The sequence below is a fragment of the Bacillus sp. ATD genome, from assembly GCF_050585765.1.
GTDB lineage: Bacteria > Bacillota > Bacilli > Bacillales > Bacillaceae > Bacillus > Bacillus stercoris.
This window is the reverse complement of record NZ_JBOBQH010000016.1, coordinates 1-54,537: the sequence shown is the minus strand read 5'-3', so window position 1 is coordinate 54,537 and position 54,537 is coordinate 1. Positions and strand designations below refer to the sequence as shown.

At 40.1% G+C, this 54,537-nt stretch carries 72 protein-coding genes and 4 tRNA genes; 67 read left to right on the top strand and 9 right to left on the bottom strand.

Annotated elements, in window-relative coordinates:
* Positions 1–101: 101 nt before the first annotated feature.
* A tRNA-Asn gene (locus ACQXR1_RS21905) sits at positions 102–176 on the top strand.
* 2 nt (positions 177–178) lie between these two features.
* Positions 179–251, top strand: a tRNA-Thr gene (locus ACQXR1_RS21900).
* A gap of 97 nt (positions 252–348) precedes the next feature.
* Here the strand turns inward: ACQXR1_RS21900 and ACQXR1_RS21895 are convergent.
* From ACQXR1_RS21895 to ACQXR1_RS21880, 4 genes are all read right to left on the bottom strand, one after another.
* Positions 349–1,563 (bottom strand): tyrosine-type recombinase/integrase, encoded by a 1,215-nt coding sequence (locus tag ACQXR1_RS21895; RefSeq protein WP_017696735.1) that lies wholly within the window; start codon positions 1,561–1,563, stop codon positions 349–351.
* Positions 1,556–2,083 carry an ImmA/IrrE family metallo-endopeptidase gene (locus tag ACQXR1_RS21890; RefSeq protein ID WP_430772860.1) on the bottom strand — a complete coding sequence of 176 codons (528 nt, stop codon included), beginning with the start codon at positions 2,081–2,083 and terminating at the stop codon, positions 1,556–1,558. Before ACQXR1_RS21890 ends, ACQXR1_RS21895 begins: the two co-directional genes overlap by 8 nt.
* Before the next feature lie 86 nt (positions 2,084–2,169).
* Positions 2,170–2,835: a hypothetical protein gene (locus tag ACQXR1_RS21885; protein WP_430772859.1), complete on the bottom strand. Its 666-nt coding sequence runs from the start codon at positions 2,833–2,835 to the stop codon at positions 2,170–2,172.
* Between the two features lie 245 nt (positions 2,836–3,080).
* On the bottom strand, positions 3,081–3,410 hold the full coding sequence (locus ACQXR1_RS21880) for a helix-turn-helix domain-containing protein (protein WP_430772858.1): 330 nt from the start codon (positions 3,408–3,410) through the stop codon (positions 3,081–3,083).
* Positions 3,411–3,570: 160 nt separating this feature from the next.
* Here ACQXR1_RS21880 and ACQXR1_RS21875 point away from each other — a divergent pair, with 160 nt between their 5' ends.
* From ACQXR1_RS21875 to ACQXR1_RS21745, 27 genes are all read left to right on the top strand, one after another.
* Positions 3,571–3,804 (top strand): helix-turn-helix domain-containing protein, encoded by a 234-nt coding sequence (locus ACQXR1_RS21875; RefSeq protein WP_014112366.1) that lies wholly within the window; start codon positions 3,571–3,573, stop codon positions 3,802–3,804.
* Positions 3,805–3,816: 12 nt separating this feature from the next.
* Positions 3,817–4,008 (top strand): helix-turn-helix domain-containing protein, encoded by a 192-nt coding sequence (locus ACQXR1_RS21870; RefSeq protein WP_017696740.1) that lies wholly within the window; start codon positions 3,817–3,819, stop codon positions 4,006–4,008.
* Between the two features lie 64 nt (positions 4,009–4,072).
* Complete coding sequence (locus tag ACQXR1_RS21865; protein ID WP_017696741.1) at positions 4,073–4,606, top strand: helix-turn-helix domain-containing protein; 534 nt, start codon at positions 4,073–4,075, stop codon at positions 4,604–4,606.
* Positions 4,596–4,856: a hypothetical protein gene (locus ACQXR1_RS21860; RefSeq protein WP_010330167.1), complete on the top strand. Its 261-nt coding sequence runs from the start codon at positions 4,596–4,598 to the stop codon at positions 4,854–4,856. The genes ACQXR1_RS21865 and ACQXR1_RS21860 overlap by 11 nt, the downstream gene beginning before the upstream one ends.
* Positions 4,857–5,021 carry a hypothetical protein gene (locus tag ACQXR1_RS21855; RefSeq protein WP_014112369.1) on the top strand — a complete coding sequence of 55 codons (165 nt, stop codon included), beginning with the start codon at positions 4,857–4,859 and terminating at the stop codon, positions 5,019–5,021.
* Between the two features lie 419 nt (positions 5,022–5,440).
* Entirely contained in the window at positions 5,441–5,626 is a 186-nt protein-coding gene (locus ACQXR1_RS21850) for a hypothetical protein (protein ID WP_044430516.1), read from the top strand.
* Positions 5,623–7,596, top strand: a complete 1,974-nt coding sequence (locus tag ACQXR1_RS21845; protein WP_430772857.1) for a hypothetical protein — start codon at positions 5,623–5,625, stop codon at positions 7,594–7,596. The genes ACQXR1_RS21850 and ACQXR1_RS21845 overlap by 4 nt, the downstream gene beginning before the upstream one ends.
* Positions 7,596–7,820, top strand: a complete 225-nt coding sequence (locus ACQXR1_RS21840; protein ID WP_430772856.1) for a hypothetical protein — start codon at positions 7,596–7,598, stop codon at positions 7,818–7,820. The genes ACQXR1_RS21845 and ACQXR1_RS21840 overlap by 1 nt, the downstream gene beginning before the upstream one ends.
* A complete protein-coding gene (gene bet, locus ACQXR1_RS21835; RefSeq protein ID WP_430772855.1) occupies positions 7,813–8,571 on the top strand; it encodes a phage recombination protein Bet in 759 nt (252 codons plus the stop codon). Before ACQXR1_RS21840 ends, bet begins: the two co-directional genes overlap by 8 nt.
* A complete protein-coding gene (locus ACQXR1_RS21830) occupies positions 8,568–9,269 on the top strand; it encodes an MBL fold metallo-hydrolase (protein ID WP_430772854.1) in 702 nt (233 codons plus the stop codon). Before bet ends, ACQXR1_RS21830 begins: the two co-directional genes overlap by 4 nt.
* A gap of 204 nt (positions 9,270–9,473) precedes the next feature.
* Complete coding sequence (locus ACQXR1_RS21825) at positions 9,474–10,229, top strand: hypothetical protein (RefSeq protein ID WP_430772853.1); 756 nt, start codon at positions 9,474–9,476, stop codon at positions 10,227–10,229.
* A 13-nt stretch (positions 10,230–10,242) separates the two neighbouring features.
* Positions 10,243–10,524 carry a replicative helicase loader/inhibitor gene (locus ACQXR1_RS21820; protein WP_010330160.1) on the top strand — a complete coding sequence of 94 codons (282 nt, stop codon included), beginning with the start codon at positions 10,243–10,245 and terminating at the stop codon, positions 10,522–10,524.
* Positions 10,499–11,797 (top strand): replicative DNA helicase, encoded by a 1,299-nt coding sequence (dnaB, locus tag ACQXR1_RS21815; RefSeq protein WP_430772852.1) that lies wholly within the window; start codon positions 10,499–10,501, stop codon positions 11,795–11,797. The genes ACQXR1_RS21820 and dnaB overlap by 26 nt, the downstream gene beginning before the upstream one ends.
* 18 nt (positions 11,798–11,815) lie before the next feature.
* A complete protein-coding gene (locus ACQXR1_RS21810; protein ID WP_430772851.1) occupies positions 11,816–12,010 on the top strand; it encodes a Fur-regulated basic protein FbpA in 195 nt (64 codons plus the stop codon).
* 100 nt (positions 12,011–12,110) lie between these two features.
* Complete coding sequence (locus ACQXR1_RS21805; RefSeq protein ID WP_010330157.1) at positions 12,111–12,557, top strand: RusA family crossover junction endodeoxyribonuclease; 447 nt, start codon at positions 12,111–12,113, stop codon at positions 12,555–12,557.
* Entirely contained in the window at positions 12,539–13,231 is a 693-nt protein-coding gene (locus ACQXR1_RS21800) for a helix-turn-helix domain-containing protein (RefSeq protein WP_430772850.1), read from the top strand. Before ACQXR1_RS21805 ends, ACQXR1_RS21800 begins: the two co-directional genes overlap by 19 nt.
* A gap of 108 nt (positions 13,232–13,339) precedes the next feature.
* On the top strand, positions 13,340–13,579 hold the full coding sequence (locus tag ACQXR1_RS21795; protein ID WP_430772849.1) for a hypothetical protein: 240 nt from the start codon (positions 13,340–13,342) through the stop codon (positions 13,577–13,579).
* A gap of 24 nt (positions 13,580–13,603) precedes the next feature.
* On the top strand, positions 13,604–13,807 hold the full coding sequence (locus tag ACQXR1_RS21790) for an XtrA/YqaO family protein (RefSeq protein WP_430772848.1): 204 nt from the start codon (positions 13,604–13,606) through the stop codon (positions 13,805–13,807).
* A gap of 104 nt (positions 13,808–13,911) precedes the next feature.
* Positions 13,912–14,430: a hypothetical protein gene (locus ACQXR1_RS21785; protein ID WP_010330153.1), complete on the top strand. Its 519-nt coding sequence runs from the start codon at positions 13,912–13,914 to the stop codon at positions 14,428–14,430.
* A 23-nt stretch (positions 14,431–14,453) separates the two neighbouring features.
* Positions 14,454–14,987 (top strand): ImmA/IrrE family metallo-endopeptidase, encoded by a 534-nt coding sequence (locus ACQXR1_RS21780; protein ID WP_188323447.1) that lies wholly within the window; start codon positions 14,454–14,456, stop codon positions 14,985–14,987.
* A 3-nt stretch (positions 14,988–14,990) separates the two neighbouring features.
* The gene (locus ACQXR1_RS21775) at positions 14,991–16,409 is read left to right on the top strand and encodes a hypothetical protein (protein ID WP_430772847.1); all 1,419 of its coding nucleotides are present in this window, start codon (positions 14,991–14,993) and stop codon (positions 16,407–16,409) included.
* 70 nt (positions 16,410–16,479) lie between these two features.
* The gene (locus ACQXR1_RS21770; RefSeq protein WP_430772846.1) at positions 16,480–16,866 is read left to right on the top strand and encodes an ArpU family phage packaging/lysis transcriptional regulator; all 387 of its coding nucleotides are present in this window, start codon (positions 16,480–16,482) and stop codon (positions 16,864–16,866) included.
* A gap of 65 nt (positions 16,867–16,931) precedes the next feature.
* The gene (locus ACQXR1_RS21765) at positions 16,932–17,657 is read left to right on the top strand and encodes a hypothetical protein (protein WP_430772845.1); all 726 of its coding nucleotides are present in this window, start codon (positions 16,932–16,934) and stop codon (positions 17,655–17,657) included.
* A gap of 507 nt (positions 17,658–18,164) precedes the next feature.
* Positions 18,165–18,332: a hypothetical protein gene (locus tag ACQXR1_RS21760; RefSeq protein WP_213396563.1), complete on the top strand. Its 168-nt coding sequence runs from the start codon at positions 18,165–18,167 to the stop codon at positions 18,330–18,332.
* A 200-nt stretch (positions 18,333–18,532) separates the two neighbouring features.
* Positions 18,533–19,006 (top strand): hypothetical protein, encoded by a 474-nt coding sequence (locus ACQXR1_RS21755; RefSeq protein ID WP_430772844.1) that lies wholly within the window; start codon positions 18,533–18,535, stop codon positions 19,004–19,006.
* A gap of 55 nt (positions 19,007–19,061) precedes the next feature.
* Positions 19,062–20,342, top strand: coding sequence for a site-specific DNA-methyltransferase (locus ACQXR1_RS21750; RefSeq protein WP_430772843.1), 1,281 nt, complete (start codon positions 19,062–19,064; stop codon positions 20,340–20,342).
* A gap of 137 nt (positions 20,343–20,479) precedes the next feature.
* Complete coding sequence (locus ACQXR1_RS21745; RefSeq protein WP_430772842.1) at positions 20,480–20,728, top strand: hypothetical protein; 249 nt, start codon at positions 20,480–20,482, stop codon at positions 20,726–20,728.
* Here ACQXR1_RS21745 and ACQXR1_RS21740 read toward each other — a convergent pair whose 3' ends face one another.
* Positions 20,729–21,037, bottom strand: a complete 309-nt coding sequence (locus ACQXR1_RS21740; protein WP_430772841.1) for a hypothetical protein — start codon at positions 21,035–21,037, stop codon at positions 20,729–20,731.
* Positions 21,038–21,173: 136 nt separating this feature from the next.
* Between ACQXR1_RS21740 and terS the strand changes: the two genes are divergently transcribed.
* The 15 genes from terS to ACQXR1_RS21665 are packed head-to-tail and all read left to right on the top strand — an operon-like array spanning position 21,174 to position 32,799.
* On the top strand, positions 21,174–22,064 hold the full coding sequence (terS, locus tag ACQXR1_RS21735) for a phage terminase small subunit (RefSeq protein ID WP_430772840.1): 891 nt from the start codon (positions 21,174–21,176) through the stop codon (positions 22,062–22,064).
* Entirely contained in the window at positions 22,061–23,383 is a 1,323-nt protein-coding gene (locus tag ACQXR1_RS21730; protein ID WP_430772839.1) for a PBSX family phage terminase large subunit, read from the top strand. The genes terS and ACQXR1_RS21730 overlap by 4 nt, the downstream gene beginning before the upstream one ends.
* The gene (locus ACQXR1_RS21725; RefSeq protein ID WP_430772838.1) at positions 23,380–24,912 is read left to right on the top strand and encodes a phage portal protein; all 1,533 of its coding nucleotides are present in this window, start codon (positions 23,380–23,382) and stop codon (positions 24,910–24,912) included. Before ACQXR1_RS21730 ends, ACQXR1_RS21725 begins: the two co-directional genes overlap by 4 nt.
* On the top strand, positions 24,909–25,826 hold the full coding sequence (locus ACQXR1_RS21720; RefSeq protein WP_430772837.1) for a phage head morphogenesis protein: 918 nt from the start codon (positions 24,909–24,911) through the stop codon (positions 25,824–25,826). The genes ACQXR1_RS21725 and ACQXR1_RS21720 overlap by 4 nt, the downstream gene beginning before the upstream one ends.
* A 39-nt stretch (positions 25,827–25,865) precedes the next feature.
* Positions 25,866–26,498, top strand: coding sequence for a hypothetical protein (locus ACQXR1_RS21715; protein ID WP_430772836.1), 633 nt, complete (start codon positions 25,866–25,868; stop codon positions 26,496–26,498).
* A gap of 46 nt (positions 26,499–26,544) precedes the next feature.
* Positions 26,545–27,729: an XkdF-like putative serine protease domain-containing protein gene (locus ACQXR1_RS21710; protein WP_430772835.1), complete on the top strand. Its 1,185-nt coding sequence runs from the start codon at positions 26,545–26,547 to the stop codon at positions 27,727–27,729.
* Between the two features lie 31 nt (positions 27,730–27,760).
* Positions 27,761–28,696: a phage major capsid protein gene (locus tag ACQXR1_RS21705; RefSeq protein WP_430772834.1), complete on the top strand. Its 936-nt coding sequence runs from the start codon at positions 27,761–27,763 to the stop codon at positions 28,694–28,696.
* Between the two features lie 11 nt (positions 28,697–28,707).
* Positions 28,708–29,061 carry a YqbF domain-containing protein gene (locus tag ACQXR1_RS21700; protein WP_128737431.1) on the top strand — a complete coding sequence of 118 codons (354 nt, stop codon included), beginning with the start codon at positions 28,708–28,710 and terminating at the stop codon, positions 29,059–29,061.
* Between the two features lie 5 nt (positions 29,062–29,066).
* Positions 29,067–29,459 (top strand): protein YqbG, encoded by a 393-nt coding sequence (gene yqbG, locus ACQXR1_RS21695; protein WP_430772833.1) that lies wholly within the window; start codon positions 29,067–29,069, stop codon positions 29,457–29,459.
* Positions 29,456–29,818, top strand: a complete 363-nt coding sequence (locus tag ACQXR1_RS21690; RefSeq protein ID WP_225494296.1) for a YqbH/XkdH family protein — start codon at positions 29,456–29,458, stop codon at positions 29,816–29,818. The genes yqbG and ACQXR1_RS21690 overlap by 4 nt, the downstream gene beginning before the upstream one ends.
* Positions 29,815–30,315: an HK97 gp10 family phage protein gene (locus ACQXR1_RS21685; RefSeq protein ID WP_430772832.1), complete on the top strand. Its 501-nt coding sequence runs from the start codon at positions 29,815–29,817 to the stop codon at positions 30,313–30,315. The genes ACQXR1_RS21690 and ACQXR1_RS21685 overlap by 4 nt, the downstream gene beginning before the upstream one ends.
* Before the next feature lie 12 nt (positions 30,316–30,327).
* Positions 30,328–30,765, top strand: coding sequence for a phage tail terminator family protein (locus ACQXR1_RS21680; protein ID WP_282627640.1), 438 nt, complete (start codon positions 30,328–30,330; stop codon positions 30,763–30,765).
* The gene (locus tag ACQXR1_RS21675) at positions 30,762–30,953 is read left to right on the top strand and encodes a hypothetical protein (protein WP_430772831.1); all 192 of its coding nucleotides are present in this window, start codon (positions 30,762–30,764) and stop codon (positions 30,951–30,953) included. The genes ACQXR1_RS21680 and ACQXR1_RS21675 overlap by 4 nt, the downstream gene beginning before the upstream one ends.
* Complete coding sequence (locus tag ACQXR1_RS21670) at positions 30,954–32,354, top strand: phage tail sheath family protein (protein WP_430772830.1); 1,401 nt, start codon at positions 30,954–30,956, stop codon at positions 32,352–32,354.
* A 1-nt stretch (position 32,355) separates the two neighbouring features.
* Entirely contained in the window at positions 32,356–32,799 is a 444-nt protein-coding gene (locus ACQXR1_RS21665) for a phage tail tube protein (RefSeq protein ID WP_010330125.1), read from the top strand.
* A gap of 997 nt (positions 32,800–33,796) precedes the next feature.
* On the opposite strand, the gene ACQXR1_RS21660 is transcribed toward ACQXR1_RS21665, so the two are convergent.
* Positions 33,797–33,874 (bottom strand): putative holin-like toxin, encoded by a 78-nt coding sequence (locus ACQXR1_RS21660; RefSeq protein WP_080015529.1) that lies wholly within the window; start codon positions 33,872–33,874, stop codon positions 33,797–33,799.
* Between the two features lie 157 nt (positions 33,875–34,031).
* Here ACQXR1_RS21660 and ACQXR1_RS21655 point away from each other — a divergent pair, with 157 nt between their 5' ends.
* The 17 genes from ACQXR1_RS21655 to ACQXR1_RS21575 all read left to right on the top strand — a co-directional run bounded on the left by ACQXR1_RS21655 (position 34,032) and on the right by ACQXR1_RS21575 (position 48,463).
* A complete protein-coding gene (locus tag ACQXR1_RS21655; protein WP_186453313.1) occupies positions 34,032–34,481 on the top strand; it encodes a phage tail assembly chaperone in 450 nt (149 codons plus the stop codon).
* A gap of 23 nt (positions 34,482–34,504) precedes the next feature.
* On the top strand, positions 34,505–34,660 hold the full coding sequence (locus ACQXR1_RS21650; protein ID WP_430772829.1) for a hypothetical protein: 156 nt from the start codon (positions 34,505–34,507) through the stop codon (positions 34,658–34,660).
* Positions 34,661–34,662: 2 nt separating this feature from the next.
* Entirely contained in the window at positions 34,663–40,005 is a 5,343-nt protein-coding gene (locus ACQXR1_RS21645) for a phage tail tape measure protein (RefSeq protein WP_430772828.1), read from the top strand.
* Positions 39,998–40,657, top strand: coding sequence for a LysM peptidoglycan-binding domain-containing protein (locus tag ACQXR1_RS21640; protein WP_430772827.1), 660 nt, complete (start codon positions 39,998–40,000; stop codon positions 40,655–40,657). Before ACQXR1_RS21645 ends, ACQXR1_RS21640 begins: the two co-directional genes overlap by 8 nt.
* 12 nt (positions 40,658–40,669) lie before the next feature.
* Complete coding sequence (locus tag ACQXR1_RS21635) at positions 40,670–41,650, top strand: XkdQ/YqbQ family protein (protein WP_430772826.1); 981 nt, start codon at positions 40,670–40,672, stop codon at positions 41,648–41,650.
* The gene (locus tag ACQXR1_RS21630) at positions 41,647–41,913 is read left to right on the top strand and encodes a DUF2577 family protein (protein ID WP_430772825.1); all 267 of its coding nucleotides are present in this window, start codon (positions 41,647–41,649) and stop codon (positions 41,911–41,913) included. Before ACQXR1_RS21635 ends, ACQXR1_RS21630 begins: the two co-directional genes overlap by 4 nt.
* Positions 41,914–41,925: 12 nt before the next feature.
* Positions 41,926–42,351 carry a DUF2634 domain-containing protein gene (locus ACQXR1_RS21625; RefSeq protein WP_430772824.1) on the top strand — a complete coding sequence of 142 codons (426 nt, stop codon included), beginning with the start codon at positions 41,926–41,928 and terminating at the stop codon, positions 42,349–42,351.
* Complete coding sequence (locus ACQXR1_RS21620; RefSeq protein ID WP_430772861.1) at positions 42,344–43,390, top strand: baseplate J/gp47 family protein; 1,047 nt, start codon at positions 42,344–42,346, stop codon at positions 43,388–43,390. Before ACQXR1_RS21625 ends, ACQXR1_RS21620 begins: the two co-directional genes overlap by 8 nt.
* On the top strand, positions 43,374–43,952 hold the full coding sequence (locus tag ACQXR1_RS21615) for a YmfQ family protein (RefSeq protein WP_430772823.1): 579 nt from the start codon (positions 43,374–43,376) through the stop codon (positions 43,950–43,952). The genes ACQXR1_RS21620 and ACQXR1_RS21615 overlap by 17 nt, the downstream gene beginning before the upstream one ends.
* Positions 43,949–44,221 (top strand): hypothetical protein, encoded by a 273-nt coding sequence (locus ACQXR1_RS21610; protein WP_430772822.1) that lies wholly within the window; start codon positions 43,949–43,951, stop codon positions 44,219–44,221. The genes ACQXR1_RS21615 and ACQXR1_RS21610 overlap by 4 nt, the downstream gene beginning before the upstream one ends.
* Positions 44,222–44,224: 3 nt before the next feature.
* Positions 44,225–45,328: a hypothetical protein gene (locus tag ACQXR1_RS21605; RefSeq protein WP_430772821.1), complete on the top strand. Its 1,104-nt coding sequence runs from the start codon at positions 44,225–44,227 to the stop codon at positions 45,326–45,328.
* An 11-nt stretch (positions 45,329–45,339) separates the two neighbouring features.
* Complete coding sequence (locus tag ACQXR1_RS21600) at positions 45,340–45,669, top strand: XkdW family protein (RefSeq protein ID WP_430772820.1); 330 nt, start codon at positions 45,340–45,342, stop codon at positions 45,667–45,669.
* On the top strand, positions 45,666–45,830 hold the full coding sequence (locus tag ACQXR1_RS21595) for an XkdX family protein (RefSeq protein ID WP_186453307.1): 165 nt from the start codon (positions 45,666–45,668) through the stop codon (positions 45,828–45,830). Before ACQXR1_RS21600 ends, ACQXR1_RS21595 begins: the two co-directional genes overlap by 4 nt.
* A 91-nt stretch (positions 45,831–45,921) precedes the next feature.
* Positions 45,922–46,815, top strand: coding sequence for a phage-like element PBSX protein XepA (gene xepA / locus ACQXR1_RS21590; RefSeq protein WP_430772819.1), 894 nt, complete (start codon positions 45,922–45,924; stop codon positions 46,813–46,815).
* Positions 46,816–46,881: 66 nt separating this feature from the next.
* Complete coding sequence (locus ACQXR1_RS21585; protein ID WP_017696800.1) at positions 46,882–47,160, top strand: hemolysin XhlA family protein; 279 nt, start codon at positions 46,882–46,884, stop codon at positions 47,158–47,160.
* Between the two features lie 15 nt (positions 47,161–47,175).
* Positions 47,176–47,439 (top strand): phage holin, encoded by a 264-nt coding sequence (locus tag ACQXR1_RS21580; protein WP_017696801.1) that lies wholly within the window; start codon positions 47,176–47,178, stop codon positions 47,437–47,439.
* Between the two features lie 49 nt (positions 47,440–47,488).
* Positions 47,489–48,463, top strand: coding sequence for an N-acetylmuramoyl-L-alanine amidase (locus tag ACQXR1_RS21575; protein WP_430772818.1), 975 nt, complete (start codon positions 47,489–47,491; stop codon positions 48,461–48,463).
* Between the two features lie 51 nt (positions 48,464–48,514).
* On the opposite strand, the gene ACQXR1_RS21570 is transcribed toward ACQXR1_RS21575, so the two are convergent.
* Complete coding sequence (locus ACQXR1_RS21570) at positions 48,515–48,979, bottom strand: SMI1/KNR4 family protein (protein WP_017696803.1); 465 nt, start codon at positions 48,977–48,979, stop codon at positions 48,515–48,517.
* A 20-nt stretch (positions 48,980–48,999) separates the two neighbouring features.
* Positions 49,000–50,763 (bottom strand): T7SS effector LXG polymorphic toxin, encoded by a 1,764-nt coding sequence (locus ACQXR1_RS21565; RefSeq protein ID WP_430772817.1) that lies wholly within the window; start codon positions 50,761–50,763, stop codon positions 49,000–49,002.
* A 208-nt stretch (positions 50,764–50,971) separates the two neighbouring features.
* Between ACQXR1_RS21565 and ACQXR1_RS21560 the strand changes: the two genes are divergently transcribed.
* The 4 genes from ACQXR1_RS21560 (at position 50,972) to ACQXR1_RS21545 (ending at position 52,984) form a co-directional block, all read left to right on the top strand.
* The gene (locus ACQXR1_RS21560; RefSeq protein WP_430772816.1) at positions 50,972–52,102 is read left to right on the top strand and encodes a tetratricopeptide repeat protein; all 1,131 of its coding nucleotides are present in this window, start codon (positions 50,972–50,974) and stop codon (positions 52,100–52,102) included.
* Positions 52,102–52,233, top strand: a complete 132-nt coding sequence (locus tag ACQXR1_RS21555; protein WP_284690764.1) for a hypothetical protein — start codon at positions 52,102–52,104, stop codon at positions 52,231–52,233. Before ACQXR1_RS21560 ends, ACQXR1_RS21555 begins: the two co-directional genes overlap by 1 nt.
* Positions 52,234–52,569: 336 nt before the next feature.
* Positions 52,570–52,797: a hypothetical protein gene (locus ACQXR1_RS21550; protein ID WP_017696808.1), complete on the top strand. Its 228-nt coding sequence runs from the start codon at positions 52,570–52,572 to the stop codon at positions 52,795–52,797.
* On the top strand, positions 52,790–52,984 hold the full coding sequence (locus ACQXR1_RS21545; protein WP_418210200.1) for a hypothetical protein: 195 nt from the start codon (positions 52,790–52,792) through the stop codon (positions 52,982–52,984). Before ACQXR1_RS21550 ends, ACQXR1_RS21545 begins: the two co-directional genes overlap by 8 nt.
* Positions 52,985–53,063: 79 nt before the next feature.
* Here the strand turns inward: ACQXR1_RS21545 and ACQXR1_RS21540 are convergent, their stop codons facing one another.
* On the bottom strand, positions 53,064–53,726 hold the full coding sequence (locus ACQXR1_RS21540) for a hypothetical protein (protein ID WP_042977629.1): 663 nt from the start codon (positions 53,724–53,726) through the stop codon (positions 53,064–53,066).
* Positions 53,727–54,348: 622 nt separating this feature from the next.
* Here ACQXR1_RS21540 and ACQXR1_RS21535 point away from each other — a divergent pair.
* Positions 54,349–54,423 (top strand) — tRNA-Gly (locus ACQXR1_RS21535).
* A 31-nt stretch (positions 54,424–54,454) separates the two neighbouring features.
* A tRNA-Arg gene (locus ACQXR1_RS21530) sits at positions 54,455–54,531 on the top strand.
* Positions 54,532–54,537: the final 6 nt, after the last annotated feature.

Here is a 54,537-nt window from a genome sequence, read left to right as displayed (position 1 = left end):
TTCAGCGCCGATGGTAGTCGGGGGTTTCCCCCTGTGAGAGTAGGACGCCGCCAAGCAGATTTATTATTTCTACCATGTTTGTTTATGAAGCTTTATATTATTCCGCAGTAGCTCAGTGGTAGAGCTATCGGCTGTTAACCGATCGGTCGTAGGTTCGAATCCTACCTGCGGAGCCATTGCTTCCATAGCTCAGCAGGTAGAGCACTTCCATGGTAAGGAAGAGGTCAGCGGTTCGAGCCCGCTTGGAAGCTTATCTAAAATACGTTGATCTTATGCAGTTTCCGCGAAATATGGAACTGTTATTTTTTTTGCCTTTTTTTATTTGGGGACGGATTGGGGACATCTGGGCTAATTAGTCCCCGATTTTAAATGTTCACTGTAAAGCATGTTGCCAATTGCATCAGCAACTAATACATCGGCTTCGTTATTACTATGAGTGTATATGTTTAAAGTTGTTTGCACATTAGCATGGCCAAGTCTTTCAGAAACTGCTTTAATATTTAACCCAGGAACTTTACCAATTTGATTTATCAACATTGTTGCATGTGTATGCCTCATATCATGTAATCTTGCCGGCTTTATTTTATATCTTTTAGTAAACCGCTGCCACCATGTATTAGGTGAAGTTGGATATTGCGGTTTCCCATAATCACTTCCAAACAGTAATAATTTACTCGGATCTTTTTCATATCCAATCCACAATTCCCCTAACCTCATTCTATTTTTCCTTGTTTCCCTTAATAAAAGCGCAGCTTCATTCATCACTTCGGAAGGCAAAGCAATTGTGCGGAATGACTTGTTTTTAGGTTCTTTAAATGTGTATCCATGCTTCTTAGTGTATTGTAAAGATTCATCGATCCTAACCTGGTTTGTATCGAACAATAAATCAGATTCATCGATAGCAAGTAGTTCACCTCTGCGGAAGCCACCAGTGAATGCGAACTTGATAAATACTCTATTACGTAATGGTGCATATTGATCTAAGAGTTGGAATATATATTGGATTTCTTCTTCTGTGTATATTTCATACTCTCTATATTCCTGTTTTGGCCGCTTAACACTTAACGCGGGATTTTCCTTAATGATTTTCCAATCAGCCGCTTTTCCTAAGATATCTCTGATAATGCGATATCTTGCATGAATACTTGATGAAGAAATATTTTCATTTTGTTTTTTATACTCGTCCAAGAAATTCAAGATATGAATTGGTTGAATATCTTCTAAGTACATATCACCAAACCAGGGTTTAATCTCTTTCCCCATTATGTACTCATATGTTTCTATTGTTTTATCATCAAGATGATCCAATGCATATTTACTTTCCCAATCAGTTACAAACATATTGAATGTTCTCTTCTCTGGTTTGATATATGCACCGGCCTCGATTTCAGCTTTGAATTTGTACCATTCTTCCTCTAAGTAAGCACGTAACTTTCTTTTTGATTTTAGTAAAGCTGGATCCTCAATCCTTATTGATTTTCTTTCTTTTTTTCGCTTCCCCTTAGTGCCTACCTCTACTATTAGACGGAAAGATTTTTCTCCTCTTTTTTCAATACTAGGCATATGCCAATCTCTCCTTTTCCATGCTTTTCTGAGTTAAAAGAAACTGATACTTAGCGCTTAATAGTTTGCGCAAGTACATATCCAATCTTTTCTCTGCAAAAGGATGAGTAACCTGAAAAAGATCAGATATGAGACTTATAGATTCCCGCTTGGTTGCTGGTAATTTAATGTTTTTCAGCATAAAGCTAGGTACAGCAAAGTGATACATAAACGCATTTGCTTGATTCTCCTGTAATTCTCTAAAAAGTGGGGGTAATTTGTATTGAACACCTACATGATTTATGTGATGGCACAGTTCATGGGAAAAGTCTTCCCACTGCTTTTTTTTAGATAATCGCGAATCAAGAATAATACAAGCCATTCCCAGCAGTTTTACTGCTACAGATGAACGGTTTTTGTAATGGACTATTATTTTTAACCTATCTGCAATTAGTTCCAAGTCCCATGTACCCGGCTCAGCAATTCCAATACTTGTGTATATTGTCTTGATTCGATCTTCAAGAAGTGATAATTGATACAAGATAAAGCCTCCTACTAAAGTAACGCAAACCTATGTTCGGTTTTGTGTTGAAAAGAAAAGCCCCCTAAAGAGCTTAAATACTATATTTAGTTTATATCTAATTTAATAGTCTTTTCGTTTGTTATAGTTTTATATGATTCGCTATCATAAGTATCTCCCAGAACAAGAGTCAAAGAATTTATCTCTTCTGGATCCCCATCATATATAACTCCTATTGTGTACTCATCTTTAGCGTTCCCGTAGATATCATGTGGTCCATTCTCCATAAGGTTATTTTTATCTACTTCTATTTGTTCCTTTGTATTTGGGATGACCATAGAAATCCCTTTCCATTTTACAAGCGCATCTCCTGTATTTTCAGCTGTAACAGTTATTTGAATGTAACTTAAAGGTTCATCAAGCTGTTTGGCGACTTTCAGTTCATACATCTGCAGAGTGTCGTTAGGAATATTTGTGCGAGTTAACACTTTTATATCGTCTATTGTCACTTTAAGAGGTGAAATATCGATATGTTTATCTGGATTCGTTATTTTATTTAATTCAACAATCTCCCCGGAATCTTCTTTGTACTTTTGACCGGGTTCAGTTAAAGAACGGTTGTTTCCTGTTTGATATGTATCTTCCTGATTTTCGCTCGCTGTGTCCTCTTTATTGTTTGCCTCGTTTGACGAACCAGAAGAGCTACAAGCAGCTAAGTATAAACTCATCATAAACAATAAAAGTAGTAAGATTCTTTTTTTGGAAAGCTGCAAGTAATTGTCCCCCTCAATATGAATACACTCTTTGATGATTTAACTTTTCTTTATCTTTCGTTTAACTTAATGAATGTTAAACAGTTTGTTTTACAGCATGCACCCATGATAAACCCTTGATATATCTATGTTTTGAGGAAGTGCAAAAAGTTTTATTTAACACTTAGGTTTCTTTTTATTAAACAAATGTTTAACAAATGTTTTACCAGAAGAAGAATTAAAGAATTAAGAATAAAGAATAGCTGCTACTGTTCATCGAACCCTTTTTTCAAAAGATAATCCAAAAGTTCTTTTGCTTGTTCTTTAGTGATTTTTCCATCACGACCAGCAATTAGGGTTTCAGGATCATTTAAAAGTTCATCTATTTGAGAGTCGTTTGAATTTCCCTTTAACAGATAGTCTGTTGTGACACCCAAGACCTCAGCTAACTTGATTATTTCTGAATCAGTAATAGGTCGAGTGCCTTTTTCTATACGGTTCATAACAGCATAATTTAGGTCTACACGGCGGGCTAATTCCCTTTGGGACCAACCTTTTCTTTCTCTTAATAAAACTATCCGATCACCTATATTCATTGTTTTCACCACTTTCTAAGTAAGACAAATGATAACATGTTTCCGTTATGGAAATAAAAAAAGTTTCTAAATCGTAAACAAAACTTGTTGACATTTCTGTTTTAGAACTGTATTATGTGGTTACGAAGTTTCTGAAATAGAAACGAAAGGGGTGAAAGATATGCAGAAACTTGATTTAGTTTTTATCAAGAATAGACGAATCGAATTAAAAATTTCTCAGCGAGATCTAGCAATAAAGCTAGGATTAAAAACTGGTTCAAGTTATTTAAAGTATGAGCAGGGTGTTTATGCATTTAAAGCAGACCAATTGCCGACCTTAGCGCAACATTTAAAATGCAAAATCACAGATTTTTTTGCTGAAAACGTTTCTGATTTAGAAACAAACAGTGCTTAGGAGGATTTCATTATGAGCAACAAACCATTAAGCCCTCAGGAAGCTGCTAGTTTACTGAGGGTTCATAAAGAAACCATTTATTCCTTGGTTAGAAATAAGGAAATTCCGCATTTCAGAATTGGAAAGAAAATATTTTTCCGACCAGAAACCCTAAATGCTTGGATAAGCCAATTAGAACAGAACAGTGTTGATGATTCTGCTTAATATCTTTTAACTAAAGTTTACTACTATACGGTTAAAAATTTGGTAGAAAAAGGAGAGGTTCAAAGTGAAATTTGGTAGAGCACCGAAAGCATTAAAAAGCGCTCGTAAAGAGGCGGAACTTACACAACAGCAATTATCTATGGACGATGAATTATTTCTTTCACGTGAATCTGTATCTCATCAGGAATGCGGCCGCCACAAAGTTCAGCCGGAGGTGGCTCAGTATTTTGCTGAGAAACATAATGATCCACGGGCTGCCCTTGAAGCTGCTTCTGATTATACAGGCTGGGGACCTTTAATCCTGGACGGGGAAACAGCCGATTTGCATAGGGTGAACCTTCTTGTTCAATCCAAAATACAAATGACAGAAGCGCTGGATGCCTTACAAAATTCAGTCGAGCATATTTCAGTTAATCCCAAAACATTGTCAGATACAAAAATGATTGAAAAATCGATTCAGGAATGTTTAGACGTCATAACAGCTTTAACTCAACTAATCGTTGTTCTCTGTAAGGAATACTCGATTTCATGGGTGAAGATGTGGGGCAAGCATAAAATGAAGCTTTTAACGAGGGGGTTAATCAAAGGTGCTTCTTGAGGACAAGGTTTTAAAAAAACACTTTAATTCAGCAAGGCGAGAACAAATTTTTATAGAGGAATACTCAAAGCTCTTGATCAAAGCTGTTGCTAACGGAGATATGAAAAAGGCGAATGAAACCGTTAATGAACTTCGCAAATCTGTAAAACAACTAGATCATTACATAAAATCCAAGCGAGACTTCGATCGCATTGTTGAAGTGATTCCGTCAAAAGATTTTTTTGAAAAAAAGTTAGAGGGGATGATTTGAATGAAATTTGTATTATCTGCAAGCCGGTTAATGAAAGCTTCTGAGGTTGTGAATCATTGTCGGGAAGTAAAGAGGAATCCAGCACAGATTCTTCTGGTGAATGCCGAGGCGAAGAAGGCTATTGAAAATATAAAAAAGCAGCAAGCTCCTACACTCACTGCTTAAGGAAAATATAAAACGTTATGAAAGTATTATATCGCTCTTTATTGAGCACGGCAAGCTTGTTCTTGTCGTCAGGCCAGGGGGAGATCTTTTTTATCCATCCTAAACCCCCTTTATTTTACCACCATCCTCTCTCTGGTCTGACGATGCGCACAAGCATCAGAAAGGAGGATTTTCGGTGTTTTACCTGGTTATTCCGCCAAGGAAGTGCCCTAATTGCAGAAAGGTCGAAGAACGATCTTACAAAATTTATTGCAGCAAATGTGAACACAAAATTCCTGATAGTGTTCAGGAACTACTTCAAAAAGTGAAATGAAAAAAGCTCGCTTTGCAGAGCGAGCCGTAGAAGGTGTTACAAACTTTGGTATTGATAGTGTACTGTATCACCTTCCAAAAATCAAATCTTTGGAGGTCTTTGACAAATGAATGAAGTTTTTTACACTGAGCCGTTTAGCGATCAACGCCGCGATCAGATTAATCTTGCCACTGTAGGTGGATCAATTTCCTTTGATATTAAGGGGAATGCATGTTTTCACTTCCCAACAGCTGAGGCACGAAATGAATATCTTTCTCTCAAGTCTAAAGAGAAAGGAAGTGAAGCGAAATGAAGAAGGAAATTAAACTGCTCAAATTAGAACTGCGTAATTTTAAGGGAGTTAGACAGTTTACTCTTGATACTCGAGGCGAGAACGTCAAGGTCTACGGTGATAATGCAACAGGAAAAACAACATTGTTTGATGCTTTTATTTGGCTCTTATTTGATAAGGACAGCCAAAACAAAAAGGATTTTCAGATTAAAACCCTCACAAAAGAAAACAAGCCTATTAGCGGACTGAATCATGAAGTCAGCGGATTGCTTTTGATCGATGGAGCTGAATTGTCTCTGAAAAAGGTGTACTCCGAGAAGTGGACAAGAAAGCGGAGTAGTGCTGAAGCCGTTTTCTCTGGACATACCACTGACTATTTTATTAACGAAGTGCCGTCAAAGAAAAAAGAGTTTAATGATCGAGTTAGCTCAATTATTGCAGAAGACAAATTTAAACTCATTACTTCTCCATCATTCTTCAATGAGCAATTGAAATGGCAAGACAGACGGAAGATTCTACTTGAGATTAGCGGCGATGTAACAGCCGAGGAAGTATTCAGTAAAAACCCTTCTGTGGCTGCCCTGGAAAGCATCTTAAAGAAACGGTCGCTTGAAGAGCATAGAAAGGTGATCGCGGGAAAACAGCGTGAAATAAATAAACAGCTCGATGCAATACCGGTAAGAATCGATGAAGTCCAGCGCACAGTCGAAGATACATCTGGTCTAGATGAACAAGAATTACATGACGAGATAAATTTTCTTCAAAAAGAAGTTGAGTCATTGGAGGAGAAACTTCGTTCAGCTCGTAATGGTGAAGCTATTTCTGAGAAGAGGAAAGTAATTCTCCAGCTGCAGAATGATCTTCAGGAAATCAAAAATGATCATCAGGAAAAAGAATACAAAAAGATCAATGAGATTAAAGAGCAGCTATACCCTGTGAAAAGCAAGATTGATGAAATTTCAATGGAGATTAAGTCGAATCAGCGACAGTTATCACTTGAAAAAGACAATTTGGATCGATTAAATACGGAAATCGAGTCGCTGCGCCAGAGTTGGTGCGACAAGAATGAGGAGACGTTTGATCAACATCAAACTGAATGCCCTACATGCGGCCAAGAATTACCGAAAGAAAAAATTGATCAAGCCATTGAAAAATTCAATTTTCATAAAAGCCAAGCTTTAGCTGAAATCAATGAAAAAGGCAAGTCGGTTAAGAGTCAAAAAGAAAAGTCTGAGGATGCTATTCAGGAATTAGAAGCTGCAATATCTAATTTGCAGGATGCCTATAAGAGTGAAGAAGAGACTTTATTATCACTTGAAAAAGAATTAGAGGGCGCACAAAGCAATAGATCAGATATTTCAGCGGATCCAATTTATCAAAATAAACAAGCTGAAATTGAGGCCGTCCGGAATGAAATTCAGCATTTAGAATCTTCCACAGATCAAGCCGTTCAATTGATTAAGGATGATATCAACAGTAGAAAACAAGAGATTTTGCTGCTTCAAAAAGATCAAGCGAAAATTGGTCACGCAAGGCATGTTAATGATCGGGTAAGGCAGCTTGAGCAGGAACAAAAAGAGTTAGCAGAACAATATGAACAGCTACAACATCAACTCTTTTTGACTGAAGAATTTGTTCGCACTAAGGTGCATCTCCTCGAAGAGAAGATAAACAGTAAGTTTAAATATGCTCGTTTCAAGCTCTTCAAGGACCAGATCAACGGGGGACTGGAAGAGACATGTGAAACCCTTTATGAAGGTGTGCCGTATTCGTCCGGCTTAAACAATGCTGCACGTATTAACGTTGGGTTAGATATCATTAATACCCTTAATGATTACTACGGAATCACTGCTCCTATTTTCGTTGATAACTCTGAAGCGGTGACGAAATTGATCAACACAAATTCACAGATCCTCAGTCTGATTGTTTCCGAGAAAGATAAACAGCTGCGGGTTGAGTTTCAAGACGAACTCGTTCAGGAGGCAATCTAATGGGAGCCTATTACATTATAGAACACGTTGAGACCAAAACTACTAAATCGTTAATTGCTGCTGACAGCGCACAGGATGCTTACAGATGTCTTGAACGCGGCTATTATGACGAGTTTGACAGTGAGATCAAAGTTGAAACTCGTGTAAGTGTCAAAGAAGCATGTACTCCAAGGAAGGAGCAACTATTATTGACTGCACCACAAGAGGGGGATTCAAATGAGTGAACAAAATGAATTAATGACTAAGTCTGTTGAGTTTTCAGTACACGGTGAATCCGTAAAACTTACAGGAAAAACAGTAAAGAATTTTTTGGTTCGTGGAAACTCTGATGTAACTGATCAAGAAGCGGCAATGTTTATAAATCTTTGCAAGTATCAAAAACTCAATCCATTTTTGAATGAAGCTTACCTAGTGAAATTTAAAGGATCGCCGGCTCAAATGATCGTTGGTAAAGAAGCGTTTATGAAACGCGCAGAGAACAACGAGCAATTTCAAGGCTTTAAGGCTGGAATTATCGTTGAGCGTGAAGGCAAAATGGTTGATTTGGAAGGCGCAATCAAGCTGTCTAACGACAAACTTATTGGTGGATGGGCAGAAATTTACCGTGCGGATAGACAGCAACCAATATCAGTACGTATTAGCTTAGAAGAATTTAGCAAAGGACAGTCCACGTGGAAATCAATGCCTTTGAATATGATTCGAAAAACAGCAATAGTAAACGCCTTGCGAGAAGCTTTTCCAAATAGTCTAGGCAACTTATACACAGAGGAAGAGGAGCAGGCTAATGATGATATCCCAGCTGAAGATAGAGTGCGTCGTGAAGTAAATGAGAATGCAAATACAGAGATTATTGATGTAAATCCGATTCTCGAACCAGAACCAGAAACAACACCAGCAGGACAGCCGGAACCTCAGCAAATAAAAAGCGAAAACCAAGGTAAGCCTTCAATTTTTGAAAGCGGGCCAGACTTTTGATTGAAATAACAGCTCTGTCATCGAGTAGCAAGGGGAATTGCTATCGGATCACCGATGGTAAGACCCCGCTTTTATTGGAATGCGGCATCAGCTTTAAACAGATGCAAGAGAGCTTTCAATTTAAAATGTCTCAATTCGCTGGCTGCCTTATCTCTCATGAGCATGGGGATCACTGCAAAGCAATTAAGGATGTTCTGAAAGCCGGCATTGATTGTTACATGTCTCCTGGGACGGCCGGAGCAATTGGCATTTCTCATCACAGAATAAAGCCTGTGCGCGCTAAACAGCCGTTTAAAGTTGGTTCTTGGTCTATTATGCCCTTTGACGTGCAGCACGATGTGGCGGAGCCGTATGGCTTTCTGTTGGCTAATGAGGACGGTGACAAGCTTCTGTTTGCCACTGATACCTATTACATCAAATATAAGTTTCCAGGACTCACTCACATTATGGTGGAATGCAATTACTCGAATGAAATACTGAACGAAAACATCGAAAGCGGCCGTACACCACCATTTATGAAAAGACGACTCTTACAGTCGCACTTCAGTTTAGAAAACGTAAAAGAGTTTTTGATGGCAAATGACTTGAGCAGGGTTCAGGAAATTTGGTTGCTGCATCTTTCTGAATCAAACAGCGACGAGGAGCTTTTTAAAGAAGACATCATGAAATTGACTGGAAAGGTTGTTTATATACCATGACTGACAATGACTTAATTGTGGTTCCATACCCTTATTGTTATGTGTCATTGGCCAAGACAGTGGCCCCAGATATGCGTAAGGACACTCTATTAATGTACGTTTCAACCTATTTTCGAAAATATGAACCCGATCTTACTCTTGTGACAATCAAAGGGTTAAAAGCTATCTGCAGAAAGAAATAGCGATGGAAAGGAGGCGAAGCCCTTGGCTGGATGGGTGAGACTATATAAGTCAATGGTCGATCATGAGATTTTTACAGATAATGTCGGCTTTAGGTTGTTCACTTTTTTAATTACCAAAGCTGCGTTTCAGGACGGTATGAAGATTAATGATTATGAGTTGAAAAAAGGTCAGTATATCCGCTCATATTCAAAACTATGTGATGACTTAGCGATTAAAAAGGGCAGAGGTTTAACAAAATTCACAAGAGCCGCAGTAAAGGCTGCAGCTGAAAGGCTTCAGGCAAAAGGAATGATTACTGCAGAGGAAACTGAATACGGAATGCTTTGGACCGTTTTAAATTATTCGAAATTCCAAGGTGCTGCTGAAGAACCTGCATATGGTAAGGCTAAAGACAAGTCAAGAGCACCTCAGCCGAAGAACGAGGGTTCGACTTCTTTCCAAAAAATCGAAGATAAATTCACTTCGAGAAAAGGCTCTCTATTTCTATCAGCTGTAGATACAGCGGCAATCAAAAGAGTCATAGAGGCAGAGATACCTATCGACGATGTTTTGACTTGGATAGATGAAATTTTTGATCAATATAAACCTAAACATCCAGGAGACAAGATAAATTCTTTTTCTTATTGTGAAGCAATTATTCGTAATAGATGGGCTGCTAAACAAAGCGAAAAACAGCCATCTAATGTCTCAGAATTTAGGCCGCGCGGATCGATACAAGAAAAAAGCTTTGCTGCTCTCGAGGATTATGCTAGAGAGAACGGCATTAAGGTGAATTAGGAAGGTGATTACTTTGGAAAAAGCAGAAGCAATGAAATTATTGTTGCGGCTTTCCGCAGCATATCCGCGTTTTGATTTAAGCGGCGATGTTGGGAAAGAGCGAATTGAATTGTGGATGGACCATCTTCAAAAAATGCCGTTCGAAGCCGCAAAAACAAAGATAAATGAGCATATTGCAAATAAACCATTCCCTCCAACAATTGCGGAGATTAGCGTCAAACAACCAGAGAAAAATGAATTTTTAGAGCAACAGAAAGAGTGGGAACGAAATGCAAAACATGCTAAAAAACCTTGAAGCAGAAGAGAGCCTGTTGGGCTGTATCCTTGTTGAAGGCGAGCTGATTAAAGAAACCACTTTGGAGCCAAAGCATTTTGCAGATGAGCGGCATAAACGGATTTTTAAGGCTATGCGTGATGTTGATTCCTCCGGACAGCCTGTTGAAATGGTGACAGTAGTTACAGAGTTAGGGGATACAGTCGAAGCGATCGGCGGCACCTCTTATCTTGTAGAACTAGCAAGTGCGGTTCCTTCCGTTATTAATTTTGAAACTTATCAAACATTAATCTATGAAGCTTTTAAACTTCGAGATATGCAAAAGACCGCGCTTGATTTTGCGAACAATCCAAGCGATGAGGGTATTTTGCAAGTCTATCAGAAGACCGTGGAGCTGCAGGAGATTGGAATTAAAAATAATCGCACCAAGATGGATGTTTTAACTGAAATATACAACGACATGTATCAAGAGAAAGGCGAAATAACAGGAGTGGAAACTGGGCTAGCTGATCTAGACGCTATGACCGGAGGCTGGCAGGATAGCGACTTAATTATCGTAGCTGCCCGGCCCTCCATGGGAAAAACAGCTTTCGCTCTAAATTTGGCCCAGAATGCGGCGTTAAAAGGTGGGGTTGTGGATGTTTTTTCTTTGGAGATGTCCGACCGTCAACTTGTTAACCGGATGCTCAGCAATTTAGGTTCAATCGAAGGTACAAAATGGAGAAACCCGCACAAGTATTTCAGTGAAAAAGACTATGAAAACGCGAATCGGGCCATCGGTGAATATGAAAAATTAGACATCTATATTCACGACAAACCGTCACAGTCAGTGGCTGATATTCGTTCTGCCATTCGGAAGACCACAAAGGAACACCCGGATCAAAAGCATTTGGTTGTGATTGATTATCTTCAATTAATCCGACCTATTGGAAAATTTGAAACGAAAAACTTAGAGGTCGCAAGCATAACAGGCGAATTGAAGAACATAGCCCGGACCTTCAATGTTCCAATCATTCTGCTTTCTCAACTTTCGCGCGGTGTTGAGCAGCGGCAAGATAAGCGGCCGATGATGTCTGATCTTCGAGATTCAGGCAGCATTGAACAAGATGCCGATATCGTTAGTTTTCTCTATAGGGATGACTATTACGATAAGCAAAGCGACCTAAAAAACATAGTGGAGATCATTTTTGCAAAACAAAGAAACGGCTCGGTTGGAACTGTCATGGCTGCCTTTATTAAAGAGTACGGCCGATTCTTAAACCTTGATAGACAAATGGAAGCGAAGCTCGCTTAAAAGAAAGGAGCACATATTATGCCTTCAGATATAACACAGGCTGCCACAGACGAACGGCGGGAATTTTTAACGAATGAGCTTATCAAGTATGGCCAGTATGAATCGGAGGACGGGCAACAGCTGTATGAACTGTCTTTGCCTGAACTGGAGCGGCTACATATTAACGTTAAATGTAAGTTTGGCCGTGAAATGTCCTTCGAGGAGGGAGATTGATGCTTGGCACGCTCCGCTCCTTAACATTCATAATCATGGACGCGGATTTAATAATTACTGAAATAGAGCAGCTGGAAGCAGCTGACGGGAGGTAACGGCATTGATTAGTTTTACAGTTTACGGTGAGCCAGTAGCCCAAGGGAGACCGAGAGCCACCACGGTTAATGGGATGACCAGGCTATATGATCCAAAGAAATCAAGAGACTTTAAGCAATATGTAAAGCTGGCTGCTTCAGATTATCGTCCATCTAAATTGCTAGAAGGACCACTTGAATTGTCAGTAAGGGTTTATAAATCCACTCTGAAAAGCTTCAGTAAGAAAAAAGTTGCAGAAGCAGAACAAGGGCTGTTAAGGCCCAGCAAAAAGCCAGATGTTGATAACTATATAAAGGGCATTAAGGATGGACTAAATAAAGTCATCTGGCATGATGACAGCCAAATTGTAGACCTTCATGTCAGTAAGTATTATAGCCAAAATCCAAGAATCGAAATACAAGTAAAGCCACTATCACAAGAGGAGGAGCAGTTATGTCTTTCATTAATCTAAAATCTCTCGTTAAAAAGGTGAATATGAAGCCTAAAGGTATTACTGAAATCGTTTTGGAGGTCAGCACAAAAGAATTAGGAGGGTCTAGAATTTCACGCCTTTCTGAAATGATTGATAAAGAAGTACAAGCTCAGCTGGAATCTGAAACAGTTCAATATGTCTTAGAAATAAATGCGAAAACCGAGAAACCAATTACAAATTACACGGTTGATCAAAGAGGAATTGTTAATGTTGCGGATCCTGAACCCGAACAACTTGAGGCAGAGTTGGGGCTCCCTGAAGAAAAACCAAGAATTGAAGAGAAAACAATGGAGATAGATAGGGGAATTGTTGATTCTTTTATCACTGAAGGCACGCCTCCAATTCGTGATGGTTTTCCTGAAGAGATTGCTGAAATTGCAAAACGCCGTATTGAGGGGGAATCATACCGCAGGCTTGCAGATGAGCTTGGAATGTCTCCAAGTGCCACTATAGACCTCATTAATGAGTACAGAAAAGAAATTGCTCCAATTGCTGAAGCTTGGTGGGATTGGAAACAAGATCAAGCTGCAGAAGCGGAACCTATGGAAGAAAAGCCGTCTGTTCCTCTGGATGAAAGCAGCGAATACGATTTGCCTTCAAACGATGAAAAAGCAGAAGACAACCAGGATGAGGGCGAACACGGAGCGGCTTAATGGTTAAAAGGCAGCGGCGTTGGTATTTGCTGTTTCGCATGGAGGATGGACGAGCAGTCCACCTCTATGAGCCTTTAAGAAAATACGAGCTGCTCCAGCAGCTTAAAAATGGATGGAGGGTTATTGGTGGTCTCAAGGAGAGAGTATCTTTTAAAACGTCTTACGGAAGATTTCAGGATGGTTCCAGGTCACGGACCGGATCTTTCTAAGATGACAGATGAAGAACTTGAAAAGCGATTGAAATTTTTAGAATCTGCTTTCAAGATGGCTTGGGAAGAAGAGGACGAGGAAGGGGATATATATAAAACCGCAGCACAAGGCCCCGGTTTAGTTAATCTCGACAATTAATTATAACACGGGGAGTGCTGCAAAATGAACCGACCTATTGAACTTGAAAACTTACACCAACTTTCCGTTGGAGACTTGATTGAACGAAACAAAATAAAGCTAGTTATTCTTGACGGCAATGATGGCTGCGCATATTTAGCAGATACACCTGAGTATGGGAAAACAAGTGTTCAGACAACAAATGGTAAATTCTCAAGAATTAATTTTGATTATGGATATAAACCGTGAAAATGTTATTTTATCCTTGAGTTTATTTTTTTGTGAATTTTTAGGATAGGTAATTGACTTTCCGGAATGTAAAGGTATTCTTTATTCATGGAGGAGATGTTAACTTGCCAAGAAGTAATGATATTATTTATCTCAAAGAACTTTACCAAGACTTTAACGAATGGTTAAAGTTTTCAGAAGCAAAAAATGCTGGCTTATTAACTTTTAATGGAGCTTTATTATTTGGTGCGACAGAATATGTTCAACAGTTACATGGAAAGATGTCTTTAGGGTTAAAAACTTGTTTAATAATACTGATAATAAACCTATTAATTAATCTTTACTCATTTAAACCATCTAAAGGAGTAAAATTTAAAAACAACTGTAACTGCATGAATCAAAATTATCTTAATAACTTAATGTTTTATAAGAATGTAGAAAACTTAAACCAACAGTCTCTTATTAAAAGCCTAAACGAAAGATACGGTTTGGATATTTCCTATAATGATAACTATTCATATGACTTAGCGACACAAGTTATTTCAATTGGAACTCTTATAAAAAGGAAAAATAAATTTTTTAGTGTTAGTAGCACGATAACAATATTAGTTGTAATTTTATATATAATATTGGAACTTTTTTGATCTTATTAAAGTAGGTGTTAAATTTGGACTCGAAAAAAAGAAAGGCTATAAATGATATTGCAAACTCAATAAAAAATGCATTGGATTTGCAGATTCCTGTGGAAATTGAAAAAGTTCCTGAAATGTTAGGGGGCACTCTTATCTATGAAGAATTTGATGATGATAAGTTAGAGGCTATGATTTCAAAACATGAGGACAATTTCATAATTCAAATTTCTCCAAACAGTCCATTTAATAGAAGGAGATTTTCAATTGCACATGAACTTGGCCATCTTTTTTTACATATGGGTTATTTAATTGATGACAATCTTTGGCAGTCGGTTGGTGATTACAGGGATTCTGTCTACTATAGACTAGGGCACAGCACAGAAGAGTATGAAGCTAATGAATTTGCTGCTGCGATCCTCATGCCAGAACATGAATTTAAAGAAGTAGCTCGAGCTAATTTAGTTGATGGATTATTCAATATTACAAATATAGCTAGTGAATTCGATGTTTCAGAAGAAGCTGCAACCTTAAGAGGAAGATGGCTTGGTATTTTTAGTTGGGGTGATTAAATAGTGGGAAGAAGACCTGTTTCTGAACAGTTAATTAAAGATATACTATCTCAAGTAGGACTTGACGTGAAGGAAGATCTTAATAATAGTCAATACAATGGAGTGTATTTGTTCTTTTCGTTTGATTTAGTCAACTCCACCATATTTAAAACAACTAAGGAATGGCAACAGGTTTTTAAAAGGTTTTATGAATTAATAGAGACATTACTTCAGAATAAATATGGAGAGGAAATAAAGCTTTGGAAGTATATTGGAGATGAAGTGCTGTTATACTTAAAAGTAACAGAGTTTGATCAGATATATAAATGTGCTCCAATAGTTAGTAAAGTAATAAAAGATGTAATTCAACAGTTATACAAGGACTATCCTTATGCGAAACAGATAATATTTATTAAAAGTACTATTTGGTTGGCTGATGTGATTTATCAACAACCTAATGAGCCAAATAAAAATGAAACTACCGCTAAAAACATTGTTTTTTTTGTAGGTAACAATCCTGAATGGTTAGATGGCCCACAGGTTGACTTCTTAGGACCAGATATTGACTTAGGTTTTAGATTATCCAAGTTTGCCCAAAAATCAAAAGTGCTTATTAGTGCGGATCTGGCCTATATTTTGAATAGGAAAAAGGGAGAAATTGAATCATTTGAAAGAGAAGACAGGGTGGTAATTGATGATTCATATAAAATAGTTTCCTATGAAACTTTAAAAGGAATATGGAATAATCGACGCTATCCTATTATTTGGTTTGGTGATAGTTGGAGTAAAGATGATTATGATTATGATGAACATATTGAATCACTACTGGTAAGGAATGTAATCGAGGAAAAACATCAGGATATTAATAAAATTGGAAAAATAATAGCAGATTTAAATAAAACAAAAGATTTGGAAAATATAATCGGAAAAATTAGTAAGGTCAAAAAGGTAAATAAAAAGATTGGGGTAAAGTATAAAGTTCCTAGAGAAAGGTTAGCTGAAATACACTGTGCAGCTGTCTGTTTGGATAACAAAAATAGAGTATTCATAGCAAAACGTTCAGAAAGTAAAAAAAGGTTGGCGGGATTGTGGGAATTTGGTTGTGGCCAACTAACTATGAATCAATCTGTTAAAACATGTTTAGAGTTAAATTATAAAAATGACTTTAATGCTGATTTAGGTTTTTTAGAAGAAGAACCATTACCAGTAAAAACATATAATATACGGATAACGTCAGAAAAGAGGGTTGTGCCTGGCATTTTATTTGTTGCTGAAATATTAAATCAAGAAGATGAACTTAGTTATAATAAAGAAATACATTCTGAAATAAAGTGGATTGAAAAAGATAAAATATATGAATTAAGAGAAGATGAATGTGTTCCAGGCTTCCATGATACAGTTGAAAAGGCATTCAAAATATACGATTTATATAAAAATAAGTGAAACTAAGGACATTTGAAATCAGTTAATACTGATATCAGATGTCTATTTTAATTTAAAAAGGAGAGAATCTATGCAAGTAATTAAACAATTGTCTTTTCTTCCGGATGTAAATGAAAAAGAAGTAAGAAACACTGTTATTAAAGAGCTTAAGACATACAGATCTTTAAAAATTCAAGCGGAGAATAGGAAAGAGCAAAAGGAAAAGGGAGTCATCGGGTTATTTCCGCAGTTGCGGAAAAGCAGCGAATATAATGAGCTGAAGGTCAAGCAGATGGATAGGGCGCTAAAGCACTGCCTTGATCAAGACGAATACAGCATTATAGAAAAGAAATACTTGTCTCCGGAAAAAATAAAGGATCTTGAAATCATGATAGAGCTAGGTCTCAAAAGAGATAAGTTCTACCAGGTGAAAAGACAGGCTATATACAACATCGCGACAGCGCTCGGAATAATCTGAGCGCTGTTTTTATTAACCAATTAAGCATAAAACAGGTTATAATATTTAGATCAGGGGGGAGATAAATGAGTTTACAAGTACCACCTTTATTATTTAAATTTATTAACAAAGAAAATTTATCGGATTTCATAAATGAAGGAAACTTATTTTTTAAGAATACTGGATTTTTTATTGATTTGGAGGAAAAAGACGGAGATACGATATTTGGCGATAAATATGAGGGCTCACATTTTAGACATATCGATCCTAACAGGCACAGTATATTTATTGGATACAAAGGAAAAAACATACCAGTAGAGTTTGAAGGTGGTTATTTCACTAAAAAATATGAATCAGTTAGAGACTTTCAATTAACCTGTTTTGTTGCTCCTAATTTTGAAGATTTTACAAATAAAGATAATAAAACACTCAGGATTAAAAATAGTGTTATTGAAGAACTTAAAAGAGAATTTAAGGATCGTGCGGTTATAGTCATTCATAATACTTATGGTTTTGTTGATGCATTAAAAGAAAGTGCAGAAAAAAATACCTTAGGTTTAAAGGTGGGAAAGGTTAATTACTTTGATCCGCGTAGTGAGACACCACTAGATGATAAAGAGTTTGAAGAAGACATAGCATTAGCCTTTTTTTATAAACGCAAAACATATCAATACCAAAGAGAATTTAGAATTGTCACTCAGCAACCAATTAAAAAAGATAATATCAAAATTCATATAAGAAATATTAAAGATTATGTTACTTTAAGAGATGACATAGATGCTTTAAGTGAAACTAATTTTGAAATAATATAGATAAAAAACACTCATAAAGAGTGTTTTTTTATTGCTGTTAAAACAGATAAAATACCGACAAAAAGCCGACAAAATGGGGGATAAAATGGGTACTTTTTTCAACCGGGTTTTGTCATACGATAGAGACAAGAAAACGAACGTGAATAACAGTCCAAAAAGGAGATACCTACGGACGCTGATCTTTTGTACATGCGATTTTGTACAGCTGATTAGTGGCCGTTTTTTTTATGGCCATACCAGGAGACGCACCTTTCCTTTATCAAGTGTGAACTCGGATGTATCGAATGACTATGAAGGTCGTTAGCTTCACAGGAGGAGCGGCTGGAGTCTATGCAGTATTGCGCGCGATAGTCACGGGGAACGCAAGCGGTGAGATCCCGCTTGCAAGGAAAGTCTTAAACCGGCTCTCCATTTTCTTTGCTTACCTCCTGGGGAAAATCGGCGGGCCACAAATAAATACAAGCGAATAGCGTAAGGCGGTGCTTATTCGGCAAGGAGTAATGAAAGATGAAGATGAGAGACGTTTTATCTGCTGACACGAAACAGCAGCTTAAAAAAGTGTTAAGTCCTTCAACAAAGGCAGATGAACCTTTGACGAGAAGGGATTGGGAAGAAATCATGGGAACGAAACGTGACACCTTCAGACGTGTAGGCGGCCGGATCCGGAGAAAGTGAAATGATGGGAACAGCCGTCATGTATCGGGAGTATGGCTGCCGGTGCTTTGGAGAGGGATAGGAGCACAAAACAAAATAAGGGAGGAAATCGGAATGGCTTCATTAAAGGGAGTAAGCGCCAATCCAACAAAACAGAATCATACTTGAATTCCTAAATATTGAAAAAATACCTCCGATATAGTTTTAGGAGGCGATTTTTCATGAGTGAAACCAACGAAATAATTAAATTTGGTGATATCAAAAGTGTTCTAGATTATCTGGAACAAATTAAAGATGACTTACATAACAAAACATTATCTGAACAGATTGAATTCAAAGCTGAAGTCAAAAATCGACATGATAAAAGACAAGTACATATGCTTCTAGGGAGGCTTGAAGATCAGTTCAAAATTAGAAAAGCTTTAAGTTATTTAGTTACAGCTCTTTTTGCAATAGTATCTTTTGCTATAGGAAGTCTTACGAATTTTTTTGTGAACAACCTACCAGATACAGAATTGAAGTCTTATACAGCCCCTGTAATAATATTTCTATTTTATATACTTGCTTTGGCAGGATGGATTTATCTAGCATATGACGAAACGAGTAGATTAAGAAAAATAAGCCGCTACAAAAGATTAATCCAAGAGTGTTTTGATGAAATGCCGGAGAAAAAATATTTTAGAAGAAGAGTATAAAAAAGTACCAGACACCTTACTGAGTAAGGTGTTTTTTTATTGGAGGCGATACATCATGGATATTAGAACTATACCAGTAGAAAAGATTAACCCCGCTCCCTACAATCCCCGGATTGATCTTCAGCCAGGTGATCCGGAATACGATGCCTTGAAAATTTCCATAGAACAATTCGGATACATTGATCCACTTATCTGGAATGAAAAGTCCGGCAATCTTGTTGGTGGTCACCAGCGATACAAGATTCTAATGGAGGAAAGTCCAAAATATATCACCGTCTCAGTTGTCTCCTTAGATGAGGATAAAGAGAAGGCTCTTAACATCGCATTAAATAAGATCAGCGGTGATTGGGATGAGGAGAAACTTGAGAAAGTTCTTTCTGAATTAAAAGAAGCTAATTTTGATATGAGTTTCACCGGGTTCTCTGATGAAGAGTATAAAGAGCTGCTGGAAAACTTACCTTCAGATACTGAGATAGATACAGTTGAAGAAGATGATTTTGATGTTAAAGAGGCCTTAGACAAAATCACAGATCCGGAAACTAGGTACGGAGATAAATGGCAGCTTGGTCGCCACATTTTAGTATGTGGCGACGCAACAAAATTAGAAGACGTTAAGAAACTGATGGGTGAAAATAAGGCGGCGCTCATCGTCACAGATCCACCTTACAATGTGGCGGTTAGAAGTGACAGCAAGAAATTAAATGATGAAGGCCATGCTTCAATTTTAAATGACAAAATGGGAGCAACAGAGTTTGATGATTTCTTAAGAGCTGTATTCGTAAATTATCTTGAAGTAATGAACGATGACGCAGCTATCTATGTATTTCATCCTTCATCGTTTCAGATGGCATTTGAGAATGAAATGAGAAATGCAGGGATGGAGATCCGTTCGCAATGTGTATGGGTGAAGAACGCACCTACGTTCGGTTGGTCCCAGTACCGCTTTCAGCATGAGCCAGTCTTTTACGCTTACAAAAAAGGGCGTACTCCTGCCTGGTATGGAGACAGAAAACAAACAACAGTCTGGAAAGCGGGTCTTGAAACAGAGTTACCTGAACCTTCAACAGTTTGGGAAGTATCCAGAGGTGATGTATCTAAGTATGTGCATCCAACACAGAAACCGCTGGAATTGATAAATATCCCGATAGCAAATAGCAGTAAAAAAGGTGATATCGTCCTTGATTTCTTTGGGGGGAGTGGCTCAACGCTCATGACTTGCGAACAAACAGATAGAGAATGTCGTTTACTCGAGTTGGATCCGTATTTTTGCGATGTCATTAAAATGCGTTTTCAAGAAGCAACTGGAGAGGAGCCAGTACTTATTAGTTCTTTATAAATAAAAAAGAGGGTGCTACTAACACCCTCCCTTTCTAAGCAGAGAGAAACTCCCTGTCAAAGAGCGTGATCAAGACGCGGCCGCGTTGTGGGAAAATATCACGCTCTCATCTCATATTGTAATGGAGGACAGGGAGGATGGCAATAGAAAATAGAAACATATGTTCCCTTTCTGATGATGAAAAAGAGAATCTCCTTCTCCTGCATAGCGCCGAGTTGTTAGAGAACATCAGTCAATCAAAAGAGAAATACCGAAAAATCATTCAGGCAAGTATCGCCCGGTGGGTCAAAGACTTCCAAAGTGGCCATATCAAGGTGAATACTGTGGACGATTTGAAAAAACTCATAGAGCTTGATATAGAGCTTCAGAAAGATGAAGAGATTTGATTAACTAGATGGTTGAGAAGAATATTCGTAATTAATTTCTATTCTATTAGGATTGACAGTTGCGGCTTGCAATTGACCACCAGATGCATAGATGACTCTAACTTTGCCACCTTGCCAAGCAGGTTTTCGAATATAAATTCTTTTTGGAGTTTCGAATATGCCTTGAATTGAAGCCGTAATAAAAGTATCGGGATTGAATGTTGGTCTGAATTCTGGTTCCTCAGAATAGTCTTCATGATGGTTTTGAGGATAGTAACGATAATCACATGGAATTGGAACAAGTTGATATTGTGGGTAATAATAATACACTTTAAATCAATCTCCTTTGAAGTTAATTTACAAATTATGTATATGAAGGACATTCTCCTACTCGGAACAGGAGAAAATACTCATTTTAAAAACAAACACAAACTTAATTATGAGGTCCGGAGGTGGGTGAGATGTAATGCCGAGACCACGAGATCCTAAACGAGACGAAGCGTTCCGTCTGTGGGAAGAAAGCGGCGGAACCCGCTTACTAAAAGATATAGCTGAGGAGCTCGATTGCTCCCCGTCACTTATTCGTAAGTGGAAAAACCAAGATCATTGGGAAGAAAAATTGAATGGTAACGTTACTAAACAAAATGATAAACCCAATGGTAACGTTACTAAACGCCCTGGCGCTCCAAAAGGAAGTAAGAACGCCAAAGGGAATAAGGGAGGAAAAGCGCCGCCTGGCAATCAAAACGCCAAAGGGAATAAAGGAGGCGCAGCCCCCAAAGGAAATAAAAACTCTGTGCGTACTGGCGAGTATGAATCAATCCTATTTGATTTCATGGATGATACAGAAAAAGAACTGTTTGGCCAGATCGAAACAGACCCGCTCTATCAAATTGATCTAACAATAAGAGAGCTGAGTCTTCGAGAGCGGCGAATGATGCAGAGAATAAGCCGCATAGAGAATGGCTTGAATGAAACGCAACGCCGTGTCCTTCAGCAATTGCGAAAGGTAAAAGACATCGTTCCGACCAAGGACCAGAAAACAGGTTTAGTAAAGCACCAGGCACTTATGAATGAGCGCCTTGTCGTTACTGAAATTGAAGAGGTATCTGAGCCGAGTGTAGATAAGATTCTTCGTTTGGAAGAAGCGATGACTCGCGTCACTGATAAGCGGTTAAAAGCAATCCGCCAGAAATACGAAATGATTCGATCCATGGATGAACATGAATTAAAGCTGCGCGGCATTTATCTAACAAATGAAACGAAGCAAGCAGAGCTTGAACGACTCACAGCTCGCCCGGTTGATAATTCAGTTCACATAACGATAAAGCGCAAGCGTAAGGATGAGGACAAATGATTGAAAAGGTAAAGCCAGTAAATCCGCATTTTGAGGATTTTCTTTTTGATTGGAATCAAAAGTTTCAGTTTCTAGTCGGCGGTTATGGATCCTCGAAGAGTTATCATGTGGCACTCAAGATTGTTCTTAAATTACTGGAAGAGAAGCGGACCGTTCTTGTCGTAAGGGAAGTATACGACACGCATAGGGACTCAACCTTTTCCCTCTTTGATGAAATTATCAATGACCTTGAGATCGATCATATTGTTAGATGCGTTTCTTCACCAATGCAGATCCGCTTTCCGAACGGCGGCCGGATCATATTTAAAGGCCTAGACAAGCCGGCCAAGCTGAAATCGATCAATAACGTTTCTCTCATATGGATTGAGGAATGTTCTGAGGTGAAGTATGAGGGGTTCAAGGAGTTGCTTGGACGTCTACGTCACCCAACATTGCCGCTTCATATGATTCTTTCAACAAACCCGGTCGGAGAAGATAACTGGACATATAAGCATTTCTTCAAAGATGACCGCCAAAAACGGTTTGTGCTCGATGATAAAGAGCTATACGAAAAGCGGACTGTCGTAATTAATGACACCTATTATCACCACTCAACAGCGGACGATAATTTATTTCTTCCAGGAAGCTATGTGCAGCAGCTTGATGAAATGAAAGAATACGACCCAGACCTTTACCGAATTGCGCGGCAAGGTCATTTTGGCGTGAATGGAGTTCGTGTGCTGCCGCAATTTGAAGAGCGGCCACATGAAGAGGTTATGACAGCAATCGCTAATATTAATCGCCCGCTTAAACGAGTAGGCATGGACTTTGGTTTTGAGGAATCGTATAACGCCGTTGTCCGGCTTGCTGTGGACCATGAAAAGAAATACCTCTATATCTATTGGGAGTATTACAAAAATGGAATGACGGACGACCAAACGGCTCAAGAACTAAGTGAATTTGCTGAGACAAAGGAGTTAATTAAGGCGGACTCAGCGGAGCCCAAAACAATCCGATATTTTCAGCAGCAAGGATTCAACATGGTGGGCGCCCACAAATATAAAGGATCCCGCCTTCAATATACAAAGAAGATCAAGCGGTTCAAGAAAATCATATGTTCTGCTCGATGTGAGAATACGATTTATGAGCTGAAGCCGCTCACCTACGCTAAAGATAAGCTGGGCCATATCATAGAAGATGAGTTCACCATAGACCCGCATACACTTTCAGCGATATGGTACGCGCTTGATGATTACGAGGTAACCGATCTGAAAGAAGAATCAAAAGGAAGACCTAAACGGTCAAGACCACGAAGCAGAGAAAGGGGGGGAAGTGAATGAGTAAATCTACAGTTAAAGCGCGAGTATTTAAAGCTGCTCCGCCTAATGAAACAACAAAGCAGATTTATGAAGATGAATTTGCGGAAATGTACGGAGAGAATATCATAACCCCGCCGTATAACCTGAAAGAGCTTAAACACATCGCAGAGTATTCGACGATCTTACAACAGTGTGTGGATGCGTACAAAACCAATATAGTAGGCTTCGGCTTCGAGATGAAATACTCAAAGGATATCAATTCTGATGAAGTGGATTCTGCAGAAAAAACGGCAGCGGATAAAGAATGGCAGCAGCTTGAAGAATTCATCAAGTATATTCATTTTGATGAATCAGCTGAAACATTACTCGGCTTTAGCATAGAAGACCGGGAAAAGACCGGCAACGGATATATAGAAGTGATCCGAGACGGAGCCGGGAAACCGGCTGGCATTGAACATATGGCATCTGAGTATGTCCGAGTTTGCTCATTATCAGAACCTATTGAGGTTCCATACAATTATTTTGAGTCAGGTACATTAAAGAAGATCCAGCGTCAAAAGCGCTTCCGGAAATATGTGCAGATCATCAATGGAAAAAGGGTGTTTTTCAAAGAATACGGAGACCCTCGGATCTTGAATTCCGAAACAGGAGAATATGATGAAAAGACTCCTTTTGATAAACAGGCCAATGAGGTTGTGCATTTTAAAATAGGGAGCGGAGCATATGGGAAGCCGCGTTGGATTGGCCACATTGTTAATTTATACGGTGCGCGTAAGGCTGAAGAGTTGAATTTTATGTACTTCAAACAGGGCCGGCACGTTCCCGCTGCTATAACCATTGAAAATGGAATGCTGTCTGAAGACTCATATAAGCAACTGCAGGACTATATGAACGGTCTTGAAGGTGTGGAAAACGCTCATAAGTTTCTTTTGCTTGAAGCGGAAGGGATAGCCAAGGGCAAAAACATTCAAGGTGATGAGGAAATCACGCCAGTTAAAGTGGAAATCAAGTCACTGGCTGAAATCCTTCAGCAAGACGCATTATTTCTTGAATACGATCAAAAGAGCAGGGACAAGCTCCGCTCCGCCTTCCGGTTGCCGCCGCTCTATACTGGCGAAGCCCAGGACTATAACAAGGCGACAGCTGACACGGCCAGAAAGATCACTGAGGAACAAGTATTTCAGCCGGAAAGAAAATTAATCACAGGTAAGTTGAATGCTTTATTCTTAAATGATCTTGAAATTCATAAGGTTGAGCTGCAGTTAAAAGGACCGGATTTCCGGGATCCTATCGAGATAGCAAAGGTTCTGACTCCTTTTATTAATGCCGGCGCAGTCTCACCGAATGATCTGCGTGATCTGGCTGGACGTATTCTTGGTAAGACGCTTGAAGAATGGCCAGAGGAAGAGTACAGCAGGCCGATAGGTAAAAATACTGCTGCGCCCGCTTCTGATCCTTTGGCTACGCTCTTTAAGTCGAAAAGCGGGACTCCTAATGTAATAGGGATACTAAAAGACATGCGGGATGTTCTGGAGGATCTAAAGCGATGAACAAAACGGATAAGCTGCTGGAGAGTTTAAATCTCTTTATTCAAAAAGCCGAGGAAGATGAGAGAGAGAAGCTCGTGGAGGGTATTCCTGATTTCCCCGGCCTCTCTATGATACCCAAATATGTGGAGGAATATGAAAAAGGCATAGCCAGATTGCTCAGACGCCAGCGTAAGAAGCTTTTAGATGGTCTGAATGGTTTTATAGGCAAAGACTCAAAAGAGACGCTGGAAGCCCTTCTAGTGTTTTTTACGCAAAACCTATTTGCCGAGGACGACTTCGAGGAAGAATTTCAGGAGCTTACCGAGGGATTTCTGCAGCAGACTGTTGAGGAGCTCGCTGAAGTGATCATGGATTCATTGGATCCAGATGTCCCATTTGAAGCTTTATCAACCAGGGCAGCGGATTGGATCAAAGGTTGGTCTGAAAAGTTGGCCAAGATCATGAAGCTGAATACTCATGAGGCAGTGGAAAACGTTCTTACAGATGCTATAGAAAACGGCTCTTCCATCCAGGACATTGAGCTGACGCTTAAAGACATGCCGCAGTTTGATAGGGAGCGGGCCCGGACCACGGCCATAACTGAAGTGCTTGCCGCTTCCTCTGCCGCGCAGCATGAATCATATGCACAATCGCCGGCAATTAAGAAAAAGAAATGGCGTCACAGCAAGGGGAAGAAAAACAACCCACGTGAGAATCACATCGACCTTGATGGCACAGTCATTGGAGTGGACGAAGAATTTCAGATACCTGGTAGCAGCGAGACCTGCATGTTTCCGAGGGATCCTAAGCTGTCAGCAGGCGAGCGGGTACATTGTCATTGTGTTCTTTCGCCTGTGGTGGATAACGATATTTTAGGATTATCAGCAAAGGAAAAAGAAGAGATTCGAAGAGAAGCCTTAGCAAATATGGAATAAAATTGTATAATAACCTCATCATTGTAATGGGGGTACTTTATGCTTGTAGCTAATATTAATTGGCAAGAGATATCACATTTTATATCTTCTTTATTGAATTCAAAGTTTATAATCACCATATTTACATCCTGGCCTTTAGCAATTGTCATCATTGTTCTGCTTCTTCGCAAGGGAATATTGGATAAACTCCGCCAGTTAGATAGTTTTAATTATAAGGATGGGACAGCAACTTTTATTAAAGAAGAGATTGATAAAGCAAAAGCGTTGAATGTGGAGGTTGAGGTGCCTAAAAAACTGAATGATACGAGCGAACCTGATGAGGAGCCTTCTGATGCTAATAATGTTAAGGAAGTTTATGAACCTGCCTATAAAGATTATGGTTATATTGACGATTACTTTGCACCGCGTCGGATAATACTTTCATGGTCAAAGGTAGAGAGTAGGATTATAGAAATTTGTAGAAACTACGATATTAAACTTAGCACGCTTTATAAACGGGTCAAAGCGTTAAAATATGTTGGGGCAATTAGTGAGAATACATTTAAAACTATTACATCCTTGTTCAATATTAGAAATGCAGCGGAGGCCCATCCTAACTCTGTAAAAAAAGAAGACGCCAATAATTATGAAGCGTTATGCAATAAAGTAATCAAGGATCTAGAAGATATTTAAACCTCAAGCAATTTGAGGTTTTTTCTTTTGAAAGGAGGTGAACAACATGCCAAGAGAATTGGTAAACGCAAAAATCACACATGTTTCTTACGTAGACAAGGCTGCTAATCAAAAGCAGTTCTTTTTTATGAAGTCAGAAAAACAGCCGGACTTTCAAAAGGAAGTCAAGGTCATTGCGAAAGAAGCAAACGAGCAAAAACTTGTGTACGGGATCGTATATGAGCCTGATACAGTGGATGCTCACGGGGATTTCATGACAGCTGCAGAAATCGAAAAGGCCGCTCATGGCTTCCTGAAAGATGCTCGTGAAATTGATAAGCAGCATGACTTTCAGGGCGGTGTCGGGGCGGTGGTTGAATCCTACGTCGCACCCGCTGACTTTGTAATAAATGGGGAACTCATAAAAAAAGGATCCTGGGTCCTTGTGACAAAAGCCTCCGAGGAAATATGGGAGGAAATTAAAAAAGGCGAGATCACCGGTTATTCCATGGCCGGCATCGCAGATATTGCAAAACAAGAAGAAAAGCCTGTTTCTCAAGGAAAACACGACGAGAAAGGGCTTTTTAATTTGTTCAAAAACTTTATCAAAGGTAATGCACACCTTATTAAAGGTGCTGTACAGGACAAGTATGATGAGGGGCGTAAACGCCGTGAATTTTGGGCGGCTCAAGATGCTTTAAATTCTGCTTTGTTCAAATGGGATTACTCCGAAGGTATGGAGACGGATCCCGAAAAAATCAGAGAAGCCTTGCAAGACTTTGTGAATATCGCCCAAGAAGTGTTGATCTCTAATGACATTTTGAAAGCGATCGGATCAAAGCCTGAAGAACTGCAAAAGGCCGGCCGGAAATTCTCGGCTTCAAACTTACAAGAAATTAAAAGCGCTCATACCGCTCTCGGCAATTTGCTGAGTCAGGTAGAGACGGAAGGAGAGGAAGAAGAAATGAACGCAGACGATGTAGCAAAATCCATCGAAGAAGCATTAGAGCCAATTAAGAAGCAGCTCGCAGAATTAGAAAAAGATGAGGATCCTAAAAAGAAGAAAGACGAGGAAAAAGTAGCTGAGGAAGAAGAGGCTAAGAAGCTGAAAAAAGCCATCACAGACGCTGTTCAACCGCTCGCTGATCGTATTGAAGCGATTGAAAAAAGCCGCGGAATTTCTAAGCAAGATGAAACAACTTCCGAAACTGAAACACAAGTTAATAAATCAATCTGGTCAGGGCTCCTTTAAACCCTGACTTTTTTCATAAGGAGGAAATGAAGTGACAAACCAAGAGGCAATTAGAAAAGCAGAAATGACGCTGTCTAGTTTAAACACAGGCGGCTTAATGAACCCTACCCAGGCTAGTGCATTTATTCGCATGGTCCAAGATGCGCCAACTATTTTAAAGGATGCGCGTGTCATTCCAATGGATCATGATACTCAGAAGATCGAAAAAATCGGGTTTGGCCAACGTATTTTGAGAGCTGCGCAAGAAGGAGTTGGGCTGACTAAAGATCAAAAGGCAGTTCCGTCAACCAGCACAGTTAACCTAAGCACAAAAGAAGTCATTGCAGAGGTTAACATTACCTATGACACACTTGAAAACAACATTGAAAAAGAAGGTCTGCAAAATACAATTATGCAAATTCTAGCTGAACGGGCGGCAGTTGATATTGAGGAATTGATCGTTAATGGTGATAAAACTTCCTCTGATCCGTACCTTGCACAGCTGGATGGTCTTCGTAAACAAGCGGTTTCTCATATCGTGGATGTAAACGGTGAAGAACTAACAAGAGCAACCTTTAAGAAGGGTGTAAAAGCTGTTCCTTCTAAATATTTGCGTATTCCGCAAGATTTCCGTTTCTATACTTCACCTGGTCTTGAGGTCGAGTGGAAAGATCGTGTGGCTGATCGTCAAACAAATCTAGGGGATGCAGCTGTTCAAGGTGGCCTTTCTTCTGCTTTTGGTATTCCGGTTAAAGGAATTTCCAATATGCAGCCTTACACGATTGGTGAAGCAGAGGCGACAACAGATGTTTCTGATATCATTCTGACTCATCCGAAAAATATCATTCTTGGATTCTCTCGTAATATTAGAATCGAAGTTGATAAGGATATCCGCCGCCGTATGTTTGTTATCGTTCTGACAGCTAAGCTGGACAGCACTTTCGAAGAGGAAGATGCTGTGGCTAAAATCGTGAAAGTGAAAGAGTAGGTGAATAAAAGATGGCCGACAAATATACAGCGGAGTTGATAGCAGGCCAGACATACGATGTTATGGGGTACGTCTTCCTGCTTAATCAAAAGCGTGAAGTGGAAAAGACAGTTTATTCTTATTTGAAGAATAATGACCAGTTTGAATGTCATCTAATTAAAGAAGAGCCGAAAGAAACGGAAAAACCAAAAAGCGATGATGACACGGCATCAAAGAAGAAGTACACAGAAACAGAATTGAAGGGCATGAATAAAACTGAACAAGAAGCCATTGTTACTGATCTTGGCGGCAATCCATCTGACTTCAAAAACGCAGACGAAAGAATTGCCTTCATCCTTAATCAGCAAGAAAACAGTGGGGAGTGAGCGGCGTGTTAATCACACCTGTTGACCTAAAGGATTACACTGTTTTTGATTCTGTAAGGGATCGGCCTGATCCCCTTCTTACTCAGGACATCATAGAAGCTATAGCTGAAATAACATATCAAGTTGGCCATGATTTTTCTGGCCCTGAGTATGATCCGCTCCCTGAAACGGTTCGGCTGGCTTTATTAAAAATGGCGCAGTATTTCGCGTTAATTAATTCTGATGAGTCAATCACCAAAGGATATACAACCGAGAAGATCGGAGACTATTCATATTCTCTTGGAAACGGCAGCTCTATTCAAAAACCAGATGTCTACACACTCATTAAAGATTATGTTGTATCATCTGAGCCAAGTTTGGAAGGTACAGAAGTAAAAATGCGAATGAGGTCCATATGAGCTATCGATCTTTATTAACTCATCGATGCGATGTTTATCACCTGCAGGAGAAAGCGGAAAACAAAAAACAATCCTTTGGGGTGCCGGTTGAAGATGTTCAGCCGGCTTTTTCATATCCTGAAGTTCCAGATATAGCTGGCCAGCCGTGTTACTTCACAGAAAAGAACCAATCCATTGTGCAGCAGGAACCGAACACGGCCATATATCAATCATTTCTGGTCCATTTCCCAGCCTCTGCAGATATTCGTTTGAACGACAGGGTGGTTTGGGAAGGCACAGCTTATAAACTACAGAAGCCGCGCAAGATCAGGAATCATCATTGGGAAGTAACGGCAGTCCGGGAGGTGGAATACTTGTGAAAATAAAGGGGCTTGATCAGTTCATACAGTCATTAAACCGGGCTTCTCGAGGCGGGCTGCAAAGGAAGTATGAGCAGTGGCTTGAAGCTATGGGTTATGAATTTATTGATATCGTACAAGACGAAATCATCAGGACAAAAACAGTAGACACCCGCCGCTTGCTCAATTCCTTTCAACGGGGTGACCAGGACAATATTTTTTCAATGACATCAGGAAGCTTAAAACTGGATGTCGGAACAAATCTGGAATACGCCTCCTATGTGAATGACGGGCACTTTACAATTGATCCGTCTAAAAATCAGGATCGCCGGTGGGTCCCCGGACGCTGGAAGGGTGAACGGTTCGAATATGATCCCGCTGCCAAAACCGGAATGCTGCTGAAATTCCAATGGGTTGATGGATCCGGATTTTGGGATAATGCTATGGCCATCTTTGAACTAATGTTTGAGAGAAGTCTTGAGCGGAAGCTGCAGCAGTGGATCGACGCAGAATTTTAAGGCGGTGCTGCCATGAATCAAGAAGTGGGCTCAATTATGGGCTACCTATATAAACTGTATCCTGTACAAGTGTATGAAAAAGAAATACCGCAGGACTTTGTTGTCCCATCTCTTTACATTCCACCGGCTTCCACAGTCGATGGGGTGGACACAGTATCTACGTTTCAAAAATCCTATGTTTTAAACGTGAAACTCTTTCATAAGAACGCGCAGGAGGCTCATAACGAAGCGGAAAGGATCGCGGATACACTTAGGAGTAAGAGGGGGTTAATTCCGCTCATTCGGGAATCTGGTGAAGATACGGGGGATTTTATTCGCTTATCACGTATAGAAACCCGTATCTCAGATGATTATGCGAGCATTGTTCTAAATTGGACGAGTCGCTATTGGTATGAACGAGAACAACATCCTTCTCTTGAAAACTTTGAATTTACAAGCGGGGTGAAATGATGGCCACGAAAAAGGAAAAAGCAGAAAATGCTTTTGATATTAAGGATTTACGAGAGCACAGTCGAGAGCTCTTTGGGGTTAGGCCCGAGGTGTTTGACGGTGCTCTTTTTCATGTAGAAACAGAAAGAATCACTAAATCAGAAGCGAAGAAGCTGATCGCTCAGTTTCTTCAAAAGGAGGTCAAATAAATGAACGGCGGAACATTTACAGTCGGCAAGGAAAAAGAGCGTGCCGGTATTTATTTTAACTTTAAAACGACCGCAGAGGATAGGGTATCAGTAGGCGAACGCGGAACAGTTGCACTGCCGATAGCGTCCAGCTGGGGAGAGGTTAAGAAATTCATTTCTATCTCTTCCATCGAGGACTTGAATAAAAAAGTGGGGTTGAACATTGATGATCCTTCGTTGTTGCTTCTTCGTGAGGCAATGAAGAAGGCGAGTACAGTCTTGCTTTACCGTTTGACGGAGGGGCTGCGTGCTCAAGCAGACATTAGCGAGGGCGTAAAGGCAACCGCTCTTTATGGCGGGACTAAAGGAAACGACATCATTATCAGAATTACAGAAAACGTTATTGATTCTTCAAAAGTGGACGTCACAACCTATCTTGATCAGTCAGAAGTCGATAAGCAAACGGTATCTAAAGCTGAGGAACTGAAAGCAAATAAACTTGTCGAATTTACAGGCAAAGGGGATCTAACAGTTTCGATTCCACTAACAGGCACAGCTCCGGAGGACGTCAGCGGGGATCTTCCGGCATCTTCCGGAATCCGCTTGTCAGGTGGAACAGACAAGACACCGACAAATGCTGATTACACAGCTTTCTTGGAAGCGGCTGAAACGGAATACTTTGACACAATCGCGCTGCCTGTTGAGGATAACGAGCAATTGAAAGCGACGTTTGTCGCATTCATCAAAAGGCTGAGAGACAATCAAGGCTTAAAGGTTCAAGGTGTACTCTCTAATTACAAAGGCGATCACGAAGGTATTATCAATGTCACAGGCGGGGTTCTGCTTGAAGACGGAACGGAGATCAGTCCGGAAAAAGCTACTGCTTGGGTTGCTGGCGCCAGCGCGGGTGCAACGTTCAATCAATCGCTTACGTTCGTAGAATATGCGGGAGCAGTGGACGTCCTTACTCGACTGGATAATGACCAGGTAATTCAACGGCTGACGAACGGGGAATTTCTGTTTACTTATGATTCTCGAGACAAATCTGTTTCTGTTGAGAAGGATATTAATTCTCTCACAAGTCTTACAGCAGAGAAGAATAAGATGTTCCAGAAAAACAAAATCGTGCGGGTGCTGGATGCAATCAATAATGACCTGACATCTCAATTGAAGGCACTGATTAAGTCACGTAAAGCGAGCGGCAGCGACGTTCCGGCTACAAATGACGGCCTTCAATTCGTGAAAACGTTGATTACTCAATACTTGAGTGTTCTTCAAGATAACGGGGGCATTACCAATTTTGATTCAGAGAATGACATCGCAATTGCTCTGAATAGCGATCGTGACGGTTTCCTGATTGATCTTGCTGTGCAGCCAGTAGATGCAGCTGAGAAATTCTACTTTAACGTGGAGGTGAAGTAAGGTGGCTTTTAAAGCGCAGAATACGATATCTGGTAAAGAGGGACGCCTTTTCTTGGACGGTGAGGAACTGGCGTTTATCAAAACATTTGAAGCGAATGTAGAGAAAAATAAATCGGAAGTCAACGTTATGGGACGCCGCATGACCGGTCATAAAACGACAGGCGCAAACGGAACAGGCACAGCGACATTTTATAAAGTCACATCCCGCTTTGTGCAGCTGATGCTTAATTATGTGAAAAAAGGTGAAGATCCTTATTTTACCCTGCAAGCCGTGCTTGATGACAAATCATCCGGCCGTGGGACTGAGCGGGTTACTCTCTATGATGTGAATTTTGACTCTGCGAAAATTGCAGGGCTTGACGTTGATTCTGAGGCATTAGAGGAAGAGGTACCGTTTACCTTTGAGGACTTTGATCTTCCTGAACAGTTGAAATCGACTTTTTAAAATAAAAGGCGCAAGATTTTATAAGCGCCTTTTATTTATTTTTCCTTAAAAATATTTTTTTGGAATTTAAATATGTTTTTTAAAGTTTTTATAGAATTGCAAAAAACATTCAAAGAATATATACTCAATATATATTGTTCGATCGCACAATGCGGTTAGAACAGAAAAGTTACAGGGTTAGCATTTAAGATTTTTGCATAAAATATAAAAAGCCAGAGTGGGGGGCACTCTAGCTTTTAAAAATTGAAGCTACCTATAATGTCTTGTCGGACGAATATTTCGTTTATATCTTTTATACGGCTTATTCCTCCGTCGTTGACACAAACAGACTTTAGACACTTCCATGTCTTTTGATACGTTTGTGTCTTTCTTTTTAAAATATTCTTTAACCCTTAGTGCTAGATTAGCACACGTGGCTAAAGCTTGTAGAATTTGAACAGTGGTCATTGTATTTCACCTCCCATCGGGGGCACTTACAGAAACTCATTTACCACCCTCCTTCACATTTAAAGTTAGGTAGATAGCTTCAAAAATCTATTATACTGAATAATATGGAAAATGGGAAATGCATTCAGCATCTGTTGAATGTGTTTTTTTATTTTTGAAATGCATTTCGCATTTAAGAAACTAAAAACGAGAGGAATTTATGGGAATCTAGGGGAATCTAACGGAATTTAGAGGAATCTATAACTTACCACTTGATTACTCTGATTGTTAGCATTAATATTGATGTTAACAAGTTAACTTTAGTACTAACTTTAGTACTAACTTTAGTGTTAGTACCAATATTAAAGGCATTAAGGTATTCATGAATACCGATGTAATGCATTTCGTATCTCTTGATTTTTTCATGTATTTCTTTTTATAGAAATGCATAAAATAAAAAAAGACCCGGTGGCAGCCGGGTCGGTACAAATGAATGAGGCCCAAGTGGGCTGGCTTTAAGGTGTTCAAGTGATGATAGACCTTCCCCAAAGTTCCGAGGCTCAAGGGAGGTCTATTTTTCTTTCTTTGACAACGTGGCAACTAACATGCCAAAAGCAATCATTAAATAGATTGTTTCGAAAGTTGTCATTGCATCACCCCCTTTCTGCTGGGGATGAGCCAGACCACCCTTAAGAAGCCGATTCATTTTGTACTTAAGCCATATTGTACCATAACACTCTCAAACTCTGAGAGTGTTTTTTTATTGACTAAAGACAACCAAAACAAAAACAAAAGGAGTAATTAAAATGAGCGAAAAACAAAACGAAAAAGTATATGATCTTTCATTCTTTATGCCAGGACAAACAATCGAAGCGGAAGAAGTAGAAGTGCCTATTTCAAAGCGATTTGTGGACAAGCAAGGAAAGGTGATTCCGTTTGTATTCAAAGCTATTACCACAGAACGAATTGATGAGCTTGAGAAAGAAAACACCACTTACAAAAATGTAAAAGGCCGCGGTCGCGTGAAAGAGTTGGACAACCAACGCTTCTATGCACGTATTGCCGTTGAATCGACTGTTTATCCAAACTTTAAATCTAAAGAGCTGCGCGAAGCTTACAAAACAGAGGATCCGGTGGAAGTTGCAAAGCGAGTTCTGTCTGTCGGCGGTGAATATGCAAACTGGCTGAACAAAGCAATTGAGATCAACGGCTTTGAGGATGATCCCGAAGATCTTGAAGAAGCAGCAAAAAACTAATAGAAGGCGGGGATAAAGAGACCGTGTATCTTTATTACGCTATGCACGAGCTCAAATATGCCCCGTCAGAATTACAAGAACTATATGAAGCGCCGAGAGAATTCAAGGCGCTCTTATATGGTTTGATCAGTTACAAGCTTGAGCTGTTAGAAAAGGAAGCGAAGAAGGGAGGTAAGTAACTATGGCTAAACTAACAGCTACGTTTGATTTACAGGATAAGATCACCCGCAAGCTTCGAAAGATACAAGGAAATGCAGAGAGACTTCAGAGGGCCGCTAATGGCCCTCTTATTTTTGATGCTGAGGATCGAACGGAGCGGGTTATGAGACGGATTGACCGATCGGCAAGCCGATTGACTGGGCGTGCACGATCGCTTGAAGTCGGTTTGGATGATCGGGTTTCGAATGGTTTACATTCTATACGTCAACAAACGGAGGATCTTACTGAAGGCAGCCATGAGGTGACAGTTTCCGTTAATGATCAGGCTACACCACGTTTCCGCTTAATTCGTGGAGGTCTTTCAGATTTGAACCGCTCACATGCTGAACCTACTGTTTCAGTTCGTGATCGTGCTTCAAGCCAATTAGATGAGATACGACGCCATGTGTCCGATGTAGACAGCGAACATGCTGAACCTACTGTTTCTATTAAAGACAAAGCTTCAGGGGTTCTGGATGCAATTGAGGCAAAATTAGACGGTCTGAAAAACGCTACTGTCACCCTGGCAGTTGGTGGCGGACTGTCAGCTGGTGCAATTATGGGTAGCGGGAAAAGCGCTATGTCTCAAGATGCCTATGTTTCTGCGACTTCGAAAGTCAGCAAAAAAGACGCTGCTAGAATGACAGACCAGATCTATTATGACAACAAAGCGGGAGGATCCCGGGAAGAAGTCAGCTTATCTTTGAGAACCTTGTCACAACAGACAGGCGCATCTAAAAAAGCCCTGGCTGAACTGACTGAGTCATCTAGTAAGATCGCACAGCTCATGAATGCTGATCAGGCGGAAGTGGACCGGGCCTTCAGCTCAATGTACAACAACTTGAAAATGTCCGGGAAAGACAGCGGGGATTTAATCGCGTATGTGTACCGGAACGCCGGTGACCAGGCTGACGATTTGCTGGACACGATGAATGAATACAGTTCCACTTTTAAAGACATGAAACTCACAGGCGGCCAGATCGCTAATGCCATGATAAAAGGGACAAAGGGCGGGGCCAGAAACTTTGACAACCTCGCTGACAGTATGCGTGAATTTAACATTCGCCGTACTGAAATGTCTGATAGTCAAGTAGACGCCTTCAAATCGCTGTTCGGTGCCAAAGAAACAGAGAAGATGTTCAAAGGGTTTAAAGATGGTTCAATAAGTGGCCAAGAAAGCTTATTCAAGGTAGCTGATGCCTTATCGAAAGTCAAAGACAAGACTAAACGGGCATCTATCGCCACGGAGCTAATAGGAACGCAATATGAGGACTTGAAGCAGCCGATTTTAGATATGGCTGAAGGCATTGGTACAAGTGCAAAAACAACAGGTGAACTGGAACGCAGCTTTTCTCAGCTGCGGGATAATAACCCGATGACACCGATTAATGATGCCATGCGAGATTTTGAAAGCATATCTAAGGATGTGGGAACCTCTCTGCTTACCGGTTTAGGCCCAGCCTTTGACAAGATCGACTCGTTCCTAAACAGCAAAGAAGGTCAAGAAAAACTCAAAGAGATCAAAAAGGATATTACTGATCTTGGCGAGGCCATAGGTGACAAACTGAATGTGGCTATTGAGTGGACGGTGAATCATTGGGATGATTTAAAAACAGCCTTTAAAGTTGTGATTCCTTCTTTAATTGGATTGATTGCATATTTGAAAATCCTACGGCCGCTCTTAAAAGGAATTGGAACTGTCGGAAGTGACGCAGCGGGAGTAATTCGGAAGTTGATTCCAAACCGTACTCCCGGCGGTGACCCTAATACACGAAGTGGCAGACGGAATGGAAAGGCTACTCGTAATATAGGGAGGCGGGGCGGCCGTTCTGGAACTGCTTCGAGTCCAACGAGTCTACCACGGAGCGGCGGCTTAACATGTTGTTGCTGTAGCGGTATCGGCGGAAGTGACCGCAGCCGTAAAGGGAGAGGGAAAAATGCTTCAGGCCGGCGCGGGAATCCAACCAGTGTGAACCCTTCTAATAGATCTATTACTGTGTCATCTGAACAGTTAGAAAGAAGGCGTTCAGGAAGAACGGTAGCTGATCCTGTTAGAGGCGCTGGTTCAAGAGCTTCAGTAAACACCACCAGATCAGAACTTCGTGCAGTAGGCCAAGCGACAGGCGGAGCCTCGAAGTTCGGGAAAGTTTTAAGTCCTCTGAAAAGTGTCGGTAAATTTGCGAAAGGTATCCCTCTTTTGGGAACTGCATTAGCTGCAACCGACTTACTCGGGATGAACAAAGAAAATGCAGGTGAGAAAGTTGGTTCTTTTGCCGGAAATCTTGGCGGAGCTGCTGCAGGAGGAGCCGCAGGTGCAGCCATTGGTTCTGTCGTCCCTGTTGTCGGCACTGCTGTCGGCGGAGTTGTCGGTAGTATTGCAGGCGGCATCGGGGGTTCAGATTTAGGATCATCCATTGGCAAATGGTTTGATGATGGCGGCGCTTCTAAAGCATGGGATGGAATTCAGGACGGTGCAGGAAACGCCGTTGATTGGATCAAGGATACTTGGTCTGATTTCTCAGATTGGTTTATGGATAACGTCTGGACCCCTGTTAGTGATTGGGCCGGAGATAAGATTGATAAGATCACCGATAAATTTGAGGATGCTAAGAAATGGCTGACTGATACCTGGAATGACGTGTCATCCTGGTTTGTGGATAACGTGTGGACACCTATTTATAACACTGCAGTTCCGATCATAAATTTAGTAGTAGGTGCCTTTCTATTTGCTTGGGATGGTATCCAAGCGCTCTGGAAGATTGTCTCAACTTGGTTCATGGATAATGTCTGGAATCCACTAGTTGACGGTGTCACTGATGCTGCTGATTGGATTTGGACAAAAATAAATGACGCTTGGACTTGGATCTCAGATACATGGTCCACTGTCTCAACCTGGTTCATGGATAATGTCTGGAATCCTATTAGTAATGCAGTTGCAACGGTGGCGGGCTGGATACAAGCACATATTGATTATGCGCGAATCTGGATCCAATTAAAATGGCTTCAGGTGGCAACTTGGTTTTATGACAACGTCTGGAATCCGATCAGTACAGCAGTTAGTAACGTAGCAAACTGGATTTGGACGAAGATCAACGAAGCATGGACCTTTATTTCAGAATTATGGTCTACAGTTTCAACTTGGTTCATGGAAAATGTTTGGACGCCAGTAAGTGATGCTGTCACTAATGCAGCAAACTGGATCTGGACAAAGCTTAACGAAGCGTGGACATGGATTTCTGACAAGTGGAGTGCAGTTTCGGCTTGGTTCAGTGAAAATGTTTGGAATCCAATCGTCTCAAAAGTGGAAGATGCCAAAAAATCCATTTCGGAAAAATTTGAGTCAGCGAAAAAAGCTGTTAAAGATGCCTGGAATGGTATTTCTGAATGGTTTAGTGAAAATGTAGGAGATCCCCTTGGAAAGATAGCTGACGGAATTAAGAAGAAGTTTGAAGATACCTTCTGGTGGGTCATTAAGCTAAAAGGGTTAGCTGACGCTGGAGGGGAGATCATAGGCAATATCATAGGGAGAGGTGAGGAAGCTACTGGATTGACAACAAAGAAATCCGGTAAGTCTTCATCTGGTAAAAATACTAGCGGTGGCGGAGGAATTGCTGGTCTTGTTCAGTCGCAATCATCAGGGCCAACAAGTGTTTTTCCTAAACAAAAAAGCGTTCTTGAAAAGAATGCGACGGGTGGCTATATTACGAAACCAACCATTTCATGGATTGGTGAAGCGGGTAAGGAGTTTGTGATCCCTGTTGATAACAACAAGGGTCGCGGTAAAATGCTTCTTTCTCAGGCTGCTTCTAAACTAGGGATGAGCGTTGTTGATGACATGGCTTCTGCTTCATCTGCAGGTGGAGAAGCTGCTGTTTCTCCATTAGCTGGCGGATCAACTGTTTCCGCTACAGTATCTCCTACCATTGACACATCGAGCCTTAATGAACAGGCGGCTTCTTTCGGTCAACAGTTCACGCAGGGCTTTGATCAAGGTATTGGCGATAACGTCGTTTCAATGGATGCTTGGAAACAGAAAAACGTTGGGCAGCCTATGAAAAATTTGATCTCCTACTCTCCGAATTACGGAAAACAAGTGGTCAATGGTTATGCTAACGGCCAAAACAGTACGGCAACCGGTACAGATGGCTTCCTGCAGACGAAAGTCAAAACACCATTCCAGAACACTGTGAATAAATCCTCTTCATGGGGAACTGGTACGATCAAAGGGTTTACTTCTGGTCAAAATAGTTCACAAACTGGCACTGATCAGTATGTAAATACTCATGTGAATAAGCCGTTTTTGAAGTCTAAAGAATCATCAAACGGCTGGGGAACTGGAATGATCGGGAATTTTGTTTCAGGTATGAATTCAAAGGGCAGTGAGGTCCATGAGGCAGCCAAGGAACTAGCAAAAAAAGTCGAGAAAGCTTTCCGTGAAGAGTTAGATATCCATTCACCTTCTCGTGTCATGATGAGCTTGGGGCGTTTTGCCTCTGTCGGTGTTGTAAAAGGGCTGGATTCTGTCGATGTGAAAAAATACGCTGAAAAACAAGCAGGTTCACTGGCAGCTGCTTATTCCGGAATGGGCGCAGTAGGCGGAAATGTTAAACAGTGGCTTATGGCTGCAATGATGGCCACAAAAACACCATTAAGCTGGCTTCCAGGATTGATGACAATTGCAAAGTTTGAGTCAGGAGGCAACCCTAACGCCATTAACCTGTGGGATAGTAACGCGAAGGCGGGCAATCCATCTCAAGGGCTCATGCAGACAGTACCAACCACTTTTAACGCACATAAAGCGCCAGGCATGGGTGACATTAGAAACCCGATTCATAACGCTGCTGCCGCAATTGGCTACATCAAAAGCAGATATGGCTCTATTGACAATGTACCTGGTATTAAAAGCATGAGACGCGGTGGACCGTATGTTGGTTACGCTAACGGCGGACTCATTACCAAAGAGCAGATTGCACGTGTTGGTGAAGGAAATAAACGTGAATGGATCATTCCGGAAGAGCGGGGCATACGTGGCCGCTATCTGTTGGCTCAAGCAGCTAAAGCTCTCGGAATGGAAGTCACGGATCCTGCACAAAAAGGCCAAACTGAATTATCATCTGGCCAGGTAACTGCTGCCACGACAGGCAGCCAACAAACAACTGTTACTGCTGCAGGAGGTAAAGAGGTTGTTATTCAGATTAACGGCGACCAACATTTTTACAATGATCAAGACGTGAACAGTCTGGTCTCGAAAATTAAGCAGGCTCTTGTCGCTGAGCTTGAACAGGATATTAACATCGGTACGAAGGGAGTCGTCGCGTTTGACTAGATCTGTTTATGAATTCTGGATTTCACAAGGGAAGGACAAGCTGCGGCTTCCTGTCCTTCCTGAACAAATTGATATATCCAACACAATTCAAAATGAATCAGTAAAAGTGGCCAGTTTTGGGGAGATCACTTTTATAGATAAGCCGGGAGCGAAAGAGATTTCGTTCTCTTCTTTTTTTCCGAAGAGACACAGCCCACTTGCCGAATATAAAGGTTTTCCTTCTCCGGAAAATGCCATCGCTAAGATTGAGAAATGGGCGAAAGCGAAAAAGCCGGTTCAATTTTTAATTACTGGCACGAAAATAAACTTCACCTGTAGCATTGAGGGCTTTTCTTATAGTGAGGGTCAAAAAGACATAGGTGATCGTGATTATGAAATCAAACTGAAGGAATACAAAACCGCTGCGCCGCGGAAGATCAAACAAAAGAAAAAGACGAAGAAAAAACGTCCATCTAAAACAGCTCCTAAAACATACACGGTTAAAAAAGGGGATACCTTGTGGGACCTTGCCGGCAAATTTTATGGAGACAGCACAAAATGGCGCAAGATTTGGAACGTCAATAAAAAGGCTATGATCAAACGAAGCAAACTTAATATCAGGCAGCCAGGACACTGGATCTTTCCTGGTCAAAAATTAAAGATACCGCAATAAGCAGGTGATGACATGATAGAACTTTTCGTCATTAAAGAAACGGAATGGCTTGAGCTGGTAACTGAAAGTGTTTCCCTCGAAGGGCAACGGTATCAGGCGCCGCGATCGATCACGGCCAAGATCATTACGAAACAAGGAACCCATTCATATTACAGCGTATCTGAAGGGGATACAGTTTTATTTAAGTGGAAGGGCAAAGAACTGTTCCGGGGCATTGTGTTTTCTCGCAATCCTGAAGAACACGGGCTGACCTTTACGGCTTATGATATGCTGCAATATCTGGTCAAAAACAAGGATGTTTATGTTTTCTCTAATAAGCGTGCAGACGAGATCATAAAACGTCTGGCAAGAGACTTTCAGATTCCCACAACGTCTATTGCAAACACAGGTCATACAATTAAATCACTTGTGTTCAAAGACGATACGAGCCTTTATGACATGATTCTGAAAGCCTTGAAACAAACAAAAAGCCAAACCGGAAGGAATTATCAATTATATTCTGCGAAGGGAAAGCTTGGCCTTCGCGCTTGGCCTGATCCGTCAGAAGTATGGGTGCTGGAGACGGGTGTGAACATCACCGGCTATCAATACAGCACTTCAATTAATGACACGGCCACAAAAGTAAAGCTCCGCCGGCAGAAAGACAATAAAACATACACAGCCACCGCAAGTGACAGCTCAGGCATCAGTAAATATGGTGTGCTTCAGTATGTCGAAACGGTTTCTGATAACATTAACCAGGCGCAACTTCAGGAGCGTGCGAAAGTCAAACAAGCACAGAAAAAAGGTGTTAAAAAAGAACTCAAGAGTATTCAAGCGATTGGGATTCCGGATCTTCAGAGCGGCTTGCCTGTCTATATCTCAATACCGGAGGTCGGGGTTAAGAAAACATACTGGATCGACACAGACAAACATGAATTTAAAGGATCCACACACACGATGACCATTGATGTTGTGGAGAAAAACTCTATCCCTGATGGTGTTTTCTCATGAGACTAAGTGAAGCGATCAAGCACTTGGCTGTCGGTGCCGTTGATTCAGAGTCGCCGGTGGATATCCTGCCGGCTGAAGTGGTTTCCGTTTCTCCTGTTGAAATTAAACTCAATGAAAGTGAAAAGCTAATTATTCCGTCTGATTTGATTATTATTCCTAAGCGGCTGTGCGCTGGAGGAGATGAAGAACTAAAGATGGGTGAGAATGTGATGGTTGTCTCCTTAAAAGGCGGGCAATCATTTTTTATTCTCGACAAAATATAGGGGGTGCCTGAGTTGGCCCTTTCGCCAGAAATTGAATTTAATGATATTGAAGATGATAGCGAAGTCATAGAAACCTCGCAAACCTACAAAATAGATTTTGAAAATGGCCGTATCACAAATGAAATGATAACAGGCCTTGAAGCAATCAGGCAGTTTGTATATTTATCCCTTCATACTGAGCGATACGCCTATTCTGTTTTCAGCCATGACATTGGAAATGAGCTTCAAGACATCTTGGCAGATAATGAAACCACAGACGCATATAAGAAAATGGAGATTCCGCGGCTAATAGAGGAAGCGCTGATCTATGACGATCGTGTTTCCTCTGTATCAGATTTTGAAATAGAAAAACAAGGTGATTCGTTCCATGTTTCCTTTACAGTCGAAACGGACGAGGGAAAACTGGAGATCGAGGAGGTGCTTGGTGAAGATGTTTGAGGATCAAACCTTTGAAGTGATTATGGACCGTATGTTGAACAGCATTTCAGCGGACATTGATACAAGGGAAGGAAGCGTGATTTATAACGCGTTAGCTCCTGCAGCCGCAGAATTGGCCAAGTCTTATATTTGGCTTGATACTGTGCTGGAACTTGTCTTCTCAGACACAGCACAAGGGGAATTTTTAGATCGTCGGGCTACTGAAGCCGGCATCGAGCGAACGGCTGCCACGAAAGCAGTCCGGGCAGCGGAGTTTACTGAAGGAGTAACCATTCCAGTGGGCTCCCGCTTTTTTGTTGATAACCTGTATTTTCAATACACAGCTGACGGGACGTTAGAATGTGAAACAGCTGGAGAAGCAGGGAACGCAAACATATCTGGTCAGAATCTATTGTCATTAGACACTATACCTGGGCTTCAAAAAGCTATTGTTAAAGAGATTCTGATTCCTGGTCGTGAAGAAGAGGACGATGACAGTTTAAGAGCTAGATATTTTACCCGCGTTCGCCGGGAAGCTGTCAGTGCAAATAAAGAGCATTATAAACAGTGGGCGGAAGAAGTTGACGGAGTCGGAAAGGCAAAAATTTTTCCGCTTTGGAACGGGGATGGCACAGTCAAAATTGTTGTGACCAATGCTAACTTGGAACCTGCTTCCGATATATTGATTTCTAAGGTTAAAAACTATATTGACCCTGAACCCGGACAAGGCGAGGGACAAGCGCCAATAGGTGCCTTTGTCACGGTGGAGAGTGCGGTTTGGAAAGAGATTGAGATATCAGCAGAGGTGCTTCCCGAAGTCAATAGCTCTATTGATCAGGTGAAGAAAGAAATCGAATCAGGTGTATTAAATCTTTTTAAAAAGATGGCGTTCGAAGACAATGTCATCCGCTTATCGCAGATCAATAATATTGTCTATAATTCTCCCTCAGTAAGTGATTATGCAGATATCAAAATCAACGGCGTGGCTGAAAATTTAATTCTTAGTGACGTAGAAATTCCTAAGCTTGGGAAGGTGACAATCATTGAGCAAACTCGATGAAATGACCGCTTACCTGCCGCCGTTCCTTACCAAGTTAAAGGAAATGTCTGAACTTCTTCAGGTAGAAGCTCCCGAATTTGAAAAGCAAAATAACGGCATCTTTGATCTGACAGATCAGCTATTTGTCACAACAGCAACCTGGGGGCTTGAACGTTGGGAAAAAATATTGAACGTTCCGAGAGAGTCTGGTGATACGTATGAGATCCGCCGGCTACGTCTTATCTCGAAAATGTCCAATATCCCTCCGGCAACTTATAAAGCTATTGAACAAGCATTGAACCGGTTTCTAAAGAATCCGTCCGCTCAGGTCCGGCTGCTTCCCGGGGAGTACCGCTTTAATGTTGATATTGATATAGATGATATGCAGCACATGAGCGAGCTCATAGAGACACTGGAAAACATGAAACCGGCTCATTTGGCGTATACTTTGCGAGCTGCTTTAAATGAGCCACTCCAGATAAAAGATACTGTCATTTTGAATAACAGACGATATCGAAAAGTAAATGAGCTGATGGTGGGTTATTCCGTCACGCTCAATAATAACGAGGTGGTTTTACCATGATTACGCAAGTTTATAGAGAGCGGACAGCTGCAGATTTAAAAAGTAGAATATCGAAAGTGCTGCTGAATGGGAATGAAACAAAGATTGTGGAAAAAACCATTCAGGGCGCAGTTGTTACAGTGCTTACCCATCGGGAGGAAGATATCAAACACATTGAGAGTGTTCAGATTCTTGATGAACAGAACAACGTGATTACGGAAAGAACAACAGATTTAGATGTAAGTAACAATAGAACGCTGGACTTTAGATTTACTTTTGAGGTGGTGTAATAAATGGCATATGAAGAAAAAACAGACTGGCTGCCGGATGATCCGATCAATGAGGATGATGTAAACCGTTGGGAGAAAGGCATTCATGACGCGCATAAAGATTTAGCAGCACATAAAAATGACATGAATAATCCGCACGGCACGACAAAGGCTCAAATTGGGCTTGGAAATGTAGAGAATGTGCAGCAAGCTTCAAAAGCTGAATTTAATCGACATGTTGACGATGAAACGATTCATATTACAGCAGATGAAAGAGCAGAATGGAATGCCAAGGAAACCCAAGATGCTGCCCAGGAAAAAGCAGATCGTGCTGAAGAGAATGCGAAAATATACGCGGATCAGAAATTCACCAATGAGAAATTGAATGTCTTACCAGATTCAGAGGCAATACAAGATGCCCGGACTTCAGGAAGTGAATATCCTCTCGGAATTACGTTAATGGATATTGGCCAGGGCAATAAAACTGGTTATCCACTCAGCTATGGATTTGTGAAAAACGAAAAGCGTTCGAACTATCGTTTTACTCAATACTTCTATGGGACCGCAAATGAAACCGGTGATTATTACTATAATACGGGGACATGGATTCGGCACTGGTGGAATGAGTCTGGTTGGACCCAATGGGAAAAAATATCTAGTTTTGCCCATGCGAACATAGGGACGACAGGCAGACAAGCTTTGATAAGAGGAGAACTCCAGAAAATCAAATTCAACCGGATCATCAAAGACAGCCATAAATTGTTTGATACGAAAACCAACAGATTTACGGCCAGTCATTCAGGAATGTATCTGGTAGGCGCAAGTCTGTATATTGAAAACTCACTCCAATATTCAAACTTTGAGCTTTATGTTTATAAGAACGGAGCTAAATATAAATTGATGAATCGCTTCATAATTCCATCTCCAAAAGATAACAGCGATTCAATAGAGTTTCACGCGACGGTGACAGGCACAGTAACCGTTCCACTTGATGAAGGAGATTATATCGAGATTTACGTGTATGCGGGTTATTCTGGATCCAAGACCCGTTATATCATGGACAGCAATGGAGTTCTTAATTATTTCGATATTTTGGAATTAGGCGGTCGGAATTACCGAAACATTTAGGAGGAGAGCTTATGATCTTATATGATGCCATCATGTACAAGTATCCTAAGGCCGTCCCCAAAAAGGATTTTGTCTTGAGAAACGATGGGAGTGGGTCTTATATTGAAGAATGGAATTTAAGGACGCCTATTCCGACGGAAGAGGAGTTGCAGTTGTGGTGGGAAGAATCAAAGAGCAATCCACCATATGAGCCTCCTGATCAGGTCGCGTTGCTTGCACAAGAATTGTCGCAAGAAAAGCTGGCCCGCAAACAGCTTGAGGAATTAAACCAAACTTTAGGAAATGCGCTGTCTGAAATAAAGCTGCAGCTCCTTTCCTTAGAAAGAGGGAATGAAGAATGAATTATTGGGTACTGGCTTTATATTATAACTGGGCTACCCCTGAAATGGTGAAGCAGGCAATCCACTATAGAGATTGCTCGCGCGAAGATTTACAGGAAGGAATAGAAAAAAATCTAATCACTGCAGAACAGTATAAAGAGATCACAGGAGAAGCCATGTAGGGCTTTTTTATTTTGCCTGAAAGGGGGTGGGTACGATGTAACGCCCATGCTAGACCGCTAAAGACTAACAAAAGCAAGGAGGAATTTTAAAATGACGCAGTATAGTTTTCAATTTCCAACAGATGCAGCCGGTAAGCCGGGGGCAGCCAAGCCATACAGAGAAGGGAACAGAGATTTTGTGGTGCCGATGGCTGCCATTTCAGGTAATGCTGAGCTGTTGACAAATGCAGTCTTAAAAGCAACTGAAGTTTATACACAGTATGGCCAAGATCGATTAGGTCAGGTTTTAATTTCAAAAGTAAAAGGACATGCTTATTCTGATCGTGAAGGTACATTATTTATCGAAGAAAGTAACGATCAGAATACATGGACGACAGTATCTTCCTTACTGGTTAAGGCGGGGACACTTGGCGAGACTGATTGGATCCACTTAACACAACGATATTTCCGTTTCAGGTATGCAAACGGTAACCTGCAACAGTCCGATTTCTTGCTTTATCAGTCGCTTGGCGCTGGGGAAGAAGACATAAATATTAAACAAGCTGTTCCAATTAGGGCAGCTGCTCCGCTCACTATGCAAATAGATAAGAGCGGCTTAACTGATGATGGGCGCTTAAAAGTTCAGACTGAAGGCTTGAATATTAGCTCATTGGACACTCAAGCAAAAACAATGGATGTTGTTTTTCATGATAAAACAGAAACAGTGGGTGAAGGTACCCCGTTCACTGTGGGATCATTTAAAACGTTGCTTATTGAGGTTTATGGGACAGCTGAGACAAGCGAATTAATATTCTGGGGTAAATCCTTATCTGGAACAAAACGAGCCCTCAGAGGGCAAAAAGTGGACGATGGCACGTTTGCCACTAGCACAAAAGGGAAGTCAGAAGCCTGGTCTTTTGATATTACCGGTTTTAAAGAAATCGTGATGGAACTTAAATCTTTGACGAATGGAAACTTTTCAGTAAGAGGGACGGCCGTCTCATAAAATCCGGCTGTCCTTTTATTGTGCCTCGGAGGAGGTGAAGAAGATGAAATAAAAGGGGGTGTACTGATGTCACAACCGACGGAGGTTCCGGATTTGCTCGCACTACAAAGAGAAATATCAGAGATTAAAAGTGAGAATAAAGCGATAGAGCAGCGCGTCAATGCCCTTGAGCGTGTCTCGGATAGGCAAGATCAGCAGATCATGACGCTGAATGAAAAGCTAAACAAAATAGAAGAAAATACAACATGGATCAAACGCTCCATCACAGGCGCTATCATTACAGCAGTTTGTACCGGGGTTATTGGCGGTGCAATTGCTATTTTCTATACTGTTTTGCAAAAATAAGGAGGAACACACAATATGAAAAACTACGACAAAGGCACGGTCATTCGGACGGTGCTTCTTTTAATTGCACTTATTAATCAAACTATGCTGATGTTTGGGAAATCACCTTTAGATATCACGGAGGACCAAGTAAATCAGCTTGCTGATGCTCTTTACACAGCAGGGTCTGTGATCTTTACTATCGGCACGACACTCGCAGCATGGTTCAAAAATAACTACGTAACAACCAAAGGACACAAGCAAAAAGCAATTTTAAAACAAAACAATCTAACTAAATGAGGTTGCCTGCTGGCAGCCTTTTTAATCTGAAGATAGGAGAGGAAATATTATGGCCATAAAAGTGGTGAAAAATTTAGTTTCTCAAGAAAAATACAGTTTGAAATGTCCGAATCCCATGGTTCCGGAATATATCACTATTCACAATACAGCAAACGACGCTTCAGCTAAGAATGAAATCTCTTATATGAAGAACAACACAAGCTCAACAAGCTATCACTTTGCGGTAGATGATATACAGGTTATTCAAGGGCTTCCGTTGAATCGTAATGCATGGCACACAGGAGACGGGAAAGATGGTCCAGGAAACCGCAAGTCTATCGGAGTAGAGATCTGCTACAGCAAGTCAGGGGGCGCTAAATACTACGTTGCTGAAAAATTGGCAATCAAGTTTGTGGCGCAACTGCTTAAAGAGCGCGGCTGGGGTGTTGATCGAGTTCGCAAACATCAAGACTGGAACGGGAAATATTGCCCTCACCGGATTTTGTCAGAGGGTCGATGGGATGAAGTGAAAGCCTCTATTGCTGATGAATTAAGCAAAATCGGTGGAAAAAGTTCAGCGTCTTCAGGCAGTTCTTCAGGATCCGGAACAACATATACAGTGAAAAAAGGAGACACACTTTCCGGAATCGCGAAGGCTGAAGGAGTAAGTGTGGCAAACCTCCAGAAATGGAATAACATTAAGGATCCGAATAAAATAACAGTTGGTCAAAAGTTGAAACTGCAAGGCTCCAGTTCTTCCACTTCTAAACTAACAATAAGTAAAAAGTCATCATGCTCCTTGCCTTCTGGTGTCTTTAAAGTAACAAGCCCAATGAGAAAGGGAGCGGAAGTCAAAAAGATTCAACAAGCGCTGGCTGCTCTTTATTTCTATCCGGATAAAGGGGCGAAGAATAACGGCATTGATGGCGTGTATGGTCCGAAAACAGCAAATGCAGTCAAACGGTTTCAGTCAGTAAATGGTCTGACTGCTGATGGCATTTATGGGCCAAAAACTAAAGCGAAAATTGAAGCGAAATTGAAGTAATAAAAAAGCCTCTCATATAATGAGGGGCTCTAAATTATAATTAATTTTGACTTAATCGTCCCAGTCTTCATCTTCTTCCCAGTTTTCTTTTTTTTCAAGCAATCTTTTATAGAAAAATTCAATAAAGCTATCGGCTAGCTTGTCCTGGTATCCAAGCACCCTATCCCAAATAAAAACAGGACATTCATTATTACTGTTCATTTTGTTAGTATCTAAAGCATATGCAAAAAAATCTATATCTTCTATTACAACAAGTCCCTCAGACAAATTAAAATGATTACGATATTCTTCTGTGGTTTCAACTACAGAAGCTCCACCATAGTCATACCCCAAAGTATCAATTCCATATAAGCCACCAGAGCCAAAGTTTTTCAGAAACCATTTATAACTATCAGGAAGTTGTAATTGGAGCTCCTTCTCTATATTAATAATCTCTTCTTCACCTATTCCTCCAGTAAAATAACTGTCTGCTTTATTTTCAGTTATAAATTCTATAGTTTTTTCATATAAATCCATTGATATCTCTCATTCCTTTTTTATTTTTCATATTGTTTTGCTCTCCACTTCCAATACCTATCTCGGAAATTATCATACTGGGCTTTCAAAACTGGATCGTTTCTAAAGCTTTCGCCGTCAGATTTAAGCTTATGGATAATGCCGCTATATTTAGTATGTAAGCTATTTGGAATTTCAAGCATTGGGCCAGGTTCTTCTTGAATCAAGTGATGTAAATTAATCTGTGTGCCATCTTTTGCAAACGGAGCATTACCATTTTTCATTAGTTGAAGATTCGTAAGGCCTTTACGATTTTTTTGATTAAGATCGATATCTTTCATCGTATATACTCTACGGCTTACATCTTTAATTTTACCTTTCGCCTTTACATTTCCCTTTATTTCATATGCTTCATACTTCTCTTTATTTAACCAAGGTGGGTTTATCTTTTGCCCTGTAAACGGTTTTCGGCTTTCATCTAATTTTTTAGCAAGCTGAAGCAGCCTGTCTTTTGCGCTCATATCGTTGATGACATTATACGGCATGCCACCTGCTACAACTACATCTTCTCGCATGACAAACGGTTTAATTGCTGTTAGTGGATCAGGAGTTTCATCCAGTTTTTTAGACACTTTTTTGACTGCAGCTTTTCCGGCTGTTTTCACTCCTATTTTAGCAACTGAACCAGCACCTTTTAAGCCAAAGATGTTTACTGCTGCATATGTAAACCAATGAGCCTTTGATTCTGTGTCACCGTTCTTTACGTCTCTAACATAGGAAGTAACAATTGCATCTTTAATTGAATTAAATGTGGAATCATAGTGATAAACTGCAACTGCAGAATTAATAAGCATGTCGACAGGATGATTGTGTGCCATATAGTCTAATGTTTCAGTTGTCATATCATAAAGAGCTGTAACAGTACCTTTGGCTCCAGCCATCAACTCACGTGTGTTTTCAATTTGTGTGAAATACCTCTGTTGATCTTTAGTAAGATTCTCATAACCAATGGTTTTTGCCATTGAGTAAAATTCATCGGCATCCGCATAATCGTAGTTTTTTAGTCTTTCTTTCAGTTTTTCAATTTCTCGTTCTTTTTCTTCCTTCTTCTTAATCGTCAAATAAGCTTCTGTACGTTTTTCAATATCGCCTTTTTTCTTATGTATGTCGCTTTCTCTATACGCTTTGGCATTATAGTGAATAGGTGTAGCATTTTTCCCTTTGCCTGTTGATTCTTGAAGTTTTTTAAAATCTTGTTGAATGAATTCTTCGTTAGGCTCTGTTAATGCATATTCAGTTGTTAAATCATTATCAACTTGTCCAATTTTATCAATTGTTTTTTCACGCTTCTTATCTGCACTGGCAAGTTCAACTTTAAAGTTTTCTGTTGAAAACAAATCAAGTGGTAGGATATCGTCAATATCATTCAGAATGTCCTTCATTGCTTTCCTCTGTTCAGACATAATAGCCTTTGATGTTTTATAAGCATTTGCGAGTTCATGCTCTAAAAAAGACTCCTCGACGTATGCATCTGACAAGCTGGCTTCCTCTATAACTTCAGAGACACTTGTAAGGAAAGCAATTTTCATATCGATAAGATCAATCCATTGATCTGTAACACCGACATGATCATGATAAAATGCTTTGATATTGTTTGCACCTTTACCTGAAAACTCGCTGTCATCCAGGTTAGCTACGTCTTTAAATGCTTTTCTGAGCTTAACCATTTGTGATTTGAGTTCCTTGTACTCTTTTGCGCGTCTATCTGCTTCAGAAAGCAGTGATTTAGCTTCAAATACCTTCATGATATATCCTTTCTTATTAAGCTTTGTGTTTCACTGATTAACAAAATTTTACCATATAAAGATATCGAAAAATACAAAAAACCTTTTATTGGGAAAATGAACTGCAACGAAACTAACCGAAGAAAATGTTTGCGGTTTTTTTGCGGCATAAACACTTTTTGGAAATGTTACAATATTACAAAAATAGACATAAGAGGGAGGGGTATGTATGGACCAAGTTTTACCGTCATCCCGAGTGGGAGTCAAGATCAATGAATGGTATAAAATGATTCGTCAATTCAGTGTTCCTGATGCAGAAATCTTAAAGGCGGAAGTGGAGCAAGAAATAGAGGAAATGGAAGAGGATCAAGATTTACTTGTTTATTATTCATTGATGTGTTTCCGTCATCAATTGATGTTAGATTCATTGGAGCCAGAAGACAGATATCGGGATCGTCCTACAGTCGATGAACTACTTGAAAAAATAGAAAAACCGCAAAAAAGACTTACAGGCCTTTTAAAATATTACTCATTATTTTTCCGAGGGATGTATGAATTTGATCATAAAGAATACGTGGAAGCGATAAGTTATTATCGTAAAGCTGAGGAAGAATTGACTGCAGTTTCAGATGAAATGGAACAAGCTGAATTTCATTATAAAATAGCAGATGCCTACTATCAAATTGATCAGCATTTTGTTTCCCTGAATCATTTAAAAAAAGCTAAGCATTTGTTTGGAAAAAATCAATTGTATAAGGTGAAAGTGATCGGATGCAATATGATGTTTGGAGCTAATATGTACGATATGTACCGGCTGACAGAGGCGGAATCATATTACCGAGAAGCTTTAAGTGTCGCTGAGGGAATGAGTGAGAAAAAGGCAAAAAGGATCATTGGAGTGATCTTTCATAATTTAGGCTTAGTTTATTTAAGGACCCAAAACCTAAGTGCAGCGGAAGAGCATTTCAAAAAAGCAATAGACATGAAAGAACATCTTGATACAGTGTATGGAGTAAGATCATTATATATGATGGCAAATGTACTTTACCAAAGCAACAAACCTAAGGAAGCACGTTTTTTTTATGAAACAGCTTTAAAACGAGCTGAAGATTCTAATGAAGAAGAATACATGGCGAAATTAAAGATCATTAATTCAATATATGAAGAATATAATGAAACAGAAGTAAATCGAAGCTTAGACTATTTGGAAAAGAAACGTCTGTGGTCTGATTTTGCAGAATTAACAGAAAAATTGGGTGACTTTCATTATGAGCAAAGAAACTATGCAGAGGGAAGAAGCTTCTTAAAGAGAACTATACATGCACAAACACAAATACTTAAGGTTACGGAGGCTATATAATGAAAAAAATTTTAATCAGCTCCGCTTTAATCGGTATTCTTTTTGCAGGTTTATTAAATGTGGAAAATGTATATGCTGCTATGAATGAATCTGGAACTTTCCATATAGCCGAAAAAGCTATTAATATCTAAGTGATATTACCCTGTTAAACCCCATCTTTTAAGGTGGGGTTTTTAAACAATCCATTTATTTTTTTCTTATCCCATTTTAACAAACGCTGCCTCATAAGATTCTTAACGGCTTCCCGTATAGCTCGTTCATCCTTCCCGGTTTTTCTCTTCAATTGATCCAACGAGGGATTTTTTTCGAAGTGAGTCATATTAAAAATAATCCGATATACTGTTTGTTCAAAATCAATTAATTCAATTGCCTTCTTGAGTAAATAATACCAGAACGAACATTCGTATTCCAATTTGAAATAGAACTGATGTTTGTATAAAATGATGGTAAAGAAGGAGGAGGAAAGCATGGAATCGATTTTAAAACGTTCATTAACTGAGAAAACAGCATTAGATATGATTTATATGAGAAATGACGGACTTATCACAAAGAGATCAATAATTGTACGGCATATAAATGAGAATTATATTCGAGCTTTTTGTTTTAAAAGTCGTCAGACAAAGACGTTTACTATTGAGAATATCCTTGCTGTCTCTCCTGCAACATATAAAAGAGGGGTCAGGAATTATGCGTAAAATTACAGAACGACAATTTGAAACGCTCCAAGTTATCGAAAAATACATTAATGAAAAGGGGTTTGCTCCTACATATAGAGAATTAATTAACCTCACCGAGTACAGTGAAAGGGCTGTTAGACGCTCTGAAAAGAAAAGAATATGTAACTTGGGAAGCGGGATCACCAAGAACATTAAAAGTTATTAAATAAAGAACCCATCGTCATAGATGGGTTCTTTTTGTTATAAATTAAAAGGGGGCTTTGCAAGGAGTGATTAACATTGCTTTATTGCATTACTCTTAGTTGGGCGAAGCCAGCAGTATCAATATCCATTCTTAGTACATAGCTCCTTGTATAGTAGTCAGCTATGTTCCCGAAAGCATACAACGTAAATTGTCCACTTGTTTCTGTGATCCCCATTTTTGGGCTGGTGGCATTTTTTCGAATGATACGGCTGGACTGTTTATCATTTTTAGCGAATGTACCTTGGAAACCATGGTAAGCTCTTCTTACAGTTAAGCTTCTTCCTTCATGTTTAATATCTGCTTTGACAGAAATGTTGGCATTTGCTGTGACATAGAAGTATTGTTTTCTTAAAGTGTATGTTTTGTATGTGGCTTGGATGTCAGCGTCACTTTGGGTGAGGTTCTTAGGAAGATTTTCTTTTGATGTAGGAGTTATTTCTAGGGAGTAGACAATTCGGCTGCCGTCATCAAATTTAACTTCGAGAGATTGTCCATCTTTGAATTGGAGTTTTTCTGGATCTTGTCCTAATTCTTTTAGTTTTTTAACTTCGAGTTCTGTGTCCATTGCTTGAGACGTGGCGAGTTTGGCTTGCATAGCATTTGATGGAGTGTGAACTCGTGGTGTTTCTGACGCTGATGCTGGTGCAACAGGGACTAATAACAAGGCGGCGAGACTAGGCATTAATAAGGATCGTTTTTTCACTCTTTCCTACCTCTTTCCTATTTGAAGTTTGATACATTCGTAGTATACTTGAAAAAATAGGGAAATCATAGGGTTTATTGTAAAATAAAAGAAAAATAGGAGGAATTTACTATGGCGACTTTGGGTATTATTATTCCGATTATTGTTTGGTTAGGTATCATTTATTTAATTGTTAGATGGTTCTTGAAAAGAAGAAAGAACAAAATTTAACCATAGTAAATCCTTTTTTGCTCCAAGATGGTTGTTTAAGGTAGCAGGAAGGGCTGCCCGAACTTAAAAATATGCACAGATAATTTTTAAATAAAAAAGAACACATAGACTTGCAATGCTCCTCAGTCGGTGTTCTTTTTTTATAACCATATATATAGAAAGAAGTGGGGACATGGGGACGAAATGGGGACGAACAAGATTATTCGTCCCCATTTTAAATTTGTCTAAAACGTATTGACATTAATCTAAACCCTGCTATAATAACATTTGTTCTACGAAACCTTTTTAAAACTTTCTAAGTGCTCTTCCATGGTAAGGAAGAGGTCAGCGGTTCGAGCCCGCTTGGAAGCTTTATTAAATGTATTATTACTAAGGTTTCTCAAAAAGGAGAAAGCTTTTTTTATTGCGATATGCGGAAGTAGTTCAGTGGTAGAACACCACCTTGCCAAGGTGGGGGTCGCGGGTTCGAATCCCGTCTTCCGCTCCATTTATCCCAACGGGATATTATAAATTTAATTGCGCCCGTAGCTCAATTGGATAGAGCGTTTGACTACGGATCAAAAGGTTAGGGGTTCGACTCCTCTCGGGCGCGCCATATCTC

What these genes read in the sequence shown, in the direction of transcription:
- ACQXR1_RS21895 (WP_017696735.1), bottom strand. Translation starts at nt 1,563, where the DNA reads ATGCCTAGTATTGAAAAAAGAGGAGAAAAATCTTTCCGTCTAATAGTA.
- ACQXR1_RS21880 (WP_430772858.1), bottom strand. Translation starts at nt 3,410, where the DNA reads ATGAATATAGGTGATCGGATAGTTTTATTAAGAGAAAGAAAAGGTTGG.
- ACQXR1_RS21875 (WP_014112366.1), top strand. Translation starts at nt 3,571, where the DNA reads ATGCAGAAACTTGATTTAGTTTTTATCAAGAATAGACGAATCGAATTA.
- ACQXR1_RS21870 (WP_017696740.1), top strand. Translation starts at nt 3,817, where the DNA reads ATGAGCAACAAACCATTAAGCCCTCAGGAAGCTGCTAGTTTACTGAGG.
- ACQXR1_RS21855 (WP_014112369.1), top strand. Translation starts at nt 4,857, where the DNA reads ATGAAATTTGTATTATCTGCAAGCCGGTTAATGAAAGCTTCTGAGGTT.
- ACQXR1_RS21850 (WP_044430516.1), top strand. Translation starts at nt 5,441, where the DNA reads ATGAATGAAGTTTTTTACACTGAGCCGTTTAGCGATCAACGCCGCGAT.
- ACQXR1_RS21845 (WP_430772857.1), top strand. Translation starts at nt 5,623, where the DNA reads ATGAAGAAGGAAATTAAACTGCTCAAATTAGAACTGCGTAATTTTAAG.
- ACQXR1_RS21840 (WP_430772856.1), top strand. Translation starts at nt 7,596, where the DNA reads ATGGGAGCCTATTACATTATAGAACACGTTGAGACCAAAACTACTAAA.
- bet (WP_430772855.1), top strand. Translation starts at nt 7,813, where the DNA reads ATGAGTGAACAAAATGAATTAATGACTAAGTCTGTTGAGTTTTCAGTA.
- dnaB (WP_430772852.1), top strand. Translation starts at nt 10,499, where the DNA reads ATGCAAAACATGCTAAAAAACCTTGAAGCAGAAGAGAGCCTGTTGGGC.
- ACQXR1_RS21810 (WP_430772851.1), top strand. Translation starts at nt 11,816, where the DNA reads ATGCCTTCAGATATAACACAGGCTGCCACAGACGAACGGCGGGAATTT.
- ACQXR1_RS21800 (WP_430772850.1), top strand. Translation starts at nt 12,539, where the DNA reads ATGTCTTTCATTAATCTAAAATCTCTCGTTAAAAAGGTGAATATGAAG.
- ACQXR1_RS21795 (WP_430772849.1), top strand. Translation starts at nt 13,340, where the DNA reads ATGGATGGAGGGTTATTGGTGGTCTCAAGGAGAGAGTATCTTTTAAAA.
- ACQXR1_RS21790 (WP_430772848.1), top strand. Translation starts at nt 13,604, where the DNA reads ATGAACCGACCTATTGAACTTGAAAACTTACACCAACTTTCCGTTGGA.
- ACQXR1_RS21770 (WP_430772846.1), top strand. Translation starts at nt 16,480, where the DNA reads ATGCAAGTAATTAAACAATTGTCTTTTCTTCCGGATGTAAATGAAAAA.
- ACQXR1_RS21765 (WP_430772845.1), top strand. Translation starts at nt 16,932, where the DNA reads ATGAGTTTACAAGTACCACCTTTATTATTTAAATTTATTAACAAAGAA.
- ACQXR1_RS21760 (WP_213396563.1), top strand. Translation starts at nt 18,165, where the DNA reads ATGAAGATGAGAGACGTTTTATCTGCTGACACGAAACAGCAGCTTAAA.
- ACQXR1_RS21755 (WP_430772844.1), top strand. Translation starts at nt 18,533, where the DNA reads ATGAGTGAAACCAACGAAATAATTAAATTTGGTGATATCAAAAGTGTT.
- ACQXR1_RS21750 (WP_430772843.1), top strand. Translation starts at nt 19,062, where the DNA reads ATGGATATTAGAACTATACCAGTAGAAAAGATTAACCCCGCTCCCTAC.
- ACQXR1_RS21745 (WP_430772842.1), top strand. Translation starts at nt 20,480, where the DNA reads ATGGCAATAGAAAATAGAAACATATGTTCCCTTTCTGATGATGAAAAA.
- terS (WP_430772840.1), top strand. Translation starts at nt 21,174, where the DNA reads ATGCCGAGACCACGAGATCCTAAACGAGACGAAGCGTTCCGTCTGTGG.
- ACQXR1_RS21730 (WP_430772839.1), top strand. Translation starts at nt 22,061, where the DNA reads ATGATTGAAAAGGTAAAGCCAGTAAATCCGCATTTTGAGGATTTTCTT.
- ACQXR1_RS21725 (WP_430772838.1), top strand. Translation starts at nt 23,380, where the DNA reads ATGAGTAAATCTACAGTTAAAGCGCGAGTATTTAAAGCTGCTCCGCCT.
- ACQXR1_RS21720 (WP_430772837.1), top strand. Translation starts at nt 24,909, where the DNA reads ATGAACAAAACGGATAAGCTGCTGGAGAGTTTAAATCTCTTTATTCAA.
- ACQXR1_RS21715 (WP_430772836.1), top strand. Translation starts at nt 25,866, where the DNA reads ATGCTTGTAGCTAATATTAATTGGCAAGAGATATCACATTTTATATCT.
- ACQXR1_RS21710 (WP_430772835.1), top strand. Translation starts at nt 26,545, where the DNA reads ATGCCAAGAGAATTGGTAAACGCAAAAATCACACATGTTTCTTACGTA.
- ACQXR1_RS21700 (WP_128737431.1), top strand. Translation starts at nt 28,708, where the DNA reads ATGGCCGACAAATATACAGCGGAGTTGATAGCAGGCCAGACATACGAT.
- ACQXR1_RS21690 (WP_225494296.1), top strand. Translation starts at nt 29,456, where the DNA reads ATGAGCTATCGATCTTTATTAACTCATCGATGCGATGTTTATCACCTG.
- ACQXR1_RS21680 (WP_282627640.1), top strand. Translation starts at nt 30,328, where the DNA reads ATGAATCAAGAAGTGGGCTCAATTATGGGCTACCTATATAAACTGTAT.
- ACQXR1_RS21675 (WP_430772831.1), top strand. Translation starts at nt 30,762, where the DNA reads ATGATGGCCACGAAAAAGGAAAAAGCAGAAAATGCTTTTGATATTAAG.
- ACQXR1_RS21670 (WP_430772830.1), top strand. Translation starts at nt 30,954, where the DNA reads ATGAACGGCGGAACATTTACAGTCGGCAAGGAAAAAGAGCGTGCCGGT.
- ACQXR1_RS21660 (WP_080015529.1), bottom strand. Translation starts at nt 33,874, where the DNA reads ATGACAACTTTCGAAACAATCTATTTAATGATTGCTTTTGGCATGTTA.
- ACQXR1_RS21655 (WP_186453313.1), top strand. Translation starts at nt 34,032, where the DNA reads ATGAGCGAAAAACAAAACGAAAAAGTATATGATCTTTCATTCTTTATG.
- ACQXR1_RS21645 (WP_430772828.1), top strand. Translation starts at nt 34,663, where the DNA reads ATGGCTAAACTAACAGCTACGTTTGATTTACAGGATAAGATCACCCGC.
- ACQXR1_RS21635 (WP_430772826.1), top strand. Translation starts at nt 40,670, where the DNA reads ATGATAGAACTTTTCGTCATTAAAGAAACGGAATGGCTTGAGCTGGTA.
- ACQXR1_RS21630 (WP_430772825.1), top strand. Translation starts at nt 41,647, where the DNA reads ATGAGACTAAGTGAAGCGATCAAGCACTTGGCTGTCGGTGCCGTTGAT.
- ACQXR1_RS21620 (WP_430772861.1), top strand. Translation starts at nt 42,344, where the DNA reads ATGTTTGAGGATCAAACCTTTGAAGTGATTATGGACCGTATGTTGAAC.
- ACQXR1_RS21610 (WP_430772822.1), top strand. Translation starts at nt 43,949, where the DNA reads ATGATTACGCAAGTTTATAGAGAGCGGACAGCTGCAGATTTAAAAAGT.
- ACQXR1_RS21605 (WP_430772821.1), top strand. Translation starts at nt 44,225, where the DNA reads ATGGCATATGAAGAAAAAACAGACTGGCTGCCGGATGATCCGATCAAT.
- ACQXR1_RS21600 (WP_430772820.1), top strand. Translation starts at nt 45,340, where the DNA reads ATGATCTTATATGATGCCATCATGTACAAGTATCCTAAGGCCGTCCCC.
- ACQXR1_RS21595 (WP_186453307.1), top strand. Translation starts at nt 45,666, where the DNA reads ATGAATTATTGGGTACTGGCTTTATATTATAACTGGGCTACCCCTGAA.
- xepA (WP_430772819.1), top strand. Translation starts at nt 45,922, where the DNA reads ATGACGCAGTATAGTTTTCAATTTCCAACAGATGCAGCCGGTAAGCCG.
- ACQXR1_RS21585 (WP_017696800.1), top strand. Translation starts at nt 46,882, where the DNA reads ATGTCACAACCGACGGAGGTTCCGGATTTGCTCGCACTACAAAGAGAA.
- ACQXR1_RS21580 (WP_017696801.1), top strand. Translation starts at nt 47,176, where the DNA reads ATGAAAAACTACGACAAAGGCACGGTCATTCGGACGGTGCTTCTTTTA.
- ACQXR1_RS21575 (WP_430772818.1), top strand. Translation starts at nt 47,489, where the DNA reads ATGGCCATAAAAGTGGTGAAAAATTTAGTTTCTCAAGAAAAATACAGT.
- ACQXR1_RS21570 (WP_017696803.1), bottom strand. Translation starts at nt 48,979, where the DNA reads ATGGATTTATATGAAAAAACTATAGAATTTATAACTGAAAATAAAGCA.
- ACQXR1_RS21565 (WP_430772817.1), bottom strand. Translation starts at nt 50,763, where the DNA reads ATGAAGGTATTTGAAGCTAAATCACTGCTTTCTGAAGCAGATAGACGC.
- ACQXR1_RS21560 (WP_430772816.1), top strand. Translation starts at nt 50,972, where the DNA reads ATGGACCAAGTTTTACCGTCATCCCGAGTGGGAGTCAAGATCAATGAA.
- ACQXR1_RS21555 (WP_284690764.1), top strand. Translation starts at nt 52,102, where the DNA reads ATGAAAAAAATTTTAATCAGCTCCGCTTTAATCGGTATTCTTTTTGCA.
- ACQXR1_RS21550 (WP_017696808.1), top strand. Translation starts at nt 52,570, where the DNA reads ATGGAATCGATTTTAAAACGTTCATTAACTGAGAAAACAGCATTAGAT.
- ACQXR1_RS21545 (WP_418210200.1), top strand. Translation starts at nt 52,790, where the DNA reads ATGCGTAAAATTACAGAACGACAATTTGAAACGCTCCAAGTTATCGAA.